68 protein-coding genes and 1 pseudogene (2 of these 69 only partly in view) are annotated in these 55,507 nt (G+C 41.7%); 39 read left to right on the forward strand and 30 right to left on the reverse strand.

What is annotated here, in order from left to right:
• The 21 genes and pseudogenes from lsrB to rplQ form a co-directional block, all read left to right on the forward strand.
• A protein-coding gene (gene lsrB, locus ACTG7Q_RS08150) for an autoinducer 2 ABC transporter substrate-binding protein LsrB (RefSeq protein ID WP_439242713.1) crosses the window boundary here: on the forward strand, positions 1-656 show its 3' portion. Its footprint begins 361 nt before the window's first position; only the last 656 of its 1,017 coding nucleotides appear in the window; the start codon falls outside the window, past its left edge; its stop codon occupies positions 654-656.
• A 12-nt stretch (positions 657-668) separates the two neighbouring features.
• A complete protein-coding gene (gene lsrF, locus ACTG7Q_RS08155) occupies positions 669-1,547 on the forward strand; it encodes a 3-hydroxy-5-phosphonooxypentane-2,4-dione thiolase (RefSeq protein ID WP_439242715.1) in 879 nt (292 codons plus the stop codon).
• A gap of 74 nt (positions 1,548-1,621) precedes the next feature.
• Positions 1,622-1,931: pseudogene (lsrG, locus tag ACTG7Q_RS08160) on the forward strand ((4S)-4-hydroxy-5-phosphonooxypentane-2,3-dione isomerase).
• On the forward strand, positions 1,924-2,601 hold the full coding sequence (locus ACTG7Q_RS08165; RefSeq protein WP_439242717.1) for a ribulose phosphate epimerase: 678 nt from the start codon (positions 1,924-1,926) through the stop codon (positions 2,599-2,601). Before lsrG ends, ACTG7Q_RS08165 begins: the two are co-directional and overlap by 8 nt.
• 214 nt (positions 2,602-2,815) lie before the next feature.
• Positions 2,816-3,187, forward strand: a complete 372-nt coding sequence (rplN, locus tag ACTG7Q_RS08170; RefSeq protein ID WP_132302868.1) for a 50S ribosomal protein L14 — start codon at positions 2,816-2,818, stop codon at positions 3,185-3,187.
• A 14-nt stretch (positions 3,188-3,201) separates the two neighbouring features.
• The gene (gene rplX, locus ACTG7Q_RS08175; RefSeq protein WP_439242719.1) at positions 3,202-3,513 is read left to right on the forward strand and encodes a 50S ribosomal protein L24; all 312 of its coding nucleotides are present in this window, start codon (positions 3,202-3,204) and stop codon (positions 3,511-3,513) included.
• A 17-nt stretch (positions 3,514-3,530) separates the two neighbouring features.
• Complete coding sequence (gene rplE / locus ACTG7Q_RS08180) at positions 3,531-4,070, forward strand: 50S ribosomal protein L5 (protein WP_132302870.1); 540 nt, start codon at positions 3,531-3,533, stop codon at positions 4,068-4,070.
• A 12-nt stretch (positions 4,071-4,082) separates the two neighbouring features.
• A complete protein-coding gene (gene rpsN / locus ACTG7Q_RS08185) occupies positions 4,083-4,388 on the forward strand; it encodes a 30S ribosomal protein S14 (RefSeq protein ID WP_132302871.1) in 306 nt (101 codons plus the stop codon).
• Positions 4,389-4,422: 34 nt separating this feature from the next.
• Positions 4,423-4,815: a 30S ribosomal protein S8 gene (rpsH, locus tag ACTG7Q_RS08190; RefSeq protein WP_439242721.1), complete on the forward strand. Its 393-nt coding sequence runs from the start codon at positions 4,423-4,425 to the stop codon at positions 4,813-4,815.
• 16 nt (positions 4,816-4,831) lie between these two features.
• The gene (gene rplF / locus ACTG7Q_RS08195; protein ID WP_439242723.1) at positions 4,832-5,365 is read left to right on the forward strand and encodes a 50S ribosomal protein L6; all 534 of its coding nucleotides are present in this window, start codon (positions 4,832-4,834) and stop codon (positions 5,363-5,365) included.
• 13 nt (positions 5,366-5,378) lie between these two features.
• The gene (gene rplR / locus ACTG7Q_RS08200) at positions 5,379-5,732 is read left to right on the forward strand and encodes a 50S ribosomal protein L18 (protein ID WP_439242725.1); all 354 of its coding nucleotides are present in this window, start codon (positions 5,379-5,381) and stop codon (positions 5,730-5,732) included.
• A 14-nt stretch (positions 5,733-5,746) separates the two neighbouring features.
• A complete protein-coding gene (gene rpsE / locus ACTG7Q_RS08205; protein WP_132302875.1) occupies positions 5,747-6,247 on the forward strand; it encodes a 30S ribosomal protein S5 in 501 nt (166 codons plus the stop codon).
• 6 nt (positions 6,248-6,253) lie between these two features.
• Entirely contained in the window at positions 6,254-6,433 is a 180-nt protein-coding gene (rpmD, locus tag ACTG7Q_RS08210; protein ID WP_132302876.1) for a 50S ribosomal protein L30, read from the forward strand.
• Between the two features lie 4 nt (positions 6,434-6,437).
• Entirely contained in the window at positions 6,438-6,872 is a 435-nt protein-coding gene (rplO, locus tag ACTG7Q_RS08215; protein WP_439242727.1) for a 50S ribosomal protein L15, read from the forward strand.
• Between the two features lie 7 nt (positions 6,873-6,879).
• Entirely contained in the window at positions 6,880-8,205 is a 1,326-nt protein-coding gene (gene secY, locus ACTG7Q_RS08220) for a preprotein translocase subunit SecY (RefSeq protein ID WP_439242729.1), read from the forward strand.
• Between the two features lie 30 nt (positions 8,206-8,235).
• A complete protein-coding gene (rpmJ, locus tag ACTG7Q_RS08225; protein ID WP_012072236.1) occupies positions 8,236-8,349 on the forward strand; it encodes a 50S ribosomal protein L36 in 114 nt (37 codons plus the stop codon).
• Between the two features lie 140 nt (positions 8,350-8,489).
• Positions 8,490-8,846 carry a 30S ribosomal protein S13 gene (gene rpsM, locus ACTG7Q_RS08230; RefSeq protein ID WP_386687887.1) on the forward strand — a complete coding sequence of 119 codons (357 nt, stop codon included), beginning with the start codon at positions 8,490-8,492 and terminating at the stop codon, positions 8,844-8,846.
• Between the two features lie 16 nt (positions 8,847-8,862).
• Positions 8,863-9,252 carry a 30S ribosomal protein S11 gene (gene rpsK, locus ACTG7Q_RS08235; RefSeq protein WP_132302881.1) on the forward strand — a complete coding sequence of 130 codons (390 nt, stop codon included), beginning with the start codon at positions 8,863-8,865 and terminating at the stop codon, positions 9,250-9,252.
• A 29-nt stretch (positions 9,253-9,281) separates the two neighbouring features.
• On the forward strand, positions 9,282-9,902 hold the full coding sequence (gene rpsD, locus ACTG7Q_RS08240) for a 30S ribosomal protein S4 (RefSeq protein WP_386687884.1): 621 nt from the start codon (positions 9,282-9,284) through the stop codon (positions 9,900-9,902).
• A 31-nt stretch (positions 9,903-9,933) separates the two neighbouring features.
• Positions 9,934-10,923 (forward strand): DNA-directed RNA polymerase subunit alpha, encoded by a 990-nt coding sequence (locus tag ACTG7Q_RS08245; protein ID WP_439242732.1) that lies wholly within the window; start codon positions 9,934-9,936, stop codon positions 10,921-10,923.
• Positions 10,924-10,963: 40 nt separating this feature from the next.
• Positions 10,964-11,350, forward strand: a complete 387-nt coding sequence (rplQ, locus tag ACTG7Q_RS08250) for a 50S ribosomal protein L17 (RefSeq protein ID WP_439242734.1) — start codon at positions 10,964-10,966, stop codon at positions 11,348-11,350.
• Positions 11,351-11,510: 160 nt separating this feature from the next.
• Here rplQ and dld read toward each other — a convergent pair whose 3' ends face one another.
• The 5 genes from dld to ACTG7Q_RS08275 all read right to left on the reverse strand — a co-directional run bounded on the left by dld (position 11,511) and on the right by ACTG7Q_RS08275 (position 15,917).
• Positions 11,511-13,193 (reverse strand): D-lactate dehydrogenase, encoded by a 1,683-nt coding sequence (dld, locus tag ACTG7Q_RS08255; protein ID WP_439242736.1) that lies wholly within the window; start codon positions 13,191-13,193, stop codon positions 11,511-11,513.
• 33 nt (positions 13,194-13,226) lie between these two features.
• Positions 13,227-13,949, reverse strand: coding sequence for an MgtC/SapB family protein (locus ACTG7Q_RS08260; protein ID WP_439242738.1), 723 nt, complete (start codon positions 13,947-13,949; stop codon positions 13,227-13,229).
• On the reverse strand, positions 13,949-14,797 hold the full coding sequence (aroE, locus tag ACTG7Q_RS08265; protein ID WP_439242740.1) for a shikimate dehydrogenase: 849 nt from the start codon (positions 14,795-14,797) through the stop codon (positions 13,949-13,951). Before aroE ends, ACTG7Q_RS08260 begins: the two co-directional genes overlap by 1 nt.
• A 3-nt stretch (positions 14,798-14,800) precedes the next feature.
• Positions 14,801-15,346: a Sua5/YciO/YrdC/YwlC family protein gene (locus ACTG7Q_RS08270; RefSeq protein WP_439242742.1), complete on the reverse strand. Its 546-nt coding sequence runs from the start codon at positions 15,344-15,346 to the stop codon at positions 14,801-14,803.
• A 70-nt stretch (positions 15,347-15,416) separates the two neighbouring features.
• Positions 15,417-15,917: a single-stranded DNA-binding protein gene (locus ACTG7Q_RS08275; RefSeq protein ID WP_439242744.1), complete on the reverse strand. Its 501-nt coding sequence runs from the start codon at positions 15,915-15,917 to the stop codon at positions 15,417-15,419.
• Positions 15,918-16,057: 140 nt separating this feature from the next.
• On the opposite strand from ACTG7Q_RS08275, the gene uvrA reads away from it, so the two are divergent.
• On the forward strand, positions 16,058-18,889 hold the full coding sequence (gene uvrA, locus ACTG7Q_RS08280) for an excinuclease ABC subunit UvrA (RefSeq protein WP_439242746.1): 2,832 nt from the start codon (positions 16,058-16,060) through the stop codon (positions 18,887-18,889).
• Positions 18,890-18,959: 70 nt separating this feature from the next.
• Here uvrA and ACTG7Q_RS08285 read toward each other — a convergent pair whose 3' ends face one another.
• From ACTG7Q_RS08285 to ACTG7Q_RS08300, 4 genes are read right to left on the reverse strand one after another with little or no spacing between them, the layout of a single operon-like run.
• Positions 18,960-19,901, reverse strand: coding sequence for a transketolase family protein (locus tag ACTG7Q_RS08285; protein WP_439242748.1), 942 nt, complete (start codon positions 19,899-19,901; stop codon positions 18,960-18,962).
• Positions 19,898-20,716, reverse strand: coding sequence for a transketolase (locus ACTG7Q_RS08290; RefSeq protein WP_439242750.1), 819 nt, complete (start codon positions 20,714-20,716; stop codon positions 19,898-19,900). The genes ACTG7Q_RS08285 and ACTG7Q_RS08290 overlap by 4 nt, the downstream gene beginning before the upstream one ends.
• The gene (locus tag ACTG7Q_RS08295; RefSeq protein ID WP_439242752.1) at positions 20,717-22,072 is read right to left on the reverse strand and encodes a PTS ascorbate transporter subunit IIC; all 1,356 of its coding nucleotides are present in this window, start codon (positions 22,070-22,072) and stop codon (positions 20,717-20,719) included.
• A 9-nt stretch (positions 22,073-22,081) separates the two neighbouring features.
• Entirely contained in the window at positions 22,082-22,351 is a 270-nt protein-coding gene (locus tag ACTG7Q_RS08300; protein ID WP_439242754.1) for a PTS sugar transporter subunit IIB, read from the reverse strand.
• A 218-nt stretch (positions 22,352-22,569) separates the two neighbouring features.
• On the opposite strand from ACTG7Q_RS08300, the gene ACTG7Q_RS08305 reads away from it, so the two are divergent.
• From ACTG7Q_RS08305 to ACTG7Q_RS08330, 6 genes are all read left to right on the forward strand, one after another.
• Positions 22,570-23,586, forward strand: coding sequence for a LacI family DNA-binding transcriptional regulator (locus ACTG7Q_RS08305; RefSeq protein ID WP_439242756.1), 1,017 nt, complete (start codon positions 22,570-22,572; stop codon positions 23,584-23,586).
• Positions 23,587-23,766: 180 nt separating this feature from the next.
• Complete coding sequence (locus ACTG7Q_RS08310) at positions 23,767-24,819, forward strand: rod shape-determining protein (protein WP_439242758.1); 1,053 nt, start codon at positions 23,767-23,769, stop codon at positions 24,817-24,819.
• A gap of 76 nt (positions 24,820-24,895) precedes the next feature.
• Positions 24,896-25,939, forward strand: a complete 1,044-nt coding sequence (gene mreC, locus ACTG7Q_RS08315) for a rod shape-determining protein MreC (protein ID WP_439242760.1) — start codon at positions 24,896-24,898, stop codon at positions 25,937-25,939.
• A complete protein-coding gene (gene mreD / locus ACTG7Q_RS08320) occupies positions 25,939-26,430 on the forward strand; it encodes a rod shape-determining protein MreD (protein ID WP_439242762.1) in 492 nt (163 codons plus the stop codon). The genes mreC and mreD overlap by 1 nt, the downstream gene beginning before the upstream one ends.
• A 133-nt stretch (positions 26,431-26,563) precedes the next feature.
• Positions 26,564-27,742: an ATP-grasp domain-containing protein gene (locus ACTG7Q_RS08325; RefSeq protein ID WP_439242764.1), complete on the forward strand. Its 1,179-nt coding sequence runs from the start codon at positions 26,564-26,566 to the stop codon at positions 27,740-27,742.
• A 15-nt stretch (positions 27,743-27,757) separates the two neighbouring features.
• Positions 27,758-28,510, forward strand: coding sequence for an esterase family protein (locus tag ACTG7Q_RS08330; RefSeq protein ID WP_439242766.1), 753 nt, complete (start codon positions 27,758-27,760; stop codon positions 28,508-28,510).
• A 58-nt stretch (positions 28,511-28,568) separates the two neighbouring features.
• Here the strand turns inward: ACTG7Q_RS08330 and ACTG7Q_RS08335 are convergent, their stop codons facing one another.
• The 7 genes from ACTG7Q_RS08335 to rpsP all read right to left on the reverse strand — a co-directional run bounded on the left by ACTG7Q_RS08335 (position 28,569) and on the right by rpsP (position 34,421).
• The gene (locus tag ACTG7Q_RS08335; RefSeq protein ID WP_439242768.1) at positions 28,569-29,387 is read right to left on the reverse strand and encodes an alpha/beta hydrolase; all 819 of its coding nucleotides are present in this window, start codon (positions 29,385-29,387) and stop codon (positions 28,569-28,571) included.
• Positions 29,388-29,478: 91 nt separating this feature from the next.
• Positions 29,479-30,846, reverse strand: a complete 1,368-nt coding sequence (locus tag ACTG7Q_RS08340) for an L-serine ammonia-lyase (protein ID WP_439242770.1) — start codon at positions 30,844-30,846, stop codon at positions 29,479-29,481.
• Positions 30,847-30,934: 88 nt separating this feature from the next.
• On the reverse strand, positions 30,935-32,179 hold the full coding sequence (locus ACTG7Q_RS08345) for an HAAAP family serine/threonine permease (protein ID WP_439242772.1): 1,245 nt from the start codon (positions 32,177-32,179) through the stop codon (positions 30,935-30,937).
• Between the two features lie 238 nt (positions 32,180-32,417).
• Positions 32,418-32,768 carry a 50S ribosomal protein L19 gene (gene rplS, locus ACTG7Q_RS08350; RefSeq protein ID WP_386692374.1) on the reverse strand — a complete coding sequence of 117 codons (351 nt, stop codon included), beginning with the start codon at positions 32,766-32,768 and terminating at the stop codon, positions 32,418-32,420.
• Between the two features lie 35 nt (positions 32,769-32,803).
• The gene (gene trmD / locus ACTG7Q_RS08355) at positions 32,804-33,559 is read right to left on the reverse strand and encodes a tRNA (guanosine(37)-N1)-methyltransferase TrmD (protein ID WP_439242774.1); all 756 of its coding nucleotides are present in this window, start codon (positions 33,557-33,559) and stop codon (positions 32,804-32,806) included.
• Positions 33,560-33,607: 48 nt separating this feature from the next.
• On the reverse strand, positions 33,608-34,144 hold the full coding sequence (rimM, locus tag ACTG7Q_RS08360; RefSeq protein ID WP_439242776.1) for a ribosome maturation factor RimM: 537 nt from the start codon (positions 34,142-34,144) through the stop codon (positions 33,608-33,610).
• Positions 34,145-34,172: 28 nt separating this feature from the next.
• On the reverse strand, positions 34,173-34,421 hold the full coding sequence (rpsP, locus tag ACTG7Q_RS08365) for a 30S ribosomal protein S16 (RefSeq protein WP_439239524.1): 249 nt from the start codon (positions 34,419-34,421) through the stop codon (positions 34,173-34,175).
• Positions 34,422-34,666: 245 nt separating this feature from the next.
• On the opposite strand from rpsP, the gene ACTG7Q_RS08370 reads away from it, so the two are divergent.
• The gene (locus ACTG7Q_RS08370; protein ID WP_439242778.1) at positions 34,667-35,695 is read left to right on the forward strand and encodes a glycosyltransferase family 9 protein; all 1,029 of its coding nucleotides are present in this window, start codon (positions 34,667-34,669) and stop codon (positions 35,693-35,695) included.
• A gap of 52 nt (positions 35,696-35,747) precedes the next feature.
• Here the strand turns inward: ACTG7Q_RS08370 and ACTG7Q_RS08375 are convergent, their stop codons facing one another.
• The 5 genes from ACTG7Q_RS08375 to pyrG all read right to left on the reverse strand — a co-directional run bounded on the left by ACTG7Q_RS08375 (position 35,748) and on the right by pyrG (position 41,177).
• Positions 35,748-36,086 carry a carboxymuconolactone decarboxylase family protein gene (locus ACTG7Q_RS08375; protein ID WP_439242780.1) on the reverse strand — a complete coding sequence of 113 codons (339 nt, stop codon included), beginning with the start codon at positions 36,084-36,086 and terminating at the stop codon, positions 35,748-35,750.
• A 22-nt stretch (positions 36,087-36,108) separates the two neighbouring features.
• A complete protein-coding gene (gene gorA / locus ACTG7Q_RS08380; protein ID WP_439242782.1) occupies positions 36,109-37,479 on the reverse strand; it encodes a glutathione-disulfide reductase in 1,371 nt (456 codons plus the stop codon).
• Between the two features lie 127 nt (positions 37,480-37,606).
• The gene (locus ACTG7Q_RS08385; RefSeq protein WP_439242784.1) at positions 37,607-38,014 is read right to left on the reverse strand and encodes a DUF2251 domain-containing protein; all 408 of its coding nucleotides are present in this window, start codon (positions 38,012-38,014) and stop codon (positions 37,607-37,609) included.
• Between the two features lie 103 nt (positions 38,015-38,117).
• Entirely contained in the window at positions 38,118-39,419 is a 1,302-nt protein-coding gene (gene eno, locus ACTG7Q_RS08390; RefSeq protein ID WP_439242786.1) for a phosphopyruvate hydratase, read from the reverse strand.
• A 129-nt stretch (positions 39,420-39,548) separates the two neighbouring features.
• Complete coding sequence (gene pyrG / locus ACTG7Q_RS08395) at positions 39,549-41,177, reverse strand: glutamine hydrolyzing CTP synthase (RefSeq protein WP_439242788.1); 1,629 nt, start codon at positions 41,175-41,177, stop codon at positions 39,549-39,551.
• A gap of 178 nt (positions 41,178-41,355) precedes the next feature.
• Between pyrG and ACTG7Q_RS08400 the strand changes: the two genes are divergently transcribed.
• Positions 41,356-41,817 (forward strand): tetratricopeptide repeat protein, encoded by a 462-nt coding sequence (locus tag ACTG7Q_RS08400; protein ID WP_439242790.1) that lies wholly within the window; start codon positions 41,356-41,358, stop codon positions 41,815-41,817.
• Positions 41,818-41,825: 8 nt separating this feature from the next.
• Positions 41,826-43,049, forward strand: a complete 1,224-nt coding sequence (locus tag ACTG7Q_RS08405; RefSeq protein WP_439242792.1) for a prolyl oligopeptidase family serine peptidase — start codon at positions 41,826-41,828, stop codon at positions 43,047-43,049.
• A 79-nt stretch (positions 43,050-43,128) separates the two neighbouring features.
• Here the strand turns inward: ACTG7Q_RS08405 and ACTG7Q_RS08410 are convergent, their stop codons facing one another.
• The 3 genes from ACTG7Q_RS08410 to ACTG7Q_RS08420 form a co-directional block, all read right to left on the reverse strand.
• A complete protein-coding gene (locus ACTG7Q_RS08410) occupies positions 43,129-43,605 on the reverse strand; it encodes a tetratricopeptide repeat protein (protein ID WP_439242794.1) in 477 nt (158 codons plus the stop codon).
• Between the two features lie 113 nt (positions 43,606-43,718).
• Complete coding sequence (gene ygfZ / locus ACTG7Q_RS08415; protein WP_439242796.1) at positions 43,719-44,546, reverse strand: CAF17-like 4Fe-4S cluster assembly/insertion protein YgfZ; 828 nt, start codon at positions 44,544-44,546, stop codon at positions 43,719-43,721.
• A 9-nt stretch (positions 44,547-44,555) separates the two neighbouring features.
• Entirely contained in the window at positions 44,556-45,419 is an 864-nt protein-coding gene (locus tag ACTG7Q_RS08420) for a YicC/YloC family endoribonuclease (RefSeq protein ID WP_439242798.1), read from the reverse strand.
• A gap of 110 nt (positions 45,420-45,529) precedes the next feature.
• Between ACTG7Q_RS08420 and rph the strand changes: the two genes are divergently transcribed.
• Entirely contained in the window at positions 45,530-46,246 is a 717-nt protein-coding gene (rph, locus tag ACTG7Q_RS08425) for a ribonuclease PH (RefSeq protein ID WP_439242800.1), read from the forward strand.
• Positions 46,247-46,348: 102 nt separating this feature from the next.
• On the forward strand, positions 46,349-46,990 hold the full coding sequence (gene pyrE / locus ACTG7Q_RS08430; protein ID WP_439242802.1) for an orotate phosphoribosyltransferase: 642 nt from the start codon (positions 46,349-46,351) through the stop codon (positions 46,988-46,990).
• Between the two features lie 65 nt (positions 46,991-47,055).
• Here pyrE and ACTG7Q_RS08435 read toward each other — a convergent pair whose 3' ends face one another.
• The 6 genes from ACTG7Q_RS08435 to radC all read right to left on the reverse strand — a co-directional run bounded on the left by ACTG7Q_RS08435 (position 47,056) and on the right by radC (position 51,404).
• Positions 47,056-48,447: a phosphoethanolamine transferase gene (locus tag ACTG7Q_RS08435; protein ID WP_439242804.1), complete on the reverse strand. Its 1,392-nt coding sequence runs from the start codon at positions 48,445-48,447 to the stop codon at positions 47,056-47,058.
• A gap of 285 nt (positions 48,448-48,732) precedes the next feature.
• Positions 48,733-49,050, reverse strand: a complete 318-nt coding sequence (metJ, locus tag ACTG7Q_RS08440; protein ID WP_439242806.1) for a met regulon transcriptional regulator MetJ — start codon at positions 49,048-49,050, stop codon at positions 48,733-48,735.
• 66 nt (positions 49,051-49,116) lie between these two features.
• Positions 49,117-49,929 carry a bifunctional DNA-formamidopyrimidine glycosylase/DNA-(apurinic or apyrimidinic site) lyase gene (gene mutM / locus ACTG7Q_RS08445; protein WP_439242808.1) on the reverse strand — a complete coding sequence of 271 codons (813 nt, stop codon included), beginning with the start codon at positions 49,927-49,929 and terminating at the stop codon, positions 49,117-49,119.
• A 179-nt stretch (positions 49,930-50,108) separates the two neighbouring features.
• Entirely contained in the window at positions 50,109-50,279 is a 171-nt protein-coding gene (gene rpmG, locus ACTG7Q_RS08450; RefSeq protein ID WP_077464092.1) for a 50S ribosomal protein L33, read from the reverse strand.
• Between the two features lie 11 nt (positions 50,280-50,290).
• A complete protein-coding gene (gene rpmB, locus ACTG7Q_RS08455; protein ID WP_005599762.1) occupies positions 50,291-50,527 on the reverse strand; it encodes a 50S ribosomal protein L28 in 237 nt (78 codons plus the stop codon).
• Between the two features lie 214 nt (positions 50,528-50,741).
• Complete coding sequence (gene radC, locus ACTG7Q_RS08460; protein WP_439242810.1) at positions 50,742-51,404, reverse strand: RadC family protein; 663 nt, start codon at positions 51,402-51,404, stop codon at positions 50,742-50,744.
• Between the two features lie 165 nt (positions 51,405-51,569).
• Between radC and coaBC the strand changes: the two genes are divergently transcribed.
• The 6 genes from coaBC to ACTG7Q_RS08490 all read left to right on the forward strand — a co-directional run.
• Positions 51,570-52,772: a bifunctional phosphopantothenoylcysteine decarboxylase/phosphopantothenate--cysteine ligase CoaBC gene (gene coaBC, locus ACTG7Q_RS08465; RefSeq protein ID WP_439242811.1), complete on the forward strand. Its 1,203-nt coding sequence runs from the start codon at positions 51,570-51,572 to the stop codon at positions 52,770-52,772.
• A complete protein-coding gene (dut, locus tag ACTG7Q_RS08470; protein ID WP_439242813.1) occupies positions 52,762-53,226 on the forward strand; it encodes a dUTP diphosphatase in 465 nt (154 codons plus the stop codon). The genes coaBC and dut overlap by 11 nt, the downstream gene beginning before the upstream one ends.
• A complete protein-coding gene (gene slmA / locus ACTG7Q_RS08475; RefSeq protein WP_439242865.1) occupies positions 53,223-53,879 on the forward strand; it encodes a nucleoid occlusion factor SlmA in 657 nt (218 codons plus the stop codon). Before dut ends, slmA begins: the two co-directional genes overlap by 4 nt.
• Before the next feature lie 9 nt (positions 53,880-53,888).
• Complete coding sequence (locus tag ACTG7Q_RS08480; protein ID WP_439242815.1) at positions 53,889-54,107, forward strand: YheU family protein; 219 nt, start codon at positions 53,889-53,891, stop codon at positions 54,105-54,107.
• Positions 54,108-54,177: 70 nt separating this feature from the next.
• Positions 54,178-54,855, forward strand: coding sequence for a cAMP-activated global transcriptional regulator CRP (gene crp / locus ACTG7Q_RS08485; RefSeq protein WP_439242817.1), 678 nt, complete (start codon positions 54,178-54,180; stop codon positions 54,853-54,855).
• 103 nt (positions 54,856-54,958) lie between these two features.
• A protein-coding gene (locus ACTG7Q_RS08490; protein ID WP_439242819.1) for a class I SAM-dependent methyltransferase crosses the window boundary here: on the forward strand, positions 54,959-55,507 show its 5' portion. Its footprint extends 207 nt past the window's final position; the window shows 549 of its 756 coding nt (coding positions 1-549); its start codon is at positions 54,959-54,961; its stop codon lies off the right edge, out of view.

A 55,507-nucleotide genomic window follows, 5' to 3' on the forward strand; every position in this document is an offset into this window, starting at 1 on the left:
GTCGTAGCCATTACATCGATCAAGGCACACCAGATCAGCTTGGAGCAATGCTAGTGGATATGGCAGCGAATCAAATCAGCAAACCGAAAGCCAAAGTCGCCTTTTTCTATTCTAGTCCAACCGTGACCGACCAAAATCAATGGGTCAATGTGGCAAAACAGAAAATTGCTAAAGATCATCCTGAATGGGAAATTGTGACTACCCAATTTGGTTATAACGATGCGATTAAATCGTTGCAAACCGCCGAAGGTATTTTGAAAGCCTATCCCGATTTAGATGCAATTATCGCCCCTGATGCCAATGCGTTACCAGCCGCCGCACAAGCCGCCGAAAATTTGAAAGTGAACGGTGTGACCATTGTCGGCTTTAGCACACCGAATGTGATGCGACCTTATGTCAAACGTGGCACCGTGAAACAATTCGGTTTATGGGATGTAACGCAACAAGGCAAAATTTCGGTTGCCGTAGCAAGCGAATTATTGAAAGGGAAAACCTTAAATGTTGGGGATAAATTGGATGTTCAAGGCGTAGGAGCGGTAGAAGTTTCACCGAATAAAGTGCAAGGCTACGACTATGAAGCCAAAGGCAATGGCATCGTGTTGTTACCTGAACGTGTGGTATTCACCGCCGATAATATTGATCAATATAATTTCTAATAGGAGTACAATATGGCAGATTTAGATGATATTCGAGATGGCAAAGATTTTGGCATTGGCAAGCCACAACAAAATCACGCTTTTTATTTAAAAGGCAGTGGGGCGTTAGATTGGGGAATGCAATCCCGTCTTGCCAATATCTTTAATCCCAAAACAGGCAAAACCATTATGCTTGCCTTTGATCACGGCTATTTCCAAGGGCCAACCACAGGGCTTGAGCGAATTGATTTACATATTGCACCGCTTTTTGAATATACCGATGTGTTAATGTGTACCCGTGGGATTTTGCGTTCAGTCGTGCCACCTGCTACCAATAAACCGGTGGTATTGCGAGCATCAGGGGCAAATTCTATTTTGACCGAATTGTCCAACGAAGCGGTGGCGGTCAGCATAGAAGATGCCTTGCGTCTCAATGTGAATGCCGTGGCGGCTCAAGTTTATATCGGCTCGGAACACGAACATCAATCCATTAAAAATATCATTCAATTAGTGGATCAGGGTATGCGTTATGGTATGCCCGTGATGGCAGTGACAGGCGTGGGCAAGGATATGCAACGGGATCAACGCTATTTTTCCTTAGCCACTCGCATTGCCGCCGAAATGGGTGCTAGCATTATCAAAACCTATTATGTAGAACAGGGTTTTGAGCGAATTACCGCAGGTTGCTCTGTGCCGATTGTGATTGCTGGCGGTAAAAAATTGCCTGAGCAAGATGCCTTGGAAATGTGCTATCAAGCCATTGACCAAGGGGCATCGGGTGTGGATATGGGACGCAATATCTTCCAATCCGAAGCTCCGATTGCTATGTTAAAAGCCGTACACGCCGTGGTTCATCAAGGCGAGAACGCTCAACAGGCGTACCAACTTTATTTAGATGAAAAAAATCGTTAAAAATTTACCGCACTTTTTGGCGGAAAATCAACAAAAAGTGCGGTGTTCTTCAAGAGAATTTTAAGGAGAATATTATGTTTGCCATGCTCGTTGAAATTAATATTAAAGCAGGAAAAGAGCAGGAATTCTTGCAAGTTTTCCAACGTAACCACTTAGGCACTCGTCAAGAACCCAGGCAATTTACGTTTTGATGTGCTACAAGATCCCGACATTAGCACGAGATTTTATGCCTATGAAGTCTACAAAGACGAAGCTGCATTGGATGCCCACCGCCAAACGGCACATTATCATCGTTGTGTGGCGGAACTTGAGCCGTTAATGACGCAACCTCGCCAAAAGAAACTGTTTAAGTGGATTTATCCAGAGATCATCAGCGATGAATAGACAACAACGTATTCAAGCGTTAAAACAACAGAAAGTGAGCGTGGGAATTTTGTCATCGGATTGGATGAAATTCCCCGAAACCTTAGCCACTTTAGTAGGTCATCATATTTGTTTATTGCATTTTGATATTGCTGATGGTAATTGGTCACCACTTTTTACCGTTGGTACAATGGCATTAAAACCCTTTGGTGAGCCATTTCTAAAAGATGTGCATTTGATGGTGAAAGATCCCAGTACATTGGTACAAGAATGTGTTGCTCTTGGAGCAGATATTATTACGTTACAACTGGAAAGCAAGCTGTCATTGCTAGAAACGGCTCAATGGATTCATTCACAAACGGAATCCGTTGTGGGCATTAGCCTTTGCCCTGATACGCCATTGGAGCAACTCTCTGACTATCTGCAATGGGTCGATTTGGTTCAACTGTTAACGCTTGATCCAAGAACAGGCGTTAAAATGAATCCATCGCAACTGTTTGAGCGTATCCAGCAATTGCATCTATTACTTGATAAACATCATCAATCTAAGCTCATTGCGATTGATGGCTCAATGACGTTGGAGCTGGCGACACAATTGCAAGATTATGATATTGATTGGGTGGTGTCGGGGAGTGCATTTTTTAAGTCCAATGATCTTGATATGACGTTAAAGCAATGGGGGTTAAAATAGAAAAATTAAAGTCAAAATCTCTTATTTTTTAACCGCACTTTTTATTACTTAAAACAAAGTGCGGTTTATTTCTACAAAGTTTCTGATAGCGAATATTTCCTTGAAAATCCAGTTGATTTTATCTTGTCTTTTTGATAAACTCACCGACCTACTTATCCTAAGGTAAGTAGGTTCGTCCCGCAAGGGTGTTTTTTAACTTAAACGGAGCACTAATATGATCCAGACACAGACTATGCTAGACGTTGCTGATAACTCAGGCGCTCGTAGCGTAATGTGTATCAAGGTTCTAGGTGGATCGCACCGTCGTTATGCTGCTATTGGTGATATCATCAAAATTACTGTGAAAGAAGCAATTCCTCGTGGTAAAGTGAAAAAAGGTGATGTGTTAAAAGCAGTTGTCGTGCGCACTAGAAAGGGTGTTCGTCGCCCAGACGGATCAGTCATTCGTTTCGATGGTAACGCTTGTGTCATTTTAAATAATAACACGGAGCAACCTATCGGTACCCGTATTTTTGGACCTGTGACGCGTGAACTTCGCTCTGAGAAGTTTATGAAGATCATTTCTTTAGCACCAGAAGTACTATAAGGGAGAGATAAGAAATGGCTGCAAAAATTCGTCAAAATGATGAAGTAATCGTTCTTGCCGGTAAAGATAAAGGCAAACGTGGAAAGGTAACTCAAGTGTTACCAAACGGTAAAGTTCTTGTTGAAGGTATTAAAATCATTACTAAACATGAAAAACCTGTACCTGCTTTAGGCAAAGAGGGTGGTTTAGTGAAGAAAGAAGCGCCAATTGATGCGTCAAATGTAGCGATCTTCAATCCAACAACTAACAAAGCTGACCGTGTAGGTTTTAGAATTGAAGATGGCAAAAAAGTCCGTTTCTTCAAATCTAATAATGAAATTATTTAACAAACTGGAGTAATGCGATGGCGAAACTGCATGATTATTACAGAGATCAAGTAGTGAATGAATTGAAAAATAAATTCAACTACGCATCTGTCATGCAAGTCCCACGAATCGAAAAGATTACCCTGAATATGGGTGTGGGTGAAGCATTGACCGATAAAAAATTGCTAGATAACGCAGTAGCGGATTTAGCAGCGATTAGCGGTCAGAAACCTTTAGTAACAAAAGCACGCAAATCTGTTGCTGGCTTTAAAATCCGTCAGGGATATCCAATCGGTTGTAAAGTAACACTACGTGGTGAACGTATGTGGGAGTTCTTTGAACGTTTAATTACAATTGCTGTTCCACGTATTCGTGACTTCCGCGGTTTAAGTGCGAAATCATTTGATGGTCGTGGTAATTACAGTATGGGTGTGCGTGAGCAAATCATCTTCCCTGAAATCGACTATGATAAAGTTGATCGTGTTCGTGGTTTAGATATTACTATTACCACAACAGCGAAGAATGATGAAGAAGGCCAAGCACTACTTGCTGCCTTTAATTTCCCATTCCGTAAATAAGGCAGGTTATCAATGGCTAAACAATCAATGAAAGCACGCGATGTAAAACGCGTTAAATTGGCTGAGAAGTTCTACGCTCAACGTGTAGAGTTGAAAAAAATCATTTCTGACGTAAATTCTTCTGATGAAGATCGTTGGAGTGCGGTGTTAAAGTTACAAACTTTACCGCGTGATTCAAGCCCAAGTCGCCAACGTAACCGTTGTCGCCAAACTGGTCGTCCTCACGGCGTATTAAGTAAGTTTGGTTTGAGCCGTATTAAGGTCCGTGAAGCAGCCATGCGTGGTGAGATCCCAGGTCTTAAGAAAGCAAGTTGGTAATATCCACTTTATTTTGGAATCGGAGTAAAAGCAAATGAGTATGCAAGATCCAATCGCAGATATGTTGACCCGCATTCGTAACGGTCAAGCTGCGAACAAAGTTGCGATCAGTATGCCTTCATCCAAGCTAAAAGTGGCAATTGCCAATGTATTAGCGGAAGAAGGTTACATTGAAAGCGTAAACGTTTTAGAAGGTGTAAAACCTGAATTGGAAATTACGTTAAAATATTTCCAAGGTAAACCAGTTGTAGAAAGTATTCAACGTGTAAGCCGTCCTGGTCTTCGTATTTACAAACGTAAAGACGAGTTACCAAAAGTAATGGGTGGTTTAGGTGTTGCTGTGGTTTCTACATCTAAAGGTGTGATGACTGATCGTGCGGCTCGTCAAGCGGGCTTAGGCGGCGAAATCATCTGTTATGTAGCTTAATGGAGAGGTAGGAAAAATGTCTCGTGTTGCAAAAGCACCTGTAACTGTTCCTGCCGGTGTTGAGGTAAAACTTAACGGCCAGCTATTAACAGTGAAAGGTAAGAATGGCGAGTTAACTCGTACCATTCATAACTCAGTTGAAGTTAAACAAGATAATGGTGCATTAACTTTCGCACCACGTGATGGTAGTGTGGGTGCGAATGCACAAGCAGGTACTGCACGTGCGTTAGTCAATGCAATGGTTATTGGTGTTACCGAAGGTTTCACAAGAAAATTACAACTCGTCGGTGTGGGTTATAGAGCACAAGTAAAAGGCAACGTTGTTGGCTTGAGCTTAGGTTTTTCACATCCTGTCGAGCACACTTTACCAGCAGGTATTACTGCAGAATGTCCATCTCAAACCGAAATCGTGTTGAAAGGTGCTGACAAACAATTAATCGGTCAAGTGGCAGCAGATATTCGTGCATACCGTAAACCTGAACCTTATAAAGGTAAAGGGGTTCGTTATTCAGACGAAGTTGTACGTACTAAAGAAGCTAAGAAAAAATAATTAAGGTAACACTATGGATAAGAAATCAGCTCGTGTCCGTCGTGCAGCTCGTGCTCGTTATATGATGAAAGAGCAAGGTGTCACTCGTTTAGTGGTTCACCGTACTCCACGTCATATCTATGCACAAGTAATTGCACCGAATGGTTCAGAAGTGCTTGCCGCTGCTTCAACAGTAGAAAAAGCAATTAGTGAGCAAGTAAAATATACCGGTAACAAAGATGCCGCTGCAGTAGTGGGTAAAGCTGTTGCTGAACGTGCATTAGCGAAAGGCGTGAAAGAAGTGGCTTTCGACCGTTCCGGTTTTAAGTATCATGGTCGTGTCCAATCTTTAGCGGACGCTGCTCGTGAAGCTGGTCTACAGTTCTAATAGAGGAAATTGAGATGTCAAACATCGAAAAACAAGCTGGTGAACTGCAAGAGAAGCTAATCGCGGTAAACCGTGTATCAAAAACCGTAAAAGGTGGTCGTATTATGAGCTTTACTGCGTTAACCGTAGTAGGTGATGGTAACGGTCGTATCGGTTTTGGTTATGGTAAAGCACGCGAAGTTCCAGCAGCGATCCAAAAAGCAATGGAAAAAGCACGTCGTAACATGATCAACGTCGCTTTAAATGAAGGTACATTACAACATCCTGTTAAAGGTGTTCATACGGGTTCTCGTGTATTTATGCAACCAGCTAGCGAAGGTACAGGTATCATCGCGGGCGGTGCAATGCGTGCCGTATTAGAAGTGGCAGGTGTACGTAACGTTTTATCTAAAGCATACGGTTCAACTAACCCAATTAACGTTGTTCGAGCAACAATTGATGCTCTTGCAAATATGAAATCACCAGAAATGGTTGCCGCTAAACGTGGTAAAACCGTTGATGAAATCTTGGGGTAATGAATTATGGCTAAAACTATTAAAGTAACTCAAACTCGTAGCTCAATTGCTCGTTTACCGAAGCATAAAGCCACATTGAAAGGTTTAGGTCTTCGCCATATTCGTCATACCGTTGAGTTGGAAGATACTCCATCTGTACGTGGTATGATTAACCAAGTTTCATATATGGTTAAAGTGGAGGAGTAAGAGAATGCGTTTAAATACTCTATCTCCGGCTGAAGGTGCTAAGCACAGTGCTAAGCGTTTAGGTCGTGGTATTGGTTCAGGTCTAGGCAAGACGGGTGGACGTGGTCATAAAGGTCAAAAATCTCGTACTGGCGGCGGTGTTCGTCGTGGTTTCGAGGGTGGTCAAATGCCTTTATATCGTCGTTTACCGAAATTTGGTTTTACATCAATGAAAGCAGCGGTCACCGCTGAAATTCGTTTGAATGATTTAACTAAAGTCGAAGACAATGTTGTCACGTTAGATTCACTTAAAGCAGCGAACTTAATCACCAAAGATATTCAATTTGTTAAAATCATTTTAGCAGGTGAAGTGAAAGGTGCCGTCACAGTTCGTGGTTTACGTGTAACTAAAGGTGCTAAAGCAGCGATTGAAGCTGCTGGTGGATCAATCGAGGAATAATTAACAGATGGCTAAGCAACCAGGTTATCAAAGTAGAAGTACTCAAAGCGGTAAAGGTGAACTTAAAAGTAGATTGCTTTTTGTATTAGGTGCACTAATCGTTTTCCGTATTGGTTCTTTCATTCCGGTTCCTGGTATTGATGCAGCCGTATTAGCTCAGTTAATTGAACAACAAAAAGGCACCATCATTGAGATGTTTAACATGTTCTCTGGTGGTGCATTAAGCCGTGCGTCAATTTTTGCGTTAGGTATTATGCCGTATATTTCGGCCTCTATTATCATTCAATTATTGACCACGGTTTATCCTGCATTAAACGAATTAAAGAAAGAAGGTGAATCTGGTCGCCGTAAAATGAGTAAGTACACACGTTATGCAACGTTAGGACTTGCCACATTACAAGCGATTGGGATTTCAACCGGTTTACCAAGTATGTTACCAGGCCTTGTTCCTAACTTAGGTTTTGGTTTCTATTTCACCGCAGTCATTAGCCTTGTCACAGGAACCATGTTCTTAATGTGGTTAGGTGAACAAATTACAGAACGTGGAATTGGTAATGGTATTTCATTAATTATCTTTGCAGGTATCGTTGCGGGTCTTCCAGCAGCGATTGGTCAAACCATTGAGCAGGCTCGTCAAGGGCAGATGCATCCGTTAGTTCTTTTATTGATTGCCGTCATTGTATTTGCAGTCACTTATTTCGTTGTGTTCGTTGAACGAGGACAACGTCGAGTGAAAGTAGAATATGCTAAACGTCAGCAAGGTCGTCAAATATTAGGTGGGGGTTCATCCCATTTACCGTTAAAAGTCAATATGGCCGGTGTTATTCCAGCTATCTTTGCCTCCAGTATTATTTTGTTCCCAGCAACAATTACATCTTGGTTTGGTGAGGGTTCTAGCTTGGAATGGTTAACGAATTTATCGTTAATGTTACAACCAGGTCAGCCGATTTATTTGATCGTCTATGCGGCAGCAATTATGTTCTTTAGCTTTTTCTATGCTGCAATGCAATTTAATCCTCGTGATACAGCCGATAATTTGAAAAAATCTGGAGCATTCATCCCAGGAATTAGACCAGGTGAACAGACATCTCGTTATATAGATAAAATTATGACTCGTCTCACATTAGTGGGTGGTCTTTATATTGTCTTCGTATGTTTAGTTCCTTACATTATGATGTCAGCTTGGAACGTCCAATTCTATTTTGGTGGGACATCCTTGTTAATCGTTGTAGTGGTAATTATGGATTTCATCGTGCAGATTCAAAGTCATTTAATGTCAACCAAATATGAATCTGCGTTGAAAAAGGCAAACCTTAAAGGTTTTGGACAATAAGTTGTCCATTTTATAAAGAAAGGATAAGCAATGAAAGTTCGTGCTTCCGTAAAGAGAATTTGTCGTAACTGTAAAATTGTGAAACGTGAAGGTGTAGTACGTGTATTATGTACTGACCCTAAACATAAACAACGTCAAGGTTAATTGATAAATTTTTCTTGCAAAGAACCAGTTGAGCAGTTATACTGCTCAGCTCATTTATGTCCTTGGTATATTGTTTGAGTATCCTGAAACGGGCTTTTCAAGATCAATATACCAATTAGTTAAAAAAATAGGAGTGCATAGTGGCCCGTATTGCAGGCATTAACATTCCTGATCATAAACATACTGTAATCGCTTTAACAGCAATTTATGGTATCGGTAAAACCCGCGCACAAGCTATTTGTGCTGCAACAGGTATTGCTGAAAGCGTTAAGATCAGAGAATTGTCTGAAGAGCAGATTGATAAACTGCGTGACGAAGTTGGTAAATTTACCGTTGAAGGTGACTTACGCCGTGAAGTAACACTTAACATCAAACGTCTATTAGACTTAGGTTGTTATCGTGGTTTACGCCACCGTCGTAGTTTACCGGTACGTGGTCAACGTACTAAAACTAATGCGCGTACCCGTAAGGGTCCACGTAAGCCGATCAAAAAATAAGTCGGGGTAAAGATTAATGGCTAAAACACCAGTTCGTGCACGTAAACGTGTAAAAAAACAAGTTGTAGATGGCGTAGCTCACATTCACGCATCTTTCAATAACACAATCGTAACTATTACTGACCGTCAAGGTAACGCTCTTGCATGGGCAACCGCAGGTGGTTCAGGTTTCCGTGGTTCTCGTAAATCAACTCCGTTTGCTGCGCAAGTCGCTGCTGAACGTTGTGCTGAAGTCGTCAAAGAATTTGGCTTAAAGAACTTGGAAGTTATGGTTAAAGGTCCGGGTCCAGGTCGTGAATCAACAATCCGTGCATTAAATGCAGCAGGATTTAAAATCACGAACATTACAGATGTGACTCCGATTCCTCATAACGGTTGTCGTCCACCGAAAAAACGTCGTGTTTAATCTGACGTTAGGATAATTGGAGAAAGAAAATGGCAAGATATTTGGGTCCAAAACTCAAGCTAAGCCGTCGTGAAGGCACTGATTTATTTCTTAAATCAGGCGTGCGTGCTATCGATTCTAAATGTAAAATTGATACAGCACCTGGTCAACACGGTGCTCGCAAACCACGTTTATCTGACTATGGTAGTCAGTTACGTGAAAAACAAAAAGTTCGCCGTATCTACGGTATTTTAGAACGTCAATTCCGTAATTACTATAAAGAAGCGAACCGCTTAAAAGGTAATACAGGTGAAAACCTCTTAGTATTATTAGAAGGTCGCTTGGATAACGTTGTTTATCGTATGGGATTTGCTGCCACTCGTGCAGAAGCTCGCCAATTAGTGAGCCACAAAGCGATTGTAGTAAATGGTCGTGTTGTAAACATTCCATCTTTCCAAGTTTCCGTTGATGATGTGATTGCTGTGCGTGAGAAATCTAAAAAGCAAGCTCGTATCAAAGCATCATTGGAATTGGCAGAACAAAAAGAAAAACCAACATGGTTAGAAGTTGATTCTGCAAAAATGGAAGGTGTGTTCAAACGTGTTCCTGAACGTTCTGATTTATCAGCAGACATTAACGAACATCTGATCGTTGAGCTTTACTCTAAATAATAGTTAAGCTTACAAGCAAAGAGAGGATAAAATGCAGGGTTCTGTTACAGAATTTTTAAAGCCACACTTAGTGGATATTGAGCAAATTAGCTCAACACACGCTAAAGTGATCTTAGAACCGTTAGAGCGTGGTTTCGGCCATACTCTAGGTAATGCATTGCGTCGTATTCTTTTATCTTCAATGCCAGGTTGTGCTGTCACTGAAGTAGAAATTGAAGGCGTATTGCATGAGTACAGTAGTAAAGAAGGGGTTCAGGAAGATATTCTTGAAGTACTTCTAAACTTAAAAGGCCTAGCGGTTACAGTTCAGAATAAAGATGATGTATTTCTGACACTAAACAAATCTGGAATTGGCCCTGTTGTTGCAGCTGACATCACCCACGATGGTGATGTAGAAATCGTAAATCCTGAACATGTAATTTGTCATTTAACTGATGAAAATGCGTCTGTTAATATGCGTATTCGTGTACAACGTGGTCGAGGCTATGTGCCTGCTTCCGCTCGTGTACATGCTCAGGATGAAGAACGTCCAATTGGTCGTCTGTTAGTAGATGCTTGTTATAGCCCTGTTGACCGTATTGCTTACAATGTAGAAGCCGCACGTGTTGAACAGCGTACTGACTTAGATAAATTAGTTATCGAGTTAGAAACCAACGGTACTATTGATCCAGAAGAAGCAATTCGTCGTGCTGCAACAATTTTAGCGGAACAGCTTGATGCATTCGTTGATTTGCGAGATGTTCGTCAGCCAGAAGTCAAGGAAGAGAAACCGGAATTTGATCCGATTTTACTCCGTCCTGTTGATGACTTAGAGTTGACAGTTCGTTCTGCTAACTGTTTGAAAGCAGAAACAATTCATTATATCGGTGACTTAGTCCAACGTACTGAAGTTGAGTTATTAAAAACACCTAATCTTGGTAAGAAATCACTTACCGAAATTAAGGATGTCCTCGCTTCACGTGGTCTTTCACTTGGTATGCGCCTTGAAAATTGGCCACCAGCAAGTATTGCTGAAGATTAATGGTCAGTTAGGTTAAGATTTTTCTGAGAAGGATAAGGTCATGCGCCATCGTAAGAGTGGTCGTCAACTAAACCGTAATAGTAGTCATCGCCAAGCGATGTTCCGCAATATGGCAAGTTCATTAATTGGTCACGAGATCATTAAAACAACTGTGCCAAAAGCAAAAGAATTACGTCGTGTAGTTGAGGCGTTAATTACATTAGCAAAAGTAGACAGCGTAGCAAATCGCCGTTTAGCTTTCGCTCGTACACGCAGCATTGAAACTGTTGCAAAATTATTTAATGAATTAGGTCCACGTTTTGCTCAACGTGCTGGTGGTTACACCCGTATCTTGAAATGTGGTTTCCGTGCAGGTGATAACGCTCCAATGGCATACATTGAGTTAGTAGATCGCCCTGAAGTAACAGCTGAAGCTGCTGCGGAATAATCTAAAATTAATACCTAAAAAGCTCACGTTTAGTGAGCTTTTTCTTTTTTAGCGTTGAAGTGATTTGAAATGTACTTTGCCGATAAAATAGAACAAAAATAGTGCGGTGAAAAAAAGACATTTTTTTCACCGCACTTTTGCTTATTTTTTCCTATTTGCTTTATGCCCAATATTTTTTCTTTGAGGTTTTACCTAAGCCCGGATTGAAACTATTGGTTGGATCTAACTCACGATAGAATTGACGGAGAGCCGGTTTGGCCTCATATAAATGTCCCACATTATGCTCCGCTGGATATTTTGCACCACGTTGATCGAGTAGCGCTAACATATCTTCTTCTAATTGATGGCAGTTATGGCCTTTTTTCACAATATAATCTTGATGGAAAACATGGCACATAAAATGACCATAGTAGAGCTTATGGCTAATTTTCTGGTTCATCTCCTCAGGCAAGGTTTCAAACCATTGTTCATCATTACGACGTAATGCAATATCCAACGCCACTAAATCTTCTACCTCATCCGCATGAATGGCACGATAACGAATGGCCGCAGAGGCGACAGCAAAACGATGCAACATAGCGGCTTGTGTTTCTTGTGCATTACATTCAAAATAACCGCCTTTGTCGCTCTCTGCAAAATAGCGGGCTAAATATTCTTGTGCCTCCTGAATCCCCTTGCCGCCCATTTTCACAATTAAGTGATGTTCGTATTTATCACGGTATTGACGCAAACTATCAGGCAAATGTTGTGGAATAAATTTTGAGCCGAATTGCAGGAGTTTGTCGCTAAAGTCCTGTAATCCTATTTTTTTCGCCAACCGATCCACTTTGGCTTTTAGCGCAAATAGCCCAGGAAGACGATGCGTGCCAAATTTTTTAATCACCCAGAACGTATCTTTACCGTATTCTGCCGCCACATCAAAGGCATCTCGATGGATATATTCGCCCGAAATTGGCAGTTGTTGAAATTCAGCGAGCATATGGCGACGAATATCATTTAACACTTGGGTTTGATTGGTGCCAATATAAAAAACGGCGGTGTCTTTTTCTAAGGGAAAAGTATCAAGTCGCACTGCAAAAATCGCTAATTTGCCCGCACAACCCGAGGCCTCATAATGGCGGTTAGGATCCGCATTAAAACGGGCAGGACTATCTTCATTGACCTGACGCACATGATGACAATAAGCATGATCATGACCCCGTTTTTCCGTTTGATGTACTTGTTCAGGTTGATATTGTCCCGTTTGTAAATTTTGTAAAATTTCTTCTGGTGTGCTACCCAGATCAATCCCTAAATGGTTATGTAAAGTTAGCTCACCCTTTTCATCCAGTTGAGCAAACAGGGACATTTCGGTATAAGCTGGACCTCGTTGCACCAACGCCCCACCAGAATTATTACAAATTCCCCCGATCACCGAGGCGCCAATACAAGAAGAACCAATCACGGAATGCGGTTCACGTTGATGAGGCTTAAGTAATAATTCCAGTTCATTCAAGGTTGAACCAGGTAAACAGACCACTTGTTCCGCCTGATTAATCAACTGAATGCCACTAATTCGCATGGCATTGATAATCACAATATCCCGATCATAATCATCACCACTCGGCGTTGAACCGCCTGTCAGCCCTGTATTGGCGGCTTGTGAAATAACGATCACATCTGCCTCTACACAGGCTTTGAGTACCTGCCAAAATTCCACTAACGTAGCGGGACGAACGACGGCAATGGCTTTGCCAGATCCGAAACGATAGCCACTACGATATTGTTCATTTTTGGCCGGATCGGTGATCACATAATGTTTACCGACAATTTGATGAAGTTGCTGAATAAGTTGTGTTGACATAAGGTTCCCTCGTTAAAATAATCACGGCGTATTTTATTTACTTTCCAAATCCACCCCTAAGACTTCAGGGATCAGTTTAATTTCACCATAAAGATGATGCAAGATTTCTTTATCCTCTAAATCTGCTCGTAACACCAATTTAATTTCCCCATGATATAAATCTTTGATATTCATATCTTCAATATCACAATGCTGTTGTGCAAATAAGGCTTTGATTTTATTAATACCCGCCATATCGTTCAAGTGGACGGTGAGGGTCGCTTTAATGTCGGCGGGACGATGACGTTGTACATAACGCTGTACAATCGGACTTAAGCGAATCGCAATGAAGATCATCATGGTAGCCAAAATTGCATCAAAAAAGAAACCCGCCCCCGAGGCAATACCAATCCCCGCCGCTGCCCAAATAATTGCCGCCGTCGTTAAGCCAGAAATCGCATCATTGCTTTTACGCAAAATTACCCCCGCCCCGAGGAAACCGATACCACTAATCACTTGTGCCGCTAATCGCATGGGATCGGTACGAATATTTTGCGACACTTCCGCATAATATTCCGCCGATTGAATCGACACAATGGTCAAAATACAGGTGGTAATTGAGATAATCACACAGGTTTTGACCCCGACAGGTTTACGTTTCAATTCCCGCTCTAAACCGATAATACCGCCGAGACACATGGCAACGCATAATTTCATTAAAATAATGAAATGTGATGAATTAATCACCGCTAAAAATAATGCTTGTATATTTTCCATTAGATTATCTCTTGTTCTATTAATCTATTTATCTCTGGCATGATACCTCGCCACAAGGCGAACGAATGAGCAGCTTGTCCCACTAACATCCCAAAACCGTCGCTCATGTTCTTCACACCAAGGGATTTTGCCCATGCCAAAAAGGGCGTATCGCCTTGTTTTGCATATTGCATATCATAAACAGCATGCGCCAATGACAACAGTTCTGGCGCAATGGGCACCGTTTTTCCTTGTAAGCCCAATGACGTTGCATTAATTATCACATCAAACGGTTGCACCGAAATGTCGGTTAATTGCACCGCACTTATTTGACCATATTGGCCAAATTTATCGGCTAAATCCTGCGCTTTTTCCAAGGTTCGGTTGGCCAACACAATATGTTGCTTGGCTTGCAACAATGGTAACAATACCCCTTGGGTTGCGCCACCAGCACCTAAAATTAATAACGTTTGATGGGGTCTTAACCAACCTAAACGTTGTAAATCACTGACTAACCCCGCCCCGTCCGTGTTATCTGCATAGAGATCGCCATTCTCCAACTTTTTCAATGTATTACAAGCTCCCGCTGTTAATGCACGTTCACTGTAAACCTGAGCAAGCTGATAAGCACGTTGTTTAAAAGGGGCGGTAATATTGCAGCCTTTCGCCCCTTGTGCAAAGAAGTCGAGGAGCTGTTGTTCAAACTGAACCTCATCACCGAGCAGCGCATCATATTGCATTATTTGTCCCGTTTGTTGGGCAAAAAAGTGATGAATTTGAGGTGATTTGCTTTGGGCAATAGGGTTACCCCAAACCGCATAGCGATCAACGGCGCGAGTATGAGGAGCAATAACGGTATTTTGTGGCATATTTTATCCCTGTCTAACAATTTGATTCGTCAATAAATCTCGAATTTCTGACGGATTTTTAGCCCCACCCACCGGCATATCGACCACTGGAAAATATTCACCAAATTGTGACCGCACTTCTTCGGCTGTTTTACAAGGGGGCAACCCCGTTAAATTCGCACTGGTTGACGTTAAAGCAAGGCCCGTCGCTTGGCATAATTGTACTACCGCCGGATGACGGCATAAACGCACAGCAATGCTGTCAAATTTCCCCGTGAGGAATGCGGGCACTTCGGCACGAGATGGCACAACCCAAGTCGTTGGGCGAGCATATTGTGCTTGTAATCTTGCCCAATGTTGTGGCGTAAAATCTTTGGTTTCAATAAATGGCAAAAGAAAATCCAACTCTGGCGCCACCAAAATCAAGCCTTTTTCTACTGGACGTTGCTTTAAAACTAACAACTTTTCCACCGCACTTTGGCTTAAGGGATCACAACCTAAACCAAACACCGCCTCGGTTGGATAAGCAATGACCTGTTCGGATTTTAATAAATTGACTAATCTGTTCATATAATTGTATTGGTTTAAATAAAAAAGAAACGCTAGCACGAACCAGCGTTTCTTTATTCACTATTGTAATTCAGAATGGAATATCATCATCAAAACTATCCAACGGTGGCTCTGCGGCTGGTGGGGCTTTTTGCATTTGTTGTGGTTGGCGTGGTGTTTGAGTTGGGCGTGAGTAGCCACCAGATTGTTGTCCAGAAAACCCGCCATTATCTTGATTAAATCCGCCTTGGTTAGCATTACGGCTATCCAACATTTGCATGACATCCCCTTGAATTTCCGTGGTGTAACGATCTTGCCCGTTTTGGTCTTGCCATTTACGGGTTTTTAAACGCCCCTCCACGTAAATTTGGGAACCTTTGCGTAAATATTCACCGACCACTTCGGCTTGACGGCGATAAAACACAATGCGGTGCCATTCCGTGACTTCACGGCGTTCTCCGGTATTTTTATCGTTCCAACTTTCACTGGTGGCGACGCTGATATTCGCCACGGCTTCACCATTTGGCATTGTCCGAATTTCAGGGTCATTTCCTAAACGCCCCACAATAATAACTTTGTTTACTCCAGCCATAATTTCCTCGATTGACTATTAAATTACTCTGTATTTTGCCCTAAAATAAAAAAAAAATCTAGATTTTTTACTGGTTATTTTAACAGATTCTTAATTTTGTGATATGCTTTCCAAAATTTCACTTTTTATTGATACTCACAATGAACAAAATCGACATCCGAGGGGCAAGAACCCATAATTTAAAAAATATTAATCTGACTATTCCACGGGATAAACTGATTGTCATTACCGGATTATCTGGTTCAGGAAAATCCTCCCTAGCTTTTGATACGCTTTATGCAGAGGGACAACGCCGCTATGTGGAAAGCCTATCGGCTTATGCCCGTCAATTTTTATCCTTAATGGAAAAGCCTGATGTAGATAGCATTGAGGGGCTTTCGCCAGCGATTTCTATTGAGCAGAAATCCACTTCCCACAACCCCCGTTCTACGGTGGGGACAGTCACGGAAATTCACGATTATTTACGCTTATTATTTGCCCGTGTCGGTGAACCTCGCTGCCCAACCCATAACGAACCGCTGACAGCGCAAACTATTTCGCAAATGGTGGACAAGGTGTTGAGCTTGCCCGAGGAAAGCAAAATGATGTTGCTTGCCCCCGTGGTGCGAAACCGCAAAGGGGAACATGTTAAATTGCTCGATCAAATTGCGGCACAAGGCTATATTCGAGCAAGAATTGACGGTGAGATTTGTGATTTATCGGATCCGCCAACCCTAGAATTACAAAAGAAACATACGATTGAAGTGGTTATCGACCGTTTTAAAGTCCGAGCCGATTTAGCCACTCGCTTGGCAGAGTCTTTTGAAACGGCGTTGGAGCTATCTGGCGGTGTTGCCGTTGTGGCCAGTATGGATGACGATAACGCTGAAGAACTGGTATTCTCGGCCAATTTTGCCTGTACACATTGTGGTTATTCCGTACCAGAATTAGAACCGCGGTTATTTTCTTTCAATAATCCAGCGGGGGCTTGCCCAACTTGTGATGGTTTGGGCGTACAACAATTTTTTGATGAAAAAAGGGTCGTACAAAATCCGTCTATTTCCTTGGCAGGCGGAGCAGTGAAAGGCTGGGATCGCCGTAACTTCTATTATTATCAAATGCTCACCTCTTTGGCCAAACATTATCATTTCGACGTGGAAATGCCGTTTGAAAAATTGCCTAAAAAAGTACGTGATATTGTGTTGCATGGCTCTGGCAAAGAAGAAGTTGAGTTCACGTATTTAAATGATCGTGGTGATACGGTGGTTCGCCGTCATGCCTTTGAGGGTATTTTAAACAATATGGCACGCCGTTATAAAGAAACGGAATCCATGTCAGTGCGAGAAGAATTGGCGAAAAATATCAGTACACGTCCTTGTGTGGATTGTTGCGGATCCCGTTTACGCCCTGAGGCTCGTCATGTTTATATTGGACAAACTAACTTGCCTGATGTGTCAGAGATGAGTATTGGCGAGGCCTTGGCGTTTTTCGAGAAAATGGCGTTAGTCGGGCAAAAAGCCCAAATTGCCGAGAAAATTCTCAAAGAAATCAAAGAACGCTTGTCTTTCTTAGTCAATGTGGGCTTAAATTATCTTTCCCTTTCCCGTTCCGCTGAAACCCTGTCAGGCGGTGAGGCCCAACGGATCCGTTTGGCCAGTCAAATCGGTGCAGGTTTAGTGGGCGTGATGTATGTGTTAGATGAACCCTCTATCGGTTTGCATCAACGAGATAATGAACGCTTGCTTAACACCTTGATTCACTTGCGAAATTTAGGTAACACGGTGATCGTAGTGGAACATGACGAAGATGCGATTCGGGCGGCGGATCATATTATTGATATTGGCCCCGGCGCAGGTGTTCACGGCGGTGAAGTGATTGCGCAAGGCACCGCCCAAGAAATTATGGCGAACCCCCACTCCATTACAGGGAAATATTTATCGGGCGCAGAAACAATCGAAATTCCGAAAAAACGCACCGCACTTGATCCCGATAAAATCCTGCGTTTAAACGGTGCGACGGGCAATAACCTAAAATCGGTGAATTTAGAAATTCCCGTTGGCTTGTTTACCTGTATCACAGGCGTGTCTGGTTCGGGTAAATCCACCTTGATTAACGATACCTTGTTCCCATTGGCACAGAATGCGTTAAATCGGGCAGATAATATTCATTTTGCCCCTTATGAATCCATTGATGGTTTGCAGTATTTCGATAAAGTGATCGATATTAACCAAAGCCCGATTGGACGTACCCCACGTTCAAACCCTGCAACGTACACGGGCTTATTTACCCCTATTCGTGAGCTTTTTGCAGGCGTACCCGAGGCCCGAGCAAGGGGCTATAACGTGGGGCGTTTTAGTTTCAACGTACGAGGTGGACGCTGCGAGGCCTGTCAAGGAGATGGCGTGTTAAAAGTGGAAATGCACTTCTTGCCTGATGTCTATGTGCCATGCGATCATTGCAAAGGTAAACGTTACAACCGTGAAACCTTGGAAATTCGCTACAAAGGAAAAACCATTCATCAAGTGCTAGATATGACGGTGGAAGAGGCTCGGGAATTTTTTGACGCTATTCCAGTGATTGCCCGTAAATTGCAAACGTTGATGGATGTGGGATTGTCTTACATTCGCTTAGGGCAATCTTCTACTACTTTATCAGGTGGTGAGGCTCAGCGAGTGAAGTTAGCCACCGAATTGTCTAAGCGAGATACAGGCAAAACCTTGTATATTCTGGATGAACCCACTACGGGCTTGCATTTTGCTGACATCAAACAGTTGTTGGAAGTGTTACACCGCTTACGTGATCAAGGCAATACGATTGTGGTGATTGAGCATAATTTAGACGTGATCAAAACGGCTGACTGGATTGTGGATCTCGGGCCTGAGGGCGGTAGCGGTGGCGGTGAAATTATCGCTGTGGGGACGCCAGAACAGGTGGCTCAAGACAAAAAATCGCATACGGCGAGATTTTTGAAAGATATTTTGAAAACTGCCTAGTGATAATAAATAAACTGGTTAGTAAAAAAGGGATTAAAATCAAATTTTAATCCCTTTTTAAGATTACATATTAGATTAACTCTAACGCTTTCTGCACAATATGCTCCGCCGTTAAACCATATTCTTGCATTAAGAAATCTTGCGTTCCCACTTGCCCATAACGCTGTTGAATCCCGATTCTTCGCATTGGTGCTGGGCAATGTTCTGCCAACACTTCTGCGACCGCTGAACCTAATCCATTGGTAATGCTATGGTTTTCGCAAGTGACAATTTTGCCTGTACGTTTAGCACAATCAATCACGCAATCCACATCCAGCGGTTTTAAGGTGAACATATCCACCACCGTGGCTTCAATGCCTTGTTCTGCCAATTTATCGGCGGCATCTAAGGCTTCGGCGACCATAATGCCGTTGGCAATGAGCGTAATATCCTTGCCTTGGCGTAACCGCTTGGCTTTGCCGATAGTAAATTGTTCATCCTCTGCATAGAGTTTCACCGCTTGTTTACGAATCGTACGTACCCAATAAAAGCCTTTTAAATCCATTAATTGATTAATGATCGCTTTCATCATTGTGCCGTCTGACACTTCCAATACGGTGGAATGAGCCAAACCCCGCACAATGCCCATATCTTCAAAGGACATATGTGTACCGCCATTATGCACCGCTGTTACCCCTGCATCCGAAGCAATCACTTTGACATTGGCTTTTTGATAATCCAACGCCATAAATAATTGATCAAAACAACGGCGACTGGCGAATGCGGTAAAGCTATGCACAAAGGGGATCATACCTGCTAAGGATAATCCTGCTGCCATACCGACTACATTGGCTTCCATAATACCGCAGTTAATCACCTGATTTGGCAAGATTTTTTGCACTTTATCCATTGTCATACAACTCATCAAATCCGCTTCTAATTGCACGATATTGGGATTGTTTTGCATGGCATTGAGCATGGTTTCCGCATAAATTTTCCGCATTTCTTGCGGATCTTTTTCTCGCTGACTCATCGGCTCATCTCCAACTGTTGAATGGCGTTTTCAATTTCTGCACGACTTTGTTGATCTAAACGCAAATGGTGGCAATTTGGCAAATTCTCCAAATAAGGTACCCCTTGCCCTTTTTTGCTGTCTAAAATCAAGGCTAATGGTCGATCCGTTTTTTGTGTTAGCACTTGATAAAGTCGTTCAATATCCGTCCCTTTTACGGTTTCCACGGCAAACCCAAAACTACGGAATTTTGCTTCCAAATCAAAGGGATTGATAATGTCACAAAGCGAACCATCTAACTGTTGTTTGTTGTAATCGACAATGACGGTTAAATTGGTTAACTTACGGTGAGCAATAAATTGAAAGGCTTCCCAGCATTGCCCTTCGTTGAGTTCGCCATCCCCCACAATACAAAATGTGCGGTTTGGCAGTTGACGTAATTGGTGCGATAAGGCAATCCCTGTGGCAATGGAAATCCCTTGCCCGAGCGATCCTGTGGTGGCATCTACCCCAAGAGTTTTTAAGCGATCAGGGTGGCTCGGAAAATTTGTCCCGTTTTGGTTTAAGGTCAGTAAATCTTGTTCAGGGAAATAGCCTTTCAATGCCAATGTGGCATAAAGGGCAGGACCGCCGTGTCCTTTGGATAGCACGAAATAGTCCCGTTCTTGCCAATCAGGGCGTTTTGGATCAATTTTCATCACGCCACCATAGAGTACTGCTAACACATCTGCAATGGATAGACTACCGCCGAAATGCCCGAAACCAAGATGCGTGAGTGATTTAAGCAAGGCGATGCGAATGTCTTTCGCCAACGCCTGCATTGCTTGCGTGTTCATTTACGCTCCTTTTTTGCTGGGTTTGACAGCGTAGTTGTACGCCACCAACGCCACAAAGATTGCCACAATCACGCCCATGATCATTTCTTTAGACAAATATTGAGCCATATAGCCTAATAAAATACCGACCCCACCGAAGTCTGCATCACTGAACGTGGTGTTGGCAAAGCCGAGATTGCCTAATACTGGCAATAAGAATACAGGCAAGAACGTAATCAATAAACCGTGTGCAAATGCTCCAAGCACAGCCCCCCGTCTGCCCCCTGTGGCATTACCAAATACGCCTGCAGTTGCACCACAGAAGAAGTGTGGCACTACACCAGGTAAAATCAACACCCAATTCAGTTGACCTAACAACGCCAAGCCGACAATACCGCCCACAAAGCTAGAAAGGAAGCCGATTAACACCGCATTAGGAGCATAAGGGAACACAATCGGACAGTCCAATGCGGGACGAGCGTCAGGTACCAGTTTTTCAGAGAACCCTGTAAAGGCTGGAACGATTTCCGCTAAAATTAAGCGAACCCCTTGTAAGATAATGTAAACGCCAGCGGCAAAGGTAATGGCTTGAATAGTGGAGTACACTAAGAAATGTTGACCGCCACTTAAGTTTTGTTCCACATATTGACTACCAGCAGAAATGGCTAAAATGAAATAAATCACCAACATTGTCAATGAGATAGAAATGGAACTATCACGCAAGAAACTCAAATTTTTCGGTAAATTCATTTCTTCCGTCGATTTGGAATTTTTGCCCACTGCTTGACCAATCACCGCAGATAAGAAATAACCGAGTGAGCCAAAATGCCCAAAGCCCACATCATTGCTACCTGTCACTTTTTGCATATAACGGTGCATTAAGGCAGGGAAGAACGCCATCACTAAACCTAACGCCAAGGAACCCACAAACACTAGTTGCACGCCTTCAAAACCCACCACGGTTAAGATAATACCGATCATACAAGCCATATAGAATGTGTGATGACCTGTTAAAAAGATAAATTTTAACCGTGTGAAACGAGCCACGATAATATTGGCAGCCATCCCAAATGCCATAATTAACGCTGTCGCTGTACCGTATTTTTCAATCGCCATTGACACAATGGCTTCGTTGTTTGGGATAATGCCTTGCACATTAAAGGCGTATTCAAACATACCGCCAAGTGGGGCGAGAGATCCCATTAACACAGTGGCACCGCCACCTAAAACTAAGAAACCTAAAATCGTTTTTACCGTGCCTTTAATAATATCAGGCGCAGATTTTTTCTGAGCAATTAAACCGACCAAGGCAATCAAACCCACCAATACAGAGGGTACTTTAAGAATATCTAAAACAAAAAAGAGTACGCTGTCCATCATAACCTCCTAACGGTTAAAATATGCGGTTAATTTTTCTTCAAATTCGTTTAATCCCACGATATTTTTTACAACGATAATCCGTTCGGGATCAATACTACTGCTGGCGGCAATATCACTTGCCATCACAAATACATCGGCATCATTCAGGGTGACCGAAGATAAATCCGTATGATTCACTTCCGCTTCAATACCTAATTTTGCCAATACTTTTTTGATGTTCATTTCCATCATAAAACTGCTGCCCAACCCTGAGCCACAGACTGCCATTATTCTCATAGGAAACTCCTTAGTTAATAAAAATCAGTGTCACTATATAATTCAATGTTAACGCTATCAATAAGCAAATTTCAAAATTGTGATAGCGTTAACATTTTTTCTTAAATTTATGTTCAAAAATGTGATCTTGATCACAAAATATCAGTAAGAAAAAAATGAATTTCAGCAAAACCGATGGCTTTTCTGTATAATACCCAAGACAAAATTAGGGTAATAACATGGCAGAAATAACAAGATCACGCAAAACAACAGGAAAAGTCACTTTAGCCGATGTGGCAAAAGTCGTGGGTGTCGGACAGATGACAGTTTCACGAGCGTTACGTCAGCCAGCGTTGGTTTCTGAGGAAATGCGTGAGAAAATTGAGCAAGCCGTGCAACAACTGGGCTATGTGCCGAACTTTGCAGCCCGTCAATTAGCCTCTGCCACCTCTCGTAATTTGGTTGTGGTGACACATTCCTTGATTTCTCGTGAAAATGCCTTGATTTTATCCGCACTTCAAGAAAATATCCGTGAATTAGATGTGCAATTAGTGATTCTGATTGCAGATAATAAACACTGGCTACGAGAGTTAATTAATCATTCTCCGTTAGCGATTGTGTTACTGAATTTGACTTGCCCAGCCAATGCTAAGGAATGGATTACACAAAGTGGCATGCCTTGTTTAGAAATTGGTTCTATCCAACAAGATCCCTTGCATATTAATGTCGGTATTGATAGCAAACAAGCCATGAAAAAAATGGTGACTTTTTTGGTTGAAAAAGGTTATCAAGAAATTGCGTTGTTATCAGCAACCCAAGAGTTGGCTATTTTTCAGCAATACCTTGCCAGTTGGCACACGACGCTGTTAGCCAAACATATCAACCCTCATTTAATGTTGCACAGTGCTGAACCGATTTCATTTTCCGCAGGAGGAAAATTATTCAGCGAATCTTTGTTGTTGTGGGGAAAAATTGATGCCTTAGTCTTTGTGTCGGATGAATTGGCTTGTGGCGCCCTATATGAGGCACAACGCCGTCATATCTCGGTACCACAAGATATTGCCATCGCCAGCCTTGGAGGGCTAGATGTGGGAACGGTATCTTATCCAAGACTCACGACGATTTCGATTCCTTATGAACAAATTGGCTATCAGGCAGGTAAAATGCTTAAACGTTTATTACAGGATGATGTGCCGAGTTCTCAGACAAAAGTGATTGAAATACCAACAAAATTGGCGGTAAGAGAAAGCTGTTAATATTGTCTCTCGATCCCATCGTAAAATCATTCTTTAATGAGATTCATACCTCAAAAGCCCAAAAGATGATTTAATTCTGTCTTTATACTAATTTTCACTGTAATTACTGTCGATTTTTTGGTACATTACGCATAATTTTTCTATCTCTTATTTAACGAACATTTTATTAGCGGAATTCTTATGTTATTCAAAAAAATTCGGGGATTATTCTCCAACGATCTCTCTATTGACTTAGGGACAGCAAACACATTAATTTATGTGAAAGATCAAGGGATTGTACTTGATGAACCCTCTGTGGTCGCTATTCGTCAAGGGCGTGCGGGTCAACGTAGTATTGCGGCGGTGGGTAAAGATGCCAAAATGATGCTCGGTCGTACTTCCAATAATATTGAAGCCATTCGCCCAATGAAAGACGGTGTGATTGCGGATTTCTTTGTGACGGAAAAAATGTTGCAATATTTCATTAAACAGGTGCATAGCGGTAACTTTTTACGTCCAAGCCCACGAGTATTAATTTGTGTGCCAGCCGGGGCAACTCAAGTAGAGCGTCGTGCGATTAAAGAATCGGCGATTGGTGCCGGTGCGAGAGAAGTGTATTTAATTGAAGAACCGATGGCAGCAGCGATTGGTGCAGGGTTGCCAGTGTCAACACCAACGGGATCAATGGTGATCGATATTGGTGGCGGTACGACTGAAATTGCGGTCATTGCGTTGAATGGTTTAGCCTATTCTTCTTCCGTGCGTATTGGGGGGGATAAATTTGATGAGGCGATTATTTCTTATGTGCGTAAAACCTTTGGCTCGATCATTGGTGAGGCGACAGCAGAGCGTATCAAGCATGAAATTGGGGCGGCCTATATTGAATCGGATGCTGATGTGTTGGAATTGGAAGTGCATGGCTTAAATCTTTCTGAGGGCGTGCCTCGTCCATTCACATTGACCTCTCGTGATGTGTTAGAGGCGATTAGCCAACCGTTAAAAGGGATTATTGATGCCATTCGTTCGGCCTTGGAAGAATGTAAGCCTGAACATGCTGCCGATATTTATGAATACGGTATTGTGTTAACGGGTGGTGGTGCCTTATTGCGTAATATTTCGCATTTAGTCAGTAAAGAAACGGGCGTGCGTGTGGTGGTGGCCGATAATCCATTAACTTGCGTGGCCTTAGGCGGCGGCGAGGCCTTGCATATGATCGATATGCACGGTGGCGATATTTTTAGTGATGATATTTAATAACCTGTGATAAAAAAAGTGCGGTGATAAATTTTCGATTTTTGCACCGCACTTTTTGCTTTGTATTGGACTGGCAATGAAACCTATTTTTGGAAAAGCTCCTCCCCTTGGACTGCGTTTATTTTTCGCCGTGATGGCCTCTATTGCGCTGATTCTGTCTGATGGGCAAAGTTACGCCATGATTAAAGTGCGTAGTGCCATGGAAACCTTGGTGGGCGGTTTGTATTATTTAGCCAACACCCCTCATACGGTGCTAGATAGTGTTTCGGATAATTTAATTGATACCAATAAATTACAAATTGAGAATCGAGTCTTAAAAGATCAATTACGAGAAAAGAATGCGGATTTGTTATTATTGGATCAGTTAAAAGTGGAGAATCAACGCCTGCGTTTATTGCTCAATTCGCCCTTACGCACGGATGAATACAAAAAAATTGCTGAAATATTAACCGCAGAAAGTGACACTTATCGTCAGCAAGTGGTGATTAATCAGGGACGTGGTGCGGGTGTGTATGCCGGTCAGCCGGTGATTGATGAACGTGGCGTGGTGGGGCAAATTATTTCCGCTGGTGAAGACACCTCTCGTGTGCTGTTGTTGACGGATGTGACGCATTCTATTCCTGTGCAAGTGTTGCGCAATGATGTGCGAACCATTGCCAGTGGTACGGGCCGAGCGGACGAACTGAGTTTGGACAATGTGCCACGTTCGGTCGATATTGTGAAAGGCGACTTGTTAGTCACCTCTGGTTTAGGCGGACGTTTTCCTGAGGGGTATCCTGTCGCAGTGGTGGACAAAGTTTCTCGTGATGGTTCCAATTATTTTGCCACGATCAGCGCCAAACCCTTGGCCTCATTGGAGCGTTTACGCTATGTGTTATTAGTTTGGTCCAGTGCGGAAGATATGCACAAAGTGCAAGCCTTGTCACCAGAAGAAGTGCGTAATGCGGTACAACAACGATTACAAAATGTACCTCAGAAAAAAGAAAAAGCTGTTGAGGAACAAGAACAAACTACGCCACATGCGACGGAAGAAAATGGCACGGAAACCTTACCTGTGGAAATGAACTCAAATGATACGCAACCCGATCCAGAGTTAAAAGAACATCGGGAGGAAGATTAATGAATACCCGTTTTATCATGCAAGTGATGACGTTGCTATGTATTTTTGTGGTAGCATTAGTGTTGGAAATTGCCCCTTGGCCGGCAGGTTTTCAGAGCTTTAAACCAGCTTGGTTAGTGTTAGTCTTAACTTACTGGTCATTATCCATCCCCGAAAAAGTCAGCATTGGATCGGCTTTTGTGTTAGGGGTCATTTGGGATTTAGTGCTGGGTTCGGTGATGGGCATACATGCCTTGGTTCTCTCGGTTTTTATGTACGTGGTGGCCAAAAATCATGCGTTACTCAGAAATTTATCCCTGTTACAGCAGAGCTTGTTGATCGTGCTATTGGTGTACTGTATTCGATTAGGCATTTTCGTGATTGAACGCTTAATTCACAACGCCACTTTCCAATGGCAAGAAATTTTTGGTGCCTTAATCAGTGGACTACTTTGGCCTTGGGTATTTTTATTATTACGTAAAATTCGCCTGAAATTACAAATTAATGAATAGCCGTAAAATGGGATAAGGTAAAATTTATCCTATTTTTTAGCCGATTTCATCGAAATGTATTGGCAAAATAAACAAAACTCGCTTAGAATTCCCGTTAACCCATAAAAATAGATAACTGAGAGGAAACCCCACGATGTCAAGACCACTTAATTTTGTCATGATTTCTCCCCATTTTCCCACTAACTTCGAAACCTTTGCGGTGCGAATGAAAGAAAAAGGGATTAATACCTTAGGGATTGCAGATACCCCTTATGAACAACTGAGCGAAAACTTACGTAATTCGTTAACCGAATATTATCGTGTGGATAATATGGAAGATTACGATCAGGTGTATCGTGCCGTTGGCCATTTTGCGCATAAATATGGTCGTATTGATCGGGTTGAATCCCATAATGAATATTGGTTAGAATTGGATGCCAAATTGCGTACCGATTTTAATGTGTTTGGTTATAAAAATGACGATATGCTCGCCATTAAAACCAAAGCACAAATGAAAGAAGTATTCCGTAAAACAGGGCTGAAAGTGGCGAAAGGACAAGTGTTCCATGACGATGATGAGGCCCGTAAACTCGCTAAGAAACTGAAATTCCCAGTGATTATTAAACCTAACTCTGGTGTTGGGGCGAGTGATACCTATAAAATCAAAAGTGCGGAGGAATTAGAGGCATTTTTTGGTTACAAAAATTCGCATGTTGAATATATTATGGAAGAATTCATTGATGGCGACATTGTGACCTTTGATGGATTAACCGATCACGAGGGAAATATCGTGTTCTATGCGAGCTTGGAATATTCTGAGGCGGTATTAGACACGGTCGAAAAAGATGGCGATATGTTCTACTATGTGCCACGTGAGATTGCTCCAGAATTAATTGCCTTAGGCAAACAATGCGTTGAGGCTTTCGGTGTGCGTGAGCGTTTCTTCCATTTTGAATTTTTCCGCACTAAAAAAACCGGTGAATTCTTACCATTAGAAATCAACTGTCGCCCACCGGGTGGATTAACCATTGACATGTGGAATTACGCCAATGATTTTGATGTGTTCGCCGAATATGCCAACGTGGTGAAAGAAAATAAATTCCACAGCCACATTACTCACCCTTGGAATGTAGTCTATATTTCACGCAAAGCGAACCAAAACTATGCGCACAGCATTGAGCAAGTGTGCGAAAAATTTGCGCAAAATATCATTAGTGTGCAAACCGTACCGGGGGTATTCGCTAAAATCATGGGTGAACATGGTATTTTAGCCCGTGCCGACAGCATTGAAAAAATGCGTGAAATCGTGCAATTTGCACATCAAAAACAATAAGACAGGAATAACAATATGCACTTTGAAAGAAGAAGTCAGTGGAGTGGGGAATTAGGCCGTGAAATGCACTTTAATGTGTATGGGCATGCGGGCAAACCCGTGATTGTGTTCCCATCCTCTGGTGGTAACCAAAATGAATACGGCAATTTTGGCATGATTGATGCTTGCCGTTCATTTATTGAGCGTGGCTTAATTAAATTCTATACGCCAGATTCCTATGATAGCGAATCTTGGTTGGCCACATGGAAAAGCGGGCATGATATGGCGTTAGCGCATAATGCTTACGATCGTTATATTGTACATGAATTAGTGCCGTTAATTCGTCACGAATCCCAATGGAATGGCACCATGATTGCCACGGGTTGCAGTATGGGCGCTTTCCATACCATTAACTTTGCCTTACGTCACCCTGATTTATTTGATACGGCCATTGCCTTAAGTGGCGTATATGATGCCCGTTTCTTTACCGGTGATTTTGGCAATGATCAAGCGGTGTATTTCAATTCACCCATTGATTATGTGTCTAATCAACATGATGAATGGTTCCTTGAGCGTTACCGCCAAAACCACTATTTAGTGGCCGTGGGGCAAGGCGCATGGGAAGAACAGCATATTGCGGATTCTAAACGTTTACAGCAGGTGTTTGAAAACAAAGGTATTCAGGCTTGGTTCGACTTCTGGGGCGGTGATGTGGATCATGACTGGCCTTGGTGGCGAGTGCAAATGCCATTCTTCTTAGGTAAGCTAGAAGAACAAGGGATTATTTAATCCTGAAACTAACCCGAAAGCGCAAAACTGCGGTGATTTTCACCGCAGTTTTTTGCTATTAGGTTAACGAAAATTGTAAAAATTCGACAAAATGATCCGCCCAATGTTTTTCATGGTGGATCTCATTCGCCATGATACGTAAACAGAGATTATCGACAGGGTGGCCAGTTCTGATTAAGGATTGATAATAACGCAAGCTGCAATCAATATAGGATTGGCTCATATTGGAAATATATTGCGCATCAGCGTCGTCGCCCTCATTGGTCCCCACCTGAATAAACACACGGCTAGCACGATCAATCGGATTGTGATGGGTGAAATGCAGAAAATCCCCCTCACAAAACCACGAGGCCAAGGAAAATACCCCTAAATGTCCAAAAATATGTGGATAAGCGGAACCCATATAAGCGGTAATAATCCCTCCCATGGAACTGCCTGCCAATAAGGTATGTTCACGTTCGGGTTTAGTGCGATAATGTTGATCAATAAAAGGTTTGACGGTATTTACCACCCAATCTCCATATTCACCGCCTTTTCCCCCCGTTTGACGAGCTTGTTCGGTAAAACCAACGCTGGCTTGCCAAGGGGAATATTCATCTAGTCTGTCTGAACCAGCGTTGTCTATGCCAACAATGATTAATTTGGGAAATTCTTTATGTTTTTTGATGGTCGGAATAATTTTCCAAGAATAGCCAGAATAAGATTCTTTGCTATAAAATACATTTTGGCCGTCGTGCATATACACCACAGGATAATGCTGCCATTGATCTTTGTGATAGCCTTTCGGTAGTAACACACGCACACGGCGGTGATGATCGTAATAGGGAACATATAAAAAATGTTCTTCCATTTTTAAATAAAAGCGTTCCGAAACCATTTATTTTCCTTATATCTCAATATAAAAGTGCGGTTATTTTAAAACAAAAAAGAGAAGATGAGTATCTTCTCTTTTAGAAGTGATACATTTATTAATCACAAACCACTTTAATCGCCAAGCCACCTTGTGATGTTTCACGGTATTTGGAATTCATGTCCTTGCCCGTTTCATACATGGTTTCAATCACTTTGTCTAAGGTGACTCGTGGGTTAGTAGTACGGCGTAAGGCCATACGGCTTGCATTAATTGCTTTCACAGATGCAATGGCATTACGTTCAATACAAGGCACTTGCACTTGCCCACCCACAGGGTCACAGGTTAAACCTAAATTATGCTCCATAGCAATTTCAGCGGCAATACAGACTTGCTCAGGGCTACCGCCTAGAATTTCCGCTAATCCAGCCGCAGCCATAGAACAAGCCACACCCACTTCGCCTTGGCAACCGACTTCCGCCCCAGAGATAGAGGCATTCATTTTGTATAATGAACCAATCATGCCACAGGCCAGTAAATAGCGTTCAATAATTTCTTGGCTAATCGGAGAAATAAATTTCTCATAATAAGATAATACCGCCGGAATAATGCCACAAGCCCCATTGGTTGGCGCTGTCACCACACGACCGCCAGCTGCATTTTCTTCATTCACGGCTAACGCATACATATTCACCCAGTCAATCACACGCATTGGATCATTGGATAAGTTCGTGTTGGCTTGTAACATACGGTACAAAGTTGCAGCACGTCTTGGCACTTTTAATGGGCCGGGTAAAATTCCCTCAGTATGTAATCCACGTTCAATACAGGCTTGCATGGTGTTCCACACACGAAGTAAATGTTGCTCCGTGGCTGCTTTACCGTTCAAGGCAATTTCATTTTCCATAGCAACGGTGGAGAACGCTAAACCATTTTCTTTGCAATGTTTTAAAATATCCACCGAATTTTGGTAAGGAAACGGAATTTCAATGTCCCGCTTTTCTTCTTGCCCAAAATGTTCTTCATCCACAATAAATCCACCGCCGATAGAATAGTAGGTTTTTTGGTAGATCACCTTGTTTTGTTCATCAAGTGCGGTGATTTTCATGCCATTTTCGTGTAATGACAAAAAAGTTTGATGAAACATCATATTTTCATCAAAATTAAAGATCACCTTTTTTTGGCCTTGAGCAATCGGTAAGAGGGCGGTTTTCTTTAATTCGGCCACAAATCGAGGAATTAACTCAATGTCCACGTCATCTGGCAAATAACCGGCTAATCCCATAATAATCGCCGTATCTGTATTATGGCCTCGACCTGTCATCGACAACGAACCATACACATCAACGTGAATTTTGCCCACTTGTTCAAATAATTGTTGGGAAAGCAAATCATCTACAAATTGCTTTCCTGCTTTCATTGGTCCCACGGTGTGTGAACTCGACGGACCAATGCCCACTTTAAACATATCAAATACGCTAATCATATTATACTTCTTATAGAGTATTCCCTTTCTCATACCATGAAAAAGGGAATTTGATTATACAAAAAAGAGTGGCATTTTAGCTTAAATTCTAAAATAGTCCATAGACAACCGCAGAAATGGCAATTAATCCCATCACGGTGACAAAGATATTACTTAATTGACCTTGATAACGTTGCATTGCTGGCACTTTGCGAATTGCATACATCGGCATAATGAACAGGATCATCGCAATAATTGGACCACCTAAAGATTCAATTAGGCCTAAAATACTTGGGTTAATGACGGCAACGCCCCAAAGGGTTAACAAGAAAAATACCGCAGTGCCATAATTGAGTTTTTTACGATTAATTTGTTTATTATCGGTCATTTTAATGTAAAGCCCTTCTAAACCCTCACGTGCGCCTAAATAGTGGCCGAAGAATGAGCTAGTAATCGCAAAGAATGCGACTAATGGGCCGAAGTAAGAGATATAAGGATTATCAAATTTATTGGCTAAGAACGATAAAATACTGATATTTTCCGCTTTGGCTTGCGCTAATTCGGCAGGCGTTAACGTGAGAACACAGCTAAACACAAAGAACATCACGAAAATTAATAACATGGTGGATGTGCCTTTTAAGGTTTTGCTCGCATATTTCTCAGCTAAAACTGGATCTTGGTATTCACGTTGTTGTGATTGTGAGAAAGCCGAAATGGCAGGCGAATGGTTAAAGGAGAACACCAATACGGGAATGGTAATCCACAATGTCGTGATAAAACCACTGGCGGTTGGCATTTCTTGCAGCATGGAGCCATTCCATTCTGGAATTAAATAAACGGACAAGGCAAATAGAATGAGAACCAATGGATAGACTAACCATTCGGTGAGTTTTAACATCACCCGTTCATTCATTAACATCACTGAAATTAACACGGCAATTAACACAAGAGAAAGTAATGCTCGGTTAGGCGATGCCATGCCTAATTGATGGACTATAAAGGAATCCACCGTGTTGGTAATACCGTTACCATAAATTAATAAAATCGGAAAAATGGCAAAGAAATACAATAAAGTAATTAATTTCCCTGCGGTTTTTCCAAAGTGTTCTTCTACGACTTCGGTAATATCGCTCCCTGGTTTAGCAGACGACAAAACAAAACGAGATAAACCACGGTGTGCCAAATAAGTCATTGGCCCGACTAAAATGGCCATAATCACTAATGGCCAGAAACCGGCACGACCCGCATTAATCGGTAAAAATAATACGCCCGCACCCACAGCGGTACCAAATAAGTTAATCATCCAAGCGATGTTAAATTTCGTCCATTTTGTAGACGGTTGATTTGAAGACATATGTACTCCTTGGTCTTGTTATAATTGTTATTAAAATAAAATCCGTGCGTATAATATGCCGAAGATTAAGGAATTTCAAAAATAAATATCAAAAATGTGATCTAGTTAAAAGATTTATATGCTATTTGTCTAAATTTTTAACAGAATAAAAACAAAGTGGGGAATAGGCAGTCAAATAAAGCAAAAAAGCTTGGAAAAACCAAGCTTTTTTGCTATTTGCCGTGCAATAATTCTACAATTATGCACCCAAACGTTCTTTAATACGTGCAGATTTACCTGAACGTTCACGTAAGTAGTAAAGTTTCGCTTTACGTACCGCACCTTTACGTTTCACAGCAATGCTGTCAATCGCTGGTGAGTGAGTTTGGAAAACACGTTCAACGCCAGTACCGTTTGATACTTTACGTAAGGTAAATGCACTGTGCAAGCCACGGTTACGAATTGCAATAACCACGCCTTCGAATGCTTGCAAACGTTTTTTAGAACCTTCAACAACCCATACTTTCACTTCTAATGTGTCACCTGGACGGAAGCTAGGGATGTTTTGTTTTAATTGTTCATCTTCAAGTTGTTTAATGATGTTGCTCATTTTTGTAAACCTTTTTTAATACTAGAATTAACTGATTAAGCTTGCTCTTTTTTAATTTGAGCGAGCAATTTTTTTTGTTCGTCAGTCAGAGCTAGTTTTTCCAGTAGCTCAGGGCGTCTTAACCACGTTCGCTCAAGGGATTGTTTCAATCGCCATTTGCGAATTTCTTCGTGGTGACCCGACATCAGTATGGGTGGTACAGTAAGCCCGTCTAACACCTCTGGCCGAGTATAATGTGGGCAATCCAATAACCCTGTGGCAAAGGAATCTTCCTCTGCGGAGGCTTGTTTGCCTAATACCCCGGGAATAAATCTTGCAACGGCATCAATTAATGCCATTGCAGGCAATTCCCCGCCAGTAAGAACATAATCGCCGATTGACCATTCTTCATCAATTTCGGTTTGAATCAATCGTTCATCAATGCCCTCGTAACGACCACACACTAAAATGAGTTGTTCATTTTGTGCCAGTTCTTTTACGCCAGCTTGATCCAATTTACGTCCTTGCGGTGACAAGTAAATCACTTTTGCCTTGTGACCGCTCTTGTGATGTGCTTTCGCCTGTTGTTTGGCTTGATGAATGGCATCCCGTAAAGGCTGCACCATCATCAACATTCCCGGCCCACCGCCATAAGGGCGGTCGTCTACGGTATGGTGTTTATCCCAAGTAAAATCCCTCGGATTCACACATTGCACATCCAGCAAATGCTGTTTGACTGCTCGACCTGTTACCCCAAATTCTGTAATTGCTTTAAACATGTCGGGAAACAGGGTGACGATCCCTATAAACATAAATTTCCCCGAGAGTTACTACTTAAAAGCGCCACAGCATACCTGAGATTAGAAACCTGCGTCCCAATCCACTTCTATCGTCTTTGTGGTGAGATCGACTCTTTTAACTACTTGTTCATACAAAAACGGGATTAACCGTTCTTGTTTGCCGAACGCATCTTTGCTATTGGCTCGGACCACCAACACATCATTAGAACCGGTCTCCATCATTTCTGTCACGGCCCCCATGGCGTAACCTTGTAAATTGACCACTTGGCAACCGATCAAATCGTGCCAATAATAATCGCCATCTTCCAATTCAGGAAAAACAGACAAATCTACGCCAATTTCCACATTCGCCAAGGTTTGTGCCATTTCTCGATCGTCAATATTTTTCAATTTCACGATCAATTCATGATTATGATGTTTCCAACTTTCTAATTCGGTAGGTTGCCATTGCCCCTTGATTTTTAAATACCAAGGTTGATAGCTAAAAATGTTTTCAGCGGATTCGGTGGAGGAATAAATACGCAACCAACCACGAATACCGTAAGTCGAGCCGAGTTTTCCGACTACTTCAATACGTTGTTCATTGTGTTGTGTCATATTTATCACCTATACTCAAATCGTTTAATTACGCTGCTTTTTGTGCTTCTTTTACTAAAGAAGAAACACGATCAGACAGGCTTGCACCTTTTTCTAACCACGCATTAACACGGTCTAAATCTAAACGTAAACGTTCAGCGTTACCAGTTGCTAATGGGTTGAAAAAGCCTACACGCTCAATAAAACGACCGTCACGTGGTGAACGGCTGTCAGCGACAACGATTTGATAAAATGGGCGTTTTTTAGCTCCGCCACGAGATAAACGAATGGTTACCATAACCTTCCTCTAATGTTTAATAATAAAAGAAATTCCGTATCGAAGGCACGGAATACTTACTTTTTTCTCTGTATATATAGACAAAAAGCCCAAGGATTATACATTTTTTTAGCAAAAAAGCAAGGAAAAATACAGAGACGGTAGTCCCCCGTACTTGCATATGGGGTTAAGCACATTACGCCACGTTGTGGCTTGCTGCTTTATTTAGGGTTATAATGACCCAAACAATTTTTTAGGAAAGCCTTATGCAAAATTTACTTGTCATTCGTAATGATAAAATTGGTGATTTTATGCTGATTTTCCCCGCATTAGCGTTAATCAAACAATCTGATCCAGATATCAATATTACCGCTTTAGTCCCACATTACACCGCTCCGTTAGCGGAACTTTGTCCTTATATTGATGATGTCATCATTGACAGTCAAAATAAAAAAAACGCCGCCGATTTTCACCGCACTTTGAATCAAATTAAGGCTGTCCAATTTGATGCGGTGATTAGTTTCGTGTCCGACTGGTATAACGCCAAACTCACTTGGCAATCTGGCATTAAATATCGCCTTGCGCCCGCCACCAAGTTATTTCAATTTTTGTATAATCATCGCCTTACCCAACGTCGTTCCCGTTCGGAAAAGGCCGAGTTTGAATATAATTTGGATTTGGCTCGCCAATTTTTGGTCGATCATCACCTTTCCCCAATCGAGCCTCAACCGCCTTATTTAACCTTAGATCAAACTGCGGTGCAAAATCAGCGACTTTTATTAAGCAGACAATTTAATCTCGACCTCAATAAAAAATGGCTATTTGTGCATAGTGGCACGGGGGGATCGGCAAACAGTTTATCGTTGAATCAGTATGAGGCGTTAATCAAGGGCATTTTAGCCGAGTTTGATTGCCATATTGTGTTAACCGCAGGCCCAAATGAAAGTGAAAAAGCGCACCAGCTGGCCCGCATGGTCAATGATGATCATGTGGTTATTTATGATAAAAATAATGGTCTACAAGATTTCACTTATTCTTTAGCTTGTGCCGATTTATTTATAGCGGGTTCTACGGGGCCGTTGCATATTTGTGGGGCGTTGAATATTCCAACCATTGGATTTTATCCAAGCCGTTTATCCGCCATTCCACGCCGTTGGCGACCAATTAATCAAGCAGAACACCATATTGCTTTTTGTCCACCGTTTAGAAAAGACGTTGAAAAGAATTTGACGGTGATTCCGATTTCGGATTGTTTACGAGAGATTATTCCGTTTATTCAAACGCAATGGCAATAAAAAACAAATGCACCTTAATATAAAATCAAGGTGCATTTTTTATTTTTTTGCGCTATTTCTGCTCGTTAAAGGCTTCTAAAGCACGTAACGAATAGGTATAAGCCGCACCGGCATTTAAGGCAATGGCCATGGCTAACGCCGCAGAAACTTCTTCTTCCGTTGCTCCTGCTTTTACAGCATCAGCCGCATGCACTGAAATACAGCTCTCGCAACGAGTAGTCACTGCAACCGCTAAGGCGATTAACTCTCTGGTTTTCGCATCTAATACATTACCCTCCGCCGCTGCCGCACCTAATGCCGCATAGGCTTGTAACATTTTTGGTTGTTTTTTACCTAATTCACCAAAAGATTTTTTAACATGGGAAGTATGGGCTTTCCAATCTGTAAACATAATAAATTCCTTCTTATATCAATTAACGCATGGTGACAAATTCTTCGGAACCTGTCGGATGAATGGCGACGGTGTTATCAAAGTCTGCTTTGGTTGCCCCCATTTTAATGGCGACCGCAAAACCTTGAATCATTTCATCGACACCAAAACCAATACCGTGTAAACCCACCACTTTTTCATCTTTGCCCACACAGACTAATTTCATGCGGCAAGGTTGACGATGTTGGGTAACAGCGGTGTACATTGCGGTGAAAGATGATTTATAGACTTTCACATTTTCTTCGCCGTATTGAGCGATAGCTTGTGGCTCGGTTAAGCCAATGGTGCCGATAGGCGGATGGCTGAACACCACCGTTGGCACTAAATTATAATCTAAATGTTCGTTCGGTTTGTTGTTGAATAAACGTTCGGACAAACGGCGACCTGCCGCTACGGCCACTGGGGTTAATTCGATACCGCCCTCAATAATATCACCGACAGCATAGATGTTCGGTACATTGGTATTTTGGAATTTATCCACTTTGATAAACCCACGTTCGTTAGTGGCAACACCAGTAGCTTGTAAGTTAATCACATCTGTGGCAGGCTCACGACCGATTGCCCACACTAGACTTTCTACCGTGGTTTCACGTCCGTCTTTAAGTTTTAAGGTTAATGTCCCATCCGCATTTTTCACCACTTCTTCTGGTGTTGCTTGGGTATGTAATTGAATACCGTCTTGTGCTAATACTTCTAATAAGGTATCCACGATTAAGGGATCTTGATTACGCAACGGTGCATGTTGACGCACAAATAAATGGCTTTCGACACCAAAGCTGTTAAAGACGCCAGCCAATTCAACGGCAATATAACCGGCTCCTACAATGGCAACAGATTTTGGTAATTCGTTTAATGCAAAGACGCCGTCAGACGTTATGCCGTATTCCGCCCCTTTCACCTTAGGAATACTTGGACGACCGCCGGTGGCAATTAAAATATGATCCGCTGTCACTTGTTCCGTTGAACCGTCAGCATAGCTCACTTCAATGGTTTTTGCGTCAACAAATTTCGCAAAACCGTTTAACACATCCACATTATTTTTACCTAACACATTGCCATAAGATGTGTGAATACGTCCAATATAGGCTTGACGGCTTTCCACTAATTTTGAAAAATCGAATTTATTGACGCTGACATCAAAGCCATAATCTGGGGCATAATGATTAATCGCCTCGGCCACTTGTGCACCATAGAACATGACTTTCTTCGGTACACAACCCACATTGACGCAAGTACCGCCTAAGTGTTTTGCCTCAATAATGGCACATTTTTTGCCATAACTGGCCGCACGGTTAATGGATGCAATACCGCCACTACCGCCACCGATAGCTAAATAATCATAATGTTTTGTCATAAGTGCTTTCCTTTCATTTTCTAAGGGGGAATAATCGGGTCATTCTGGCTAAAAATCGCCTAATAAGCAACCTGATTACATAAATTATTCTAATCGGTTTTATCAATATATAACGCTCAAATTGTAATTAAACCTTTAACCATTCTGCCACTAATTTATCCGTAATTTCTTCATGCGACCACATACTGGTGATTTCAGGCATGGGGAATTTACTGTGATTGTAGCCGACTAATCGGGTGTAATCAAAACTTGCGTGGGGATAACCATTCACGAGCAAAAAGGCTTGATTACCATCTTCCGACCAACAAATTTGAAATTGGCGAGCCTCGTGCCGTCCCTCAATGCTGTCCACGCCATATACATATAAACTATCTACAATCGGCTGCTCTTTGTTGGTTAAATCCATGGCATAAAAATAACCGGTTTCACCGTCATCTTCAAACATTACCACCAAATGATCATGCACCGTGGAATGGGCTCCAAAATGTTTTTTCTGACCGATAAGGTGTTTATCTTCTAATACTAAATGTAACATGGTTTTATTCTCAAAAACGTTGTAAAAAAATACCGCACTTTTTCTCTTTAGAGCCAAAGTGCGGTACCAATTTTAAGATTTTTTTAATCTAATTCAACTCAGATTACGCTTGACCTTTCACCGCTTTTAAGCCTAAGAACGGAGCTTTGTCGCCTAATGCTTCTTCAATACGGATTAATTGGTTGTATTTCGCAATACGGTCAGAACGGCTCATTGAACCGGTTTTAATTTGACCTGCTGCGGTACCCACTGCTAAATCTGCAATCGTTGCATCTTCAGTTTCGCCTGAACGGTGAGAGATAACTGCGGTGTAACCTGCATCTTTCGCCATTTTAATCGCAGCCAACGTTTCAGTTAAAGAACCGATTTGGTTGAATTTGATTAAGATTGAGTTTGCGATACCTTTTTCGATACCTTCTTTCAAGATTTTGGTGTTAGTTACGAATAAGTCATCACCCACTAATTGAACACGGTCGCCCAATACTTTAGTTTGGTAGGCAAAACCTTCCCAGTCTGATTCATCTTGACCATCTTCGATAGACACGATTGGGTATTCTTTGGTTAAGTTTTCAAGATAGTGTGTAAATTCTTGAGAAGTGAAAGTTTTACCCTCACCTTTCATTTCGTATAAACCATTGTCTTTGTTGTAGAACTCAGAAGACGCACAGTCCATAGCTAAAGTCACATCTTTACCTAACACATAACCGGCTTTTTCAACGGCTTCTTTGATACAAGCCAATGCAGCAGCGTTAGATTCTAAGTTAGGTGCAAAACCGCCCTCATCACCCACTGCGGTGCTTAAACCTTTAGATTTCAATACTTTCGCAAGGTTGTGGAACACTTCGGCACCGATACGTAATGCTTCACGTAAGGTTTTTGCACCCACTGGTTGAATCATAAATTCTTGAATATCCACGTTGTTGTCAGCGTGTTCACCACCATTGATGATGTTCATCATTGGTAATGGCATAGAGTATTGACCTGGTGTGCCGTTTAATTCAGCAATGTGAGCGTAAAGTGGTAAACCTTTCGCTGCAGCAGCAGCTTTTGCGTTAGCTAAAGATACCGCTAAAATAGCGTTTGCACCGAATTTTGATTTGTTTTCTGTGCCATCTAAATCGATCATGATTTGGTCGATTTCAGCTTGGTTTAACGCATCTTTACCAACAACCGCTTTGGCGATTTCGTTGTTTACTGCAGAAACGGCTTTTAATACACCTTTACCTAAGAAACGTGCTTTATCACCATCACGTAATTCTAATGCTTCACGAGAACCTGTTGATGCACCAGATGGTGCAGCTGCTAAACCAACATAACCGCCCTCTAAATGCACTTCTGCTTCAACGGTTGGGTTACCACGTGAGTCAATGATTTCACGGCCGATGACTTTAACGATTTTTGCCATTTTTTGTTTTCCTTCTATTTAAGTTAATCTAAAATTCGTGTTTTAAAACTATCCCGATATGGTATAGATCTTTGTGCCTTTTGTCTTGTAAAAAATCACCATATTTTGATCTAACATCGGGTTTTGCCCTTATTTGCCCTGATTTTCTTTCGCTGCTTTGACAAATCCAGCAAATAATGGATGTCCGTCCCTTGGTGTTGACGTAAATTCAGGGTGGAATTGACAAGCCACAAACCAAGGGTGATTTGGTACTTCAATAATTTCCACTAATTTTTTATCCGCACTTAAGCCAGTGACTTTTAAGCCGGCTGCCTCAATTTGTGGCAACAAGGTATTGTTCACTTCATAACGGTGACGGTGACGTTCTTCAATGGTTTCTTTGCCATACAGTTCACGTGCTTTCGAGCCATCCACCAAATGACATTGTTGAGCCCCTAAACGCATGGTGCCACCTAAATCGGATTTATCGGTGCGAGTTTCCACTTGGCCTGTGGCATCTTGCCATTCGGTGATTAAACCGACCACAGGTTGTGGGCAGGCTTTATCAAATTCAGACGAGTTTGCTTGCGTTAACCCTGCCACATGACGAGCATATTCAATCAAGGCCACTTGCATACCTAAGCAAATGCCTAAGTAAGGAATATTATTTTCTCGAGCATATTGTGCGGTGAGAATTTTGCCCTCAACCCCACGATAACCAAACCCACCTGGCACTAAAATACCGTCCACGCCTTTTAAAATCTCAACGCCTTTGGTTTCCACATCTTGCGAGTCGATATATTTAATATGCACTGTTAAGCGATTGGTTAAGCCGGCATGTTTTAAGGCCTCGTTCACTGATTTATAGGCATCAGGCAATTCGACATATTTGCCGACCATACCGATAGTCACTTCGCCGGTTGGGTTGGCTTGACGATATAACACTTGCTCCCATTCGGAAAGATCCGCCGGTTTGCAATCTAAATGGAAACGTTGGCACACAAAATTATCTAGCCCTTGTGATTGCAATAAGGCAGGAATTTGATAGATAGAATCCACATCTTTTAGGGAAATCACCGCTTTTTCTGGCACATTACAGAACAAGGCAATTTTCGCTCGCTCATTACTTGGTACCATGCGGTCTGAACGGCAAATTAACACATCAGGTTGAATCCCGATAGACAATAATTCTTTCACCGAATGTTGGGTCGGTTTGGTTTTCACTTCGCCGGCGGTTGGAATGTAAGGTACCAAGGTTAAGTGCATAAACATGGTGCGTTCACGCCCCACTTGTGCTGCAAGCTGACGTAAAGATTCCAAAAATGGCAGAGATTCAATATCCCCCACGGTGCCGCCCACTTCAATAATGGCCACATCATGACCTGCCGCACCGTCAATCACACGTGCTTTGATTTCATTAGTAATATGCGGAATCACTTGAATTGTCGCACCTAAATAATCACCACGACGCTCTTTGCGTAATACTTCGGAATAAATTTTACCGGTGGTGAAATTGTTGCGTTTGGTCATTTTGGTACGAATAAAACGTTCGTAGTGACCTAAATCTAAATCGGTTTCCGCACCGTCTTGGGTCACAAACACTTCGCCGTGTTGGGTTGGCGACATGGTACCAGGGTCAACATTAATATAAGGATCAAGTTTCATAATGGTGACATTTAAGCCACGAGCTTCTAAAAGGGCCGCTAAGGACGCTGCTGCAATGCCTTTACCTAACGATGAAACCACACCGCCTGTTACGAAAATATAATTGGTTGTCATAAGTGAGATCTTGTTTTGATAGTGAAAAATAAATGCGATACGCTGTATCAGGACGGAAAAACATTGTACAAGAAAGTGCGGTGTAATTCAATTCAAGATCGTGAAATAATCATAGAACTTTTGATTAAATTAAACGTCTTAGTTAAATCCATAATTTAACTTTTGAGTCAATCTTACAATGAAAAAATACGGTTATCTGATTTTACCCCTTTTACTGGCAGCTTGCAGCAGTGCCACATCCACAACAAATCAACACCAGCCAGCACAAGAGCGAGCTAGAGCCATCATGCTACAAGGCGTAGAACTCTACAAACAGCAATCTTACACCCAAGCCATGCCCTTATTACAACAAGCGACAGAACAGGGCGATATGAAAGCCTCTCGCTATATCGGCTTGATGTATCTTAATGGCGAAGGTGTCACCAAATCGCCAAGTAAAGCCTTTGCTGCCTTTACCACAGCAGCCAATCGTGGTGATATTACTTCCCAATATTGGCTCGGTTATCTGTATGAAAATGGTATTGGCGTTGAAAAAAACCTCACTACCGCCATACAGTGGTATGAAAAATCCGCCGCTCGTGGCGATCATGTTTCGCAACCGGCAATGGATGCGTTAAAACGTTTAAATTTAACCAAATAGGAAAGCAAATGAAAAAATTAATCTTAACTGGCCTTACTTGTGCCATGGCAAGCACCGCTTATGCCCAAATTGAAAGCGTAACAGCCGTCACAACACCCAATGGTTTAGGTCAACGAGTCACCCAAGCCGTGGTGAATTATCCAGAAAACACCTGTTTAACTGCGGTGCAAAAAACGGATTTTTCTGTTGAAAATCGAACCATTACTGACGTAACTTTACATGATGCAAAATGTGTCAATCAGCTTGTATTAGCACTGGATCCACAAGATGCAGATGCGGCCACGACGGAAAAATTAGGCAATGATCGCTCCGCCCCTTACACCGAACGTCACATCAGCTTAACCGTGAAACAAGTCAATTCATTAACCAGTCAATCTGGTCAAGTAAAACCGAGCGAATTAACCAGTAGCAAGGTGATTAATCAAGTGGTGGACGATTTCCAACAAGCGGAATTTAAAGATGAAAGCGGTGTGGTGGTGAAATATAATTTATTTGTACCAAAAAATTATGACCCGAAAAAAGCCTATCCGTTGGTGATGTTTATTCATGATGCTGGTTCCACCAACAGCAATGTGAAACATACTTTATTACAAGGCAATGGTGCCACGTCTTTTGCTCGTCCAGAATGGCAAGCAAAACATGAAGCCTTTGTCTTAGCACCGCAGTTTGATCATGCCATTGTGAATGATAAATCAGAAGATCCTGCCGATCTTGAACCAACGATTAATTTAATTAAATCCTTGGTAAAACAATACAATATCGACCCAAACCGCCTTTACACCACAGGGCAATCTGGTGGTGCCATGATGTCTATTGCCATGAACATCAAACACCCTGATTTCTTTGCAGCGAGTTATATTGTGGCAGGGCAGTGGGAACCGAGTGTTACCGCACCTATGGCGAAAAATAATATTTTTGTGTTAGTGTCAGAAAATGATGCCAAAGCCTTTCCAACGGAAAATGAAATCATGAAAGTGTTGGCAGAAAATGGGGCAACGGTGAAAGAAAGCCACGGTTGGAATGCACAAGCATCCGTGACGGAATTAAATGAAAAAGTAAATGCGTTGCTTGCCCAAGGTGGCAATATTCATTACGCCAGTTTCACTGGTGGCACTTTGCCAATGGAGCAAAACTCACAAAGCAAAGGGGCAGCCCACATGGGAACGTGGCAAGTGGCGTATAATTTAGACGCCATTAAGGAGTGGTTGTTTAGTCAGCGTAAGGCAAAATAGGAAAAAAGTGCGGTGTTTTTCACCGCACTATTTTTGGTAATTAAGAATTTTCGCTTTTTGTAATTCAAAAAAGATAAAGTTAAAAATACTCATTTAAGGTTTGACAAGCCCTGTCATGCCCACTTTGGCAAGCTTTGGTAAACCATTCTTTTGCTTTGCTCTTATTCGGGTTTACGCCATAACCATTATAGTACACTGCCCCAAGATTATATTGAGCATCACGCTGCCCTTGATTAGCAGCTTTAATCCATAAATCGACAGCTTTTGCATAATCTTGTTTTACTCCAAAGCCATTACTATAGAGTACCCCTAATTGGAACTGAGCATATTTCTCACCTTGATTTACCGCTTTGATATACCATTCTTTCGCTTTCACATAGTCTTGTTTTATTCCGTTTCCTTCTTGGTAAGCCAAACCAACCGCTGTTTGGCAGATCACATTGCCATTTTTGGCACAATCAATAGCATCGGAATAAGGGACTGATTCTGCATAACTTAGATGAACAATCCCCATGGCTAGTAGGGCAGGAATGATAAATTTAGACTTGTTTAACATAAGATTTTCCTTTTTATGATTGAATAAAAAATGCTACAATCATTCTTTTTTGCACAATTCAATATAGTTTAATCGGCTCGAATATTGAGCTTTTTCTTGGTGATAAAACAGTTTTAATTTAATTCGTAAGGCAACGCCTGCAATTGCAAACGTACTTCCGAGTTTGGCAAACGAAACACCTGTTCAGGCGTGATGTCATTGCTTAATACCACTTGCAACCATAAAACGCCGTCAATATTCACCGCATTTAAAATGGTGCCAGTGGCTCGCCAGCCACTTTCCAGTTGCATTTCAATTTCACCACCGATTTCAGGCGTGAAATCCGTATCGGCTTTAAAGGCAAACATAGCCCGTTTATTAGCCCCCCGATATTTGGCTCGAGCAATGGTTTCTTGACCAATATAACAGCCTTTTTGGAACGAGATAGCCTGTTCCAAGGCTTGTAAATTCACCGCTTGCGGAATAAATTCCCCTTGGGTTTTATCAGTGAGCAAGGGATAGCCTTGTTGAATATCGGCGAGTTGCCATTGGGTAAAATCAGCATTAATTTGCACCGAACTTTCAGGATTAATAAATATTTCCCGGTTGGCAAAGGCGACGCTAATTTGTGCCGAAATGTCGTTATCTTCGTTAATCAAGCCGATAATCTCGGCATTTACTATGGTAAAGGTAACTTTAGAAAATACCGCATATTTTTTTAATTGCGCAAGGCCAATTTCCACCAAAGAATGGTGCATAACAGCATAAAATTGTGTCTCTGCCACCCGAATTAAACGGAACACCGACATGATTTTCCCTTTGGGATCGCAATGTGCGGTGATGGTGCTATCACCAACGGCTAATTTGCTGATATCACAGGTAAGTTGCCCTTGTAAATATTTTTCTGCGTCTACGCCAGTAATATCCAGCAGACGATAAGGTTCAAGCGAAATAACAGCCATAACGTCCCCCTATTCCAAATTCTGAATTTGTTCACGCATTTGCTCAATTAATACTTTGAGTTCCACCGCTGACGCCGTGGTTTCCGCATTAATAGATTTAGATGCGAGCGTGTTGGATTCACGGTTCAGTTCTTGCATCATAAAATCTAATTTACGCCCGACTGCCCCGCCTTTTTTCAAAATAGAATGGGTTTCTTTGATGTGCATTTGCAAGCGATCCAATTCTTCCGCCACATCCACACGCTGTGCCAACAAAATCATTTCTTGTTCTAAACGGGTGGGATCGGGTTGAAGTTGGATTTCGTCAAAACGTTGCAATAAGCGATCTCGCTGCCATTGCAAAATCTCCGGCATTTTCGACCGCACTTTATCGGCCTCCACGCCAATGGCTTGCAAACGTTGCTCAATCACCTCTTTAAGTTTATCGCCCTCACGACCACGCATGGCAATAAAGTCTTGCAATAGTTGATCAAAACCCGTCAATAAATCTTGGCTAATCACATCCACATCTTGCTCAGGCGTTTCGACCACACCGGGGTAACGCAACACGTCAGTGAGATTAATCTCGCCCTCACCCGCTTGAGTTTTAATCCATTTCAAGGATTGAATCACTTGTTCAGCCAGAGCTTGATTTAAGTTTAGGCTGGTGGCCGTTTGTTTTTTGCTATCAATTCGCAAACTACATTCAATTTTGCCTCGGGTGAGATTTTGGCGAAGTTTTTCACGCAAGGTGTTTTCTAAGCCTCGAAATTGTTCAGGCAAACGGAAGAAATTTTCTAAATAACGTTGGTTCACTGAGCGGATTTCCCACACAGCGTCGCCCCAGTCTTTTTTGATTTCAATTCGGGCGAAAGCGGTCATGCTGTAAATCATATTTTTATCCTTTGTGATATCTATTTACCGTTCTTATTCTAACGTTAAATTTCGTTTCTGTCATTTTGCGTGCTAAAATAACCGCACTTTTTTTGAATAAGGAATTTATTATGCGTCCAGACAACCGTGCCAATCACGCCCCACGCCCCATTAAAATGACTCGCCATTACACCAAACACGCCGAAGGATCGGTGCTGGTGGAATTTGGTGAAACCAAAGTCATTTGTACGGCCAGTGTAGATGAATCCGTCCCTCGTTTTTTAAAAGGACAAGGCCAAGGTTGGGTGACGGCAGAATACGGCATGTTACCTCGTTCTACTCATAGCCGTATGCAACGTGAGTCTGCCAAAGGCAAGCAAAGTGGTCGCACCATGGAAATTCAGCGTTTAATTGCTCGTTCATTGCGTGCGGTGATCGATTTAACAGCATTAGGTGAGCGGACGATTACGTTAGATTGTGATGTGATTCAAGCCGACGGGGGCACACGTACCGCCTCGATTACAGGGGCTTGTGTGGCATTAATTGATGCGGTGAATGGATTGATTGCCAAGGGCGTATTAAAAACCAATCCTATCAAAGGGTTAGTCTCAGCGATTTCCGTTGGCATTGTGAACGGTGACGCTGTATGTGATTTAGAATATGTGGAAGATTCTAATGCCGAAACGGACATGAATGTGGTGATGATGGAAGATGGGCGAATGATAGAAGTGCAAGGCACAGCAGAGGGCGAGCCATTTTCCCACGACGAACTGTTGACGTTGTTAGCACTCGCTAAACAGGGTTGTGAACAGATTTTTGTGGCACAAAGAGCAGCGTTAAATAGATAATAACTGTAGGGGCGTATTGCATACGCCCTATATATGACGGAGCGTGATTTGGGCGTATGCAATACGCCCCTACAATATAATTTCGAATAATGGTAGATCAAAATGCAAGATTACAAACAACAATTTATCCAATTTGCTTTAAGTCGCAATGTGTTACGTTTCGGTGAATTTACCTTAAAATCCGGCAGAAAAAGCCCATATTTTTTTAATGCAGGTTTATTTAATACCGGAGCCGATCTCGCCAAATTAGGCGAGTTTTACGCCAAAGCCATTGTGGCAAGTGGCTTAAATTATGATGTGATTTTCGGACCAGCGTACAAAGGCATTCCCATTGGTACAACGGTTTCGGTGGCGTTATTTAATCAATTCGGCTTAGATAAACCAGTGTGCTTTAACCGTAAAGAGGCTAAAGATCACGGTGAGGGCGGAAATCTAATCGGCTCCCCATTACAAGGCAAAGTGTTGTTGGTAGATGATGTCATTACAGCGGGAACCGCCATTCGAGAGGCCATGGATATTATTGCGGCTAACGGGGCAAGTTTAAGTGCGGTGGTGATTGCATTAAACCGTAAGGAAAAAGGCAAAGGCGAATTGTCGGCGATTCAAGAAGTAGAACGAGATTATCAATGTGATGTGTTGTCGATTGTGGATTTAGATGATTTGATGATGTTTATTGAAAATGATCCAGAATATCGCCAGTATTTGCCTGCAATGCGAGCGTATCGTGAACAGTTCGGGGTATAAGCTAAAATACACATTTGGGATAAAATGGAATGCCTAGAAAAGCGTTGACTTTTCTAGGCATTTGTTTATTTGATTTCGACTTGTAACGGTTTCGTAATATCGATAGCGGAAATATCATTGCCGCCTTTTAAAGGATGCAATTTTTTCATTAAAGCATCATCTCTTTTATCGGCTTTATCTGAAAATAGATCGTAATTTGGATCAAGTTTTGCATTAGAAATGCCGATCCAATTTGCAATGCCATTGGTAAAATTTAATGGCGATTTGTAGGCTTTAATGTAAGTCTGTTCCACGTCATCTGACGAAAGTTTGAATAAAGGGATTTCGTAGTGATGGGGTTCTAGATTAGCATTATTTAACAAAATACTTCCTTTTTCATCTTTTATATGGGAAAGCCCATGATCAGAAAAATAAGTAATAGAAAATTTTCTACCTGTTTTTATTTCATTTTCAGTGAGTTTAGTATAGACTGACTTTATAAACTCATCTGTTTTCTTAATAGATGAAATATAACAATTCAGATACCAGTAATTTTTATCTATCTTATTATCATTAAATATTTTTTTGTAATCTGTGAGTCTACCACAAGCCCCAACGTGTGAACCGTATAAGTGTAATACTATAAAACGTTTTTGTTTTTCCGGTTGGTTAAGCACTTTTTGTAATTCTGGCAATAATAGAAAGTCACTGGTATTTTTATCCGAATATTGTCCATTTTTCAGAAATTTTTGATGATGACTTCTTTTTCCAATGGCAGCAATGGGGGTATCATATTTTCCTAACCCACCTTGATTGGATATCCAATAAGTGTCAATCTCTGCTGAGTTGATTAGATCAACGAGATTTAAATTATAGTTCTCATCGCCAGTTTCTTTATTTGAATTGGTCAAGATTCTTTTGAGTGAAGGGACAGTATTTAATCCTGCAGGCTCAAATCCATCTACAATAACCGCTTTTGAACTGGATATAAATGGCGTATTATTAATTGGATAACCATAAACATAATGATAATCCTTTCTCGCACTTTCTCCTATAATCAGCACATAATCATCATATTTTGATTTATCTGTTAATGTTGTTTCACCCCATTCATTTTTAATACCAATATTATTTAATCTATCTAATTCAACTTTTACTTTTTGATATTCCGTATTAGTTACTTTGAAAAAATCAAATACAGGAGTATTAAATAACATTGTAATTGTTAAACAGGACAAAAATAATTTATTTTTATGTAATGCAATGTGGAATTTTTGGCTGATATATCTAAAGAGCAAAAGCAATATAGGAATAGCGATCGCATATAAATAACTTTTATAGGAAATACTTAATAAAAATTCTTTACTTTCTGAAACATCTGTTGCGAATACGGAGGCAATATAAGCATAGGTTGGTTTTCCAAAATTTAATCCAACGGGTGTATATAACGCATAGATAAGAATAAAGGGGAATAGCACAAAATAAAATATTTTCTTTGAACTATTTAAAATAATAATTAGACAGGATAATAAGATAATATTAAACAATGGCGGTTTGGGAAATAAACCAGAGCCACGTAACACTAATTTTGAGAGTGTCAATATAATAGTAATTGAAATAAGTGCAAAGATAAATTTTTTCAGATTTTGTAAAGAAAAGCTAGACTTTAGTTTACGAAATACCGATACTGTTGGCTGTTGGCTGTTGGCTGTTGGCTGTTGGCTGTTGGCTGTTGGTTAGCATAATTATTTCCTTAATATAAATTAATATTCCCATTCATCCGGCTCAATCCCCAATTCACGCATAATTGCTTTGGCGTGTTCTGGGATTTCATTATTGTGATCTTTCAGTAAATCTTCGTCAGTGGGTAATGGTTGTCCAGTAAAAGCGTGTAGAAAGGCCTCGCACAATAATTCGCTGTTAGTGGCATGACGTAGGTTTTTAATTTGGCGACGAGTGCGTTCATTGGTTAAAATTTCCAATACTTTAATCGGAATAGATACCGTGATTTTTTTAACTTGCTCGCTTTTTTTACCGTGTTCTGCATAAGGGCTGATGTACTTGCCGTTCCAGTTCGCCATAATCTGTCCTATATTCCTTTAGAAATTAAGGGTATTTTAATCAAAAAGTCAGGGAATAACAATCTACTATTTTTTCTGACACTTCGGGCAGAAGAAACTATTTCGCTGCCCAATCACTAAACTGTCAATTTTTGCACCGCAGTTTGGACAGTTTTTCCCCGCCTTGCCATAAATTTGAAGTTCTTGAGCAAAATAACCGGGTTTGCCATCAGGTTGCAGAAAGTCTTTTAGCGTGGTACCACCTTGTTCAATGGCACGTAGTAGCTCTTTTTTAATGGTCGTCACTAGCAATTCGGCTTGTTTTTTTGTAATTGTGCTAGCTAATTTTTGCGGATGAAGTCCACATTGAAATAACACTTCGTTGGCATAAATATTGCCAACGCCGACCACAACCGCATTATCCATCAGAAAGATTTTAAGTGCGGTGGATTTTTTGCGAGATTTTTTAAACAAATAATCGGCAGTAAATTGATCGGAAAGCGGTTCAGGCCCGAGTTTCATAAAAAGATAAAACTCATCTAAATTATCCGTCCAAAGCCATGCCCCAAAACGACGTGGATCGTTATAACGCATAATTTTGCCGTTGTTTATCACCATATCCAGATGATCGTGTTTTTCTATCGGATCATTTTTTTGCACAATACGAACTGATCCTGACATACCTAAATGCCCAATAATAAAGCCTTTTTCCGTGTGAATAATTAGGTATTTAGCACGGCGTGAAAGTGCGGTGATTTTTACTTGAGAAAGTTGACCGAGTTCAGGCGAAATTGGCCAGCGTAATTTGGGTTGGCGAACAATGATTTTTTCAATAGTAAAACCAGTCAGGTAAGGAGCAATACCATTTTTAGCGGTTTCCACTTCGGGTAATTCGGGCATATTGTTTTCCTTTTACCCTCACCCTAGCCCTCTCCCAAAGGGAGAGGGGACAATTTTAGATGAACAAAAATAAAATTCTTTAAACTATTCCCTCTCCCTTTGGGAGAGGGCTAGGGTGAGGGTGTGAGGGTTATAAAAAAACCCGAACAAGTCGGGTTTTTGATTCTGTAAAAACGAAATTATTTGATTTTCGCTTCTTTATAAACAACGTGTTTACGCACCACTGGATCAAATTTTTTGATTTCCATTTTTTCAGGCATATTACGTTTGTTTTTTGTTGTTGTGTAGAAATGACCAGTTTCAGCGGTTGAAACTAATTTAATTTTCTCACGAGCACCTTTAGCTGCCATGTTTTAGCTCCTTAGATTTTCTCGCCACGAGCACGGATTTCAGCTAATACTGCATCAATGCCTTTTTTATCAATAATACGCATACCTTTCGCTGTTAAGCGTAAAGTCACGAAACGGTTTTCACTCTCAACCCAAAAACGGTGAGTGTGTAAGTTTGGTAGAAAACGACGACGAGTCGCATTCAATGCGTGCGAGCGGTTGTTACCAACGGCTGGACGCTTGCCTGTTACTTGACAGACTCTAGACATAATAAAACTCCAATAATTAAATATAAGCTCGAGCTTACGGTTCGGATACAATTTCAAGGAAAGCCTTGATAGCTACCTCGTCAGGTCGCTCGTTACCGACCCGCTTACTATATTAAAGGCTGTGAATTATACTCACATAATTCGACTTTCTCAAGGAAAAAATACATTTTCTGTAAAAAAGACGTAAGATTTTGCCCTCATGGCAGACATGATCCTATAAAATGCACTTTTCTGCAAAGGAAAAATAGCCGCCTTTGCCAATAATAAAATGATCCAACACTTGAATATCCATTAATTTGGCGGCTTGTTGAATTTCTGCGGTAATTAATCGATCGGAATGGCTCGGTTCTGCCAAACCTGATGGGTGATTATGTGCCAAAATAAGGGCCGCAGCATTGCAATATAAGGCGGTTTTAATGATTTCTCGGGGATGAATACTGGCGGATCGGACGCTACCGAAAAACATGTCTTCTTGTTTGATTAAGCGATGTTGCCCATCAAGAAAAAGGACTAAAAAAACTTCTCGTTCATATTGTTCCATTTCCGCTTGTAAATAGAGGCGAACGGTTTCAGACTCGTTGAACGTATGGGAAAATTGCATTTCCTGCAATAAATAGCGTTTGGTCATTTCGGTGCAGGCTTGTAGTTGGATAAATTGGGTAATGCCAATGCCTTTGAATGCACAAAATTGTTGTTGAGAGGCAGAAATGAGGCCTCGTAATGATCCAAAATGTTGAATTACCGCATGGGAAAGTTGTGTAACGGGGCAACCTTTGATACCCGTGCGTAAAAAAATCGCCAACAATTCTGCGTCGCTTAAAGCGGTTGCGCCAAATTGGAGTAATTTTTCTCGAGGCATTAAAACAGCGTTTTCCATTTATCATTCCTAAAAATGGGGTTTATTTGCACCGCACTTTGCAATTATTTTGATGAGAAAGCGAGAAATTTTGTTCAATTTTGGAATGCAGATCACAAAATACAGTTTTTTATTTGCGGAAATTGAAGTAGAATGGGCGTCTAATGATGTGAAAGGGGACTAACAATGACAACATTGCAAAATAAACGTATTGTAATGGGAATAACAGGCGGTATTGCTGCTTATAAAACCATTGAATTGATTCGTTTATTGCGTAAAGTTGGGGCCGAAGTCAGAGTGGTTCTTACGCCAGCAGCCGCAGAATTTGTTACCCCGCTAACTTTGCAAGCCATTTCTGGTAATCCTGTGTCGCAATCGTTACTGGATCCGCAAGCCGAATTAGCCATGGGGCATATTGAATTAGCCAAATGGGCGGAACTAGTTGTGATTGTTCCTGCCAGTGCGGATTTTATCGCTCGACTGAATGTGGGCATGGCCAATGATTTGCTTGCTACCCTTTGTTTAGCCACATCCGCCCCGATTTTATTGGCGCCCGCCATGAATCAGCGTATGTATGCGCAATCTGTCACTCAACAAAATATTCACGCTTTACGCCAACGTGGTATGCAGTTTATTGGCCCCAATGCGGGCGAACAGGCTTGTGGCGATGTGGGCTATGGACGGATGTCGGAACCCCATGAAATTTTCACGGCGATTGAAAACCATTTTACTGTTTCGCAAGATTTAGTCGGGTTGAATGTGGTGATTACTGCAGGCCCAACCCAAGAGGCCATTGATCCCGTGCGTTATATTAGTAATCACAGCTCAGGCAAAATGGGCTTTGCATTGGCCGAGTCCTTTGTTCAACGAGGGGCCAATGTCACGTTAATTAGTGGTCCTGTGAATCTGCCAACGCCCGCCAAGGTGAAACGCCTTGATGTGCTGTCTGCTCAACAAATGTGGCAAGTCGCCCTTGAAAGTGCGGTGAAAAATCACCTTTTTATTGCTTGCGCTGCAGTGGCGGATTATCGTGTTGCTGAGATTGCTGAACAGAAGATTAAAAAGTCTGGCGATGAAATGCAACTTCGCTTAATTAAAAATCCAGATATTGTGTCGGATGTGGGGCATTTAACCGAACATCGCCCGTTTACCGTGGGGTTTGCGGCGGAAACGCAGCAAGTCGCCCAGTATGCACAGGATAAATTAGTGCGTAAAAAATTAGATATGATTTGTGCCAATGATGTGTCAAACGGACAAGTTTTTGGTCAAGATAACAATGCGTTAACCTTGTATTGGGCCACGGGTTCCATCGCCTTGCCAGAAACGAGTAAAGCGCAATTAGCACAACAAGTCGTCAACAAAATCATTGAGAGATACCATGCAAAATAAGAAAAAAATTGATGTAAAAATTTTAGACAGCCGAATTGGCCAAGATTTTCCATTACCCACCTATGCCACTTCGGGATCTGCGGGTTTAGATTTACGTGCGTTGTTAGAACAAAGCATCGAAATTCAACCGGGTGAAACCAAACTGATTCCAACAGGTTTGTCCATTTATATTGCCGATCCAAATTTAGCCGCAGTGATTTTGCCACGTTCTGGCTTAGGCCATAAACATGGGATTGTCTTGGGTAATTTAGTCGGTTTGATCGACAGCGATTATCAAGGGCCGTTAATGGTTTCCATGTGGAATCGAGGCGATCAACCGTTTAAAATTGAAGTGGGTGATCGCATTGCGCAACTCGTGTTTGTGCCAGTGGTGCAAGCGGAATTTAATCTTGTAGAAGACTTCATTCAAACTGACCGAGGCCTAGGTGGTTTTGGACATTCAGGTAAGCAATAATGGTAGAACAGTTGGAAATTGCCGATCTTGAACCCGTTGTGGTGGAGCAATCGGCACCCAAAATTGAAAAACGCAGCGTTAAAGAGCGGCGCCAACAAGTATTAGCGGTGTTGGCCAGCATGTTACATTCTGAACGAGGCATGGAACGCATGACCACAGCACGCCTTGCAGAGGCGGTGGGCGTGTCGGAGGCTGCATTATATCGTTATTTTCCGAGTAAAACGAAAATGTTCGAGGCGTTGATTGAGAACATTGAACAGAATTTATTTATCCGTATTTCGCAATCCACTAAATTGGAAACGAACACGCTGAATCGTGTGCGTGATATTTTACAGATGATCTTAGATTTTGCGCGTAAAAATCCTGGTATGACACGCGTGTTAACTGGTCATGCACTGATGTTTGAAGATGCCCAATTACAGGCGCGTGTTGCACAATTTTTTGACCGTCTTGAATTGCAATTTGTGAATATTTTACAAATGCGGAAATTGCGCGAGGGGCGTGTTTTTGCGGTAGATGAACGTACTATCGCAAGCTATTTAGTGACCTTTTGCGAGGGGCAATTTATGCGTTATGTACGGACCAATTTTCGCCGTAGCGTCAATCAAAGTTTTGAACAGCAATGGCAATTAATCGAGCCATTATTCGCTTAGGATATTGGCATGATTATTCCTTGGCAAGAGATTGAAGAAGACACGCTGATTAATCTCGTCGAAAGTTTTATTTTGCGAGAAGGCACTGATTACGGGATTGAAGAATTATCGCTCGCACAAAAAACAGAAAATTTACTCGATCAAATTCGACAAGAAAAAGTGGTCATTGTTTGGTCAGAGTTACATGAAACCATTGATATTAAAAATAAAAAGGATTTTCTGCGTTAGGTTTGTTTATCTCAAGGCACGGCAGGGGAGATAGCAAAGCCTAGCAGCGATTAGGACAAAGAGGTTATTTATGTCAGAACAAGTAGTACAGCAAGTTGAACCCCAACAAGAAAAGAAAATTACTCACCGCATGGATCCCACCATTGAGTGGTTTGTTTCCCATTGCCATATTCATAAATACACCATGAAAACCACCATGATTCATGCGGGAGAAAAAGCCGAAACCTTATACTATTTAATCCGAGGTTCAGCCTCTGTATCAACCAAAGACGAAGACGGCAAAGAAATGTTGTTGACCTATTTAAGCTCAGGGGATTTTTTTGGCGAGGCGGGATTATTTAAAGAAGATGAAGTACGCTCTGCTTGGATCCGTGCTAAAACGACGTGTGAAGTGGCGGAAATTTCCTATAAAAAATTCCGTCAGTTGGTGCAAGTTAACCCTGAAGTGTTGATGATTTTGGCAGGACAAATTGCCAAACGTTTAAGAACCACCTCACAACAAGTGAAAAATTTAGCGTTTTTAGACGTTACGGGTCGCATTGCACAAACCCTGTTAAATCTTGCCAAAATGCCGGAGGCTATGACGCACCCCGAGGGCATGCAAATTAAAATTACCCGCCAAGAAATCGGCCAAATGGTCGGTTGTTCAAGGGAAACCGTAGGGCGGATTTTGAAAATGTTAGAAGATGAGCATTTGATTAGTGCGCATGGTAAAACCATCGTGGTGTATGGTGAACACATACAGTGATTTAAGATAGCTTAGAAGTGCGGTGTTTTTCACCGCATTTTTTTATAGATCATCGGCTAAAATCTGATATATTAACTCAAGTATTTTAATTGAGGATCTTCACATGAAAAAAGACGAAGTTGGACATAATTTTTTAGCTCGTTTAGGTAAAACCCGCTTACGCCCAGGTGGCAAAAAAGCTACCGATTGGTTGATTGCCAATGGCGATTTTGATGCGAATAAAAAAGTGCTTGAAGTGGCTTGTAATATGGGGACCACCGCTATTGGATTGGCCAAACAATTTGGTTGCCAAATTGAGGGCGTGGATTTAGACGAAGTGGCCTTGGAAAAAGCTCAAAAGAATATTGAGGCCAATGGCTTACAGGATAAAATCCACGTGCAACGTGCCAATGCCATGAAGTTACCTTTTGAAGATAATACCTTTGATATTGTGATTAACGAGGCCATGCTCACCATGTTGCCGGTGCAAGCGAAAATGAAAGCGGTAGAAGAATATTTTCGTGTGCTTAAGCCGAATGGATTTTTATTAACCCATGATGTCATGCTGACGACTACCGAGGCCGAACCTGTTATTAAGCAGTTGCGAGAGGCGATTAATATTACTGTCACACCACTGACCCGTGAGGATTGGACGCAATTATTTAAAGACAGC

Origin of the sequence: Lonepinella sp. BR2474, from assembly GCF_051851555.1 — a bacterium.
Lineage (GTDB): Bacteria > Pseudomonadota > Gammaproteobacteria > Enterobacterales > Pasteurellaceae > Lonepinella.

Coding starts and splice junctions, on each gene's coding strand:
- dld (WP_439242736.1), bottom strand. CDS start 13,193: ATGTCAACACAACTTATTCAGCAACTTCATCAAATTGTCGGTAAACAT.
- ACTG7Q_RS08375 (WP_439242780.1), bottom strand. CDS start 36,086: ATGTTTACAGATTGGAAAGCCCATACTTCCCATGTTAAAAAATCTTTT.
- rpsN (WP_132302871.1), top strand. CDS start 4,083: ATGGCTAAACAATCAATGAAAGCACGCGATGTAAAACGCGTTAAATTG.
- rpsH (WP_439242721.1), top strand. CDS start 4,423: ATGAGTATGCAAGATCCAATCGCAGATATGTTGACCCGCATTCGTAAC.
- secY (WP_439242729.1), top strand. CDS start 6,880: ATGGCTAAGCAACCAGGTTATCAAAGTAGAAGTACTCAAAGCGGTAAA.
- ACTG7Q_RS08335 (WP_439242768.1), bottom strand. CDS start 29,387: ATGGTTTCGGAACGCTTTTATTTAAAAATGGAAGAACATTTTTTATAT.
- rpmD (WP_132302876.1), top strand. CDS start 6,254: ATGGCTAAAACTATTAAAGTAACTCAAACTCGTAGCTCAATTGCTCGT.
- rpsD (WP_386687884.1), top strand. CDS start 9,282: ATGGCAAGATATTTGGGTCCAAAACTCAAGCTAAGCCGTCGTGAAGGC.
- ACTG7Q_RS08285 (WP_439242748.1), bottom strand. CDS start 19,901: ATGAGTCAGCGAGAAAAAGATCCGCAAGAAATGCGGAAAATTTATGCG.
- ygfZ (WP_439242796.1), bottom strand. CDS start 44,546: ATGGCTGTTATTTCGCTTGAACCTTATCGTCTGCTGGATATTACTGGC.
- ACTG7Q_RS08480 (WP_439242815.1), top strand. CDS start 53,889: ATGATTATTCCTTGGCAAGAGATTGAAGAAGACACGCTGATTAATCTC.
- gorA (WP_439242782.1), bottom strand. CDS start 37,479: ATGACAAAACATTATGATTATTTAGCTATCGGTGGCGGTAGTGGCGGT.
- ACTG7Q_RS08325 (WP_439242764.1), top strand. CDS start 26,564: ATGTCAAGACCACTTAATTTTGTCATGATTTCTCCCCATTTTCCCACT.
- ACTG7Q_RS08420 (WP_439242798.1), bottom strand. CDS start 45,419: ATGATTTACAGCATGACCGCTTTCGCCCGAATTGAAATCAAAAAAGAC.
- ACTG7Q_RS08385 (WP_439242784.1), bottom strand. CDS start 38,014: ATGTTACATTTAGTATTAGAAGATAAACACCTTATCGGTCAGAAAAAA.
- rpmG (WP_077464092.1), bottom strand. CDS start 50,279: ATGGCAGCTAAAGGTGCTCGTGAGAAAATTAAATTAGTTTCAACCGCT.
- ACTG7Q_RS08345 (WP_439242772.1), bottom strand. CDS start 32,179: ATGTCTTCAAATCAACCGTCTACAAAATGGACGAAATTTAACATCGCT.
- rph (WP_439242800.1), top strand. CDS start 45,530: ATGCGTCCAGACAACCGTGCCAATCACGCCCCACGCCCCATTAAAATG.
- crp (WP_439242817.1), top strand. CDS start 54,178: ATGTCAGAACAAGTAGTACAGCAAGTTGAACCCCAACAAGAAAAGAAA.
- trmD (WP_439242774.1), bottom strand. CDS start 33,559: ATGTTTATAGGGATCGTCACCCTGTTTCCCGACATGTTTAAAGCAATT.
- uvrA (WP_439242746.1), top strand. CDS start 16,058: ATGAACAAAATCGACATCCGAGGGGCAAGAACCCATAATTTAAAAAAT.
- mutM (WP_439242808.1), bottom strand. CDS start 49,929: ATGCCCGAATTACCCGAAGTGGAAACCGCTAAAAATGGTATTGCTCCT.
- coaBC (WP_439242811.1), top strand. CDS start 51,570: ATGACAACATTGCAAAATAAACGTATTGTAATGGGAATAACAGGCGGT.
- ACTG7Q_RS08410 (WP_439242794.1), bottom strand. CDS start 43,605: ATGTTAAACAAGTCTAAATTTATCATTCCTGCCCTACTAGCCATGGGG.
- ACTG7Q_RS08165 (WP_439242717.1), top strand. CDS start 1,924: ATGAATAGACAACAACGTATTCAAGCGTTAAAACAACAGAAAGTGAGC.
- ACTG7Q_RS08295 (WP_439242752.1), bottom strand. CDS start 22,072: ATGGACAGCGTACTCTTTTTTGTTTTAGATATTCTTAAAGTACCCTCT.
- ACTG7Q_RS08330 (WP_439242766.1), top strand. CDS start 27,758: ATGCACTTTGAAAGAAGAAGTCAGTGGAGTGGGGAATTAGGCCGTGAA.
- rplE (WP_132302870.1), top strand. CDS start 3,531: ATGGCGAAACTGCATGATTATTACAGAGATCAAGTAGTGAATGAATTG.
- rplX (WP_439242719.1), top strand. CDS start 3,202: ATGGCTGCAAAAATTCGTCAAAATGATGAAGTAATCGTTCTTGCCGGT.
- rplF (WP_439242723.1), top strand. CDS start 4,832: ATGTCTCGTGTTGCAAAAGCACCTGTAACTGTTCCTGCCGGTGTTGAG.
- ACTG7Q_RS08290 (WP_439242750.1), bottom strand. CDS start 20,716: ATGAACACGCAAGCAATGCAGGCGTTGGCGAAAGACATTCGCATCGCC.
- ACTG7Q_RS08305 (WP_439242756.1), top strand. CDS start 22,570: ATGGCAGAAATAACAAGATCACGCAAAACAACAGGAAAAGTCACTTTA.
- ACTG7Q_RS08310 (WP_439242758.1), top strand. CDS start 23,767: ATGTTATTCAAAAAAATTCGGGGATTATTCTCCAACGATCTCTCTATT.
- rimM (WP_439242776.1), bottom strand. CDS start 34,144: ATGACACAACACAATGAACAACGTATTGAAGTAGTCGGAAAACTCGGC.
- ACTG7Q_RS08260 (WP_439242738.1), bottom strand. CDS start 13,949: ATGGAAAATATACAAGCATTATTTTTAGCGGTGATTAATTCATCACAT.
- rplQ (WP_439242734.1), top strand. CDS start 10,964: ATGCGCCATCGTAAGAGTGGTCGTCAACTAAACCGTAATAGTAGTCAT.
- radC (WP_439242810.1), bottom strand. CDS start 51,404: ATGGAAAACGCTGTTTTAATGCCTCGAGAAAAATTACTCCAATTTGGC.
- rpmJ (WP_012072236.1), top strand. CDS start 8,236: ATGAAAGTTCGTGCTTCCGTAAAGAGAATTTGTCGTAACTGTAAAATT.
- rplO (WP_439242727.1), top strand. CDS start 6,438: ATGCGTTTAAATACTCTATCTCCGGCTGAAGGTGCTAAGCACAGTGCT.
- ACTG7Q_RS08405 (WP_439242792.1), top strand. CDS start 41,826: ATGAAAAAATTAATCTTAACTGGCCTTACTTGTGCCATGGCAAGCACC.
- eno (WP_439242786.1), bottom strand. CDS start 39,419: ATGGCAAAAATCGTTAAAGTCATCGGCCGTGAAATCATTGACTCACGT.
- ACTG7Q_RS08340 (WP_439242770.1), bottom strand. CDS start 30,846: ATGATTAGCGTATTTGATATGTTTAAAGTGGGCATTGGTCCGTCGAGT.
- rpsP (WP_439239524.1), bottom strand. CDS start 34,421: ATGGTAACCATTCGTTTATCTCGTGGCGGAGCTAAAAAACGCCCATTT.
- ACTG7Q_RS08400 (WP_439242790.1), top strand. CDS start 41,356: ATGAAAAAATACGGTTATCTGATTTTACCCCTTTTACTGGCAGCTTGC.
- ACTG7Q_RS08300 (WP_439242754.1), bottom strand. CDS start 22,351: ATGAGAATAATGGCAGTCTGTGGCTCAGGGTTGGGCAGCAGTTTTATG.
- rplS (WP_386692374.1), bottom strand. CDS start 32,768: ATGAGCAACATCATTAAACAACTTGAAGATGAACAATTAAAACAAAAC.
- pyrG (WP_439242788.1), bottom strand. CDS start 41,177: ATGACAACCAATTATATTTTCGTAACAGGCGGTGTGGTTTCATCGTTA.
- ACTG7Q_RS08245 (WP_439242732.1), top strand. CDS start 9,934: ATGCAGGGTTCTGTTACAGAATTTTTAAAGCCACACTTAGTGGATATT.
- pyrE (WP_439242802.1), top strand. CDS start 46,349: ATGCAAGATTACAAACAACAATTTATCCAATTTGCTTTAAGTCGCAAT.
- rpsK (WP_132302881.1), top strand. CDS start 8,863: ATGGCTAAAACACCAGTTCGTGCACGTAAACGTGTAAAAAAACAAGTT.
- rplR (WP_439242725.1), top strand. CDS start 5,379: ATGGATAAGAAATCAGCTCGTGTCCGTCGTGCAGCTCGTGCTCGTTAT.
- rpmB (WP_005599762.1), bottom strand. CDS start 50,527: ATGTCTAGAGTCTGTCAAGTAACAGGCAAGCGTCCAGCCGTTGGTAAC.
- rplN (WP_132302868.1), top strand. CDS start 2,816: ATGATCCAGACACAGACTATGCTAGACGTTGCTGATAACTCAGGCGCT.
- metJ (WP_439242806.1), bottom strand. CDS start 49,050: ATGGCGAACTGGAACGGCAAGTACATCAGCCCTTATGCAGAACACGGT.
- ACTG7Q_RS08275 (WP_439242744.1), bottom strand. CDS start 15,917: ATGGCTGGAGTAAACAAAGTTATTATTGTGGGGCGTTTAGGAAATGAC.
- ACTG7Q_RS08270 (WP_439242742.1), bottom strand. CDS start 15,346: ATGAACAGATTAGTCAATTTATTAAAATCCGAACAGGTCATTGCTTAT.
- rpsE (WP_132302875.1), top strand. CDS start 5,747: ATGTCAAACATCGAAAAACAAGCTGGTGAACTGCAAGAGAAGCTAATC.
- lsrF (WP_439242715.1), top strand. CDS start 669: ATGGCAGATTTAGATGATATTCGAGATGGCAAAGATTTTGGCATTGGC.
- mreC (WP_439242760.1), top strand. CDS start 24,896: ATGAAACCTATTTTTGGAAAAGCTCCTCCCCTTGGACTGCGTTTATTT.
- dut (WP_439242813.1), top strand. CDS start 52,762: ATGCAAAATAAGAAAAAAATTGATGTAAAAATTTTAGACAGCCGAATT.
- mreD (WP_439242762.1), top strand. CDS start 25,939: ATGAATACCCGTTTTATCATGCAAGTGATGACGTTGCTATGTATTTTT.
- aroE (WP_439242740.1), bottom strand. CDS start 14,797: ATGCCACAAAATACCGTTATTGCTCCTCATACTCGCGCCGTTGATCGC.
- ACTG7Q_RS08370 (WP_439242778.1), top strand. CDS start 34,667: ATGCAAAATTTACTTGTCATTCGTAATGATAAAATTGGTGATTTTATG.